Raw genomic sequence first — 57,671 nt, 5'->3', positions numbered from 1 at the left:
AATGAAATTTGTTTGAGATGGATAATAGAATACGTTATATTCTTTACAAAATGCATAATACTGATTTAGACCTTCAGCATTCTTTTGCACACAATCTTGTAAAAAGGCTTGATCTTCTAATGCAGCGAGTGCTACAGATTGCGCTACAGTTGATGTATTGAATGGTAACCTCGCTACTTCTAGCTGTCCGATTAACTTCGCATCCCCAATCGCATATCCGATACGAAAAGCAGCTAAACCATATGCTTTTGAAAACGTGCGTAAAACCATAAGATTTTCATACTTTTCAAGAAGTGGTAGTGTTTGCGGATAGTCTTCTGCGTCCGCGTATTCATAATATGCTTCGTCCATAATAACGAGAGCCGACTTAGGAACTGATTCTAAAAATGAAAGTAATTTTTGTTTCTCAACATATGTACCTGTCGGATTATTCGGATTACAAATCCATACAATTTTCGTTTTATCATCTACTTGCTCTAGCATTTCATCTAAATCGTGAATACCATCTTTAAGTGATACTGCACGAACTTCTGCTCCTTCAATAACAGCATGGTGATGATATTGTGAAAACGTAGGATTCGCCATTACAACGTTTGTTCCTTCATGTAGTAACGCTCGGCTAATCATTTGAATGACTTCATCTAATCCACTACCAAATAGTAGTTGTTCTGCTTTTACACCTAAATGTTCCGCTACTTTTGTCCGAAGTTCGAAGGCATATCCATCTGGATAAAGGGCATATTGGCTCGCTAAAGAAGTTAATGCTTCTGTCACACGCGCTGAGCAACCGAATGGATTTTCGTTCGATGCTAATTTCACAATTTTTGATAATCCATATTCCCTTTTTACTTCTTCAATGTTTTTCCCAGGCACATACGCTCTCAAAGTTAACAATTGCTCTTTCACTCTCATTTTTCTTCCCCCAGTCATTTCATTCAATTTGATTACAATACAGTTATAGCCCCTTACTGTAATCTTTTATCATAACCGTCACTATTACGAGAATACCTCTAAATGAGCACTTCACAGCACTTCGCTATCATTTTAAACCATATCTTTTTGAAATGCCTCTAACGCAATATGAACAGTCTCATCTGAAATAGATACGACATTCACTACCCCATATTCCTGCATAAGCACCATATGAATTGCTCCTGCATTTGCTTTCTTATCTTGTTTCATCAATTGAACGAGGCGCTCTACATTCAAATCTCTTGGCATTTTTGGATAGCCGTATTTCAAGAACCACTGCTTTATATCTTCATAAGCAAGATTAACCTTGTACACTTGCTCACTTAAAAATATGGCGAATAACATTCCAACTGCTACGCCGTCACCGTGAGTAATATTTCCATAACCTAGCTCTTTTTCAAGAGCATGTCCTAACGTATGTCCAAAGTTCAAATGGGCACGTACACCCTTCTCTGTTTCATCTTGTGATACAACATTTGCCTTTACAGGAATCGCCTTCGTTAATATATGAATTAACTTCTCATCACGAAGATCCGCTAATGTCTGTACTTCTTCTTTTAACCAATGATATAGCTCCACATCACCAATAAGAGCATGCTTTATCACCTCTGCATAACCTGAACGCCACTCTTTTTCAGGAAGAGACTGTAAAAACGGTGTATGATATACAACTGCTTCTGGCTGATGGAATGCACCAATCATATTTTTACCTAACGGATGATTAATTGCTACTTTCCCACCTACTGCGCTATCGTGCGCTAATAAAGTCGTCGGAACCTGCACAAAGCGAATACCACGCATAAACGACGCAGCAACAAAACCAGCTAAATCTCCAATCATTCCGCCTCCAAGTGCAAGAATTAAAGAATTTCTATCCAATTTATTTTCAAGAGCTGACGTATGAGCCGCATAGAAATTTTCGAAAGACTTCTCTTTTTCGCCACTTGGTACAACAAACGAAAACACGTCCTGCTCTACTTGTAATGCATCGATAACTGTCTGTAAATGTAGTGATGCAACAGATTCATCTGAAATGATCATTACGTTAGATACCGCTGGCTGCATATTTTGAACGATCGTTGTTAAGTATGACAACGCTTCTTTACCAACATGTACATCATATTCTTTTGATTTCGTTTGAATATGTATGTTTCCCATTAAAATCCCCTCGCATATTCATTATGTTTCTCAATATTTTCACGAATTAGTTCCATACGATCTAATCCGAATTGTCCTATTAAAGCTGTCGCTAATTCCCAAGCCACAACCGCTTCTGCAACGACACTAGCTGCTGGCACTGCACAACTATCTGAACGTTCAATGCTCGCTGTAAAAGGCTCTTTCGTACCAATATCTACACTTTGAAGAGGTTTATAAAGTGTAGGTATCGGTTTCATCACACCGCGCACAACAATTGGCATTCCAGTCGTCATACCGCCTTCTAATCCACCTGCATTATTTGTTCTTCGTGTATACCCATGCTCCTCATTCCACAGAATTTCATCATGAACTTCACTTCCCGGTCTATGTGCTGCTTCAAAACCAATTCCAATCTCGACACCTTTAAAAGCATTAATACTCATAATTGCAGCTGCTAATTTCGCATCCAGTTTTCGATCATAATGTACGTAGCTACCTACTCCAATTGGCATTCCTTCCACAATTACTTCAACAATTCCACCGATTGAATCACCATTTGCTTTCGCATCATCAATTGCTTTCATCATTTGGTTACCAGCTTCGTCATCTAAGCAACGTACAGGAGATACTTCTGTAATACTCTTTAACTCTTCAATTGAATTATACGTAACCTTCTTAGCTTGTACACCGCCAATTTCAATTACATGGCCCGCCACTTTAATACCAAGTTCTGCTAACACCTTTTTAGCAACCGCACCCGCAGCAACACGCACCGTCGTTTCGCGCGCTGACGAACGTTCCAGTACATTTCTCATATCTCTATGACCATATTTAATCGCACCATTTAAATCAGCATGTCCAGGCCTTGGTTTTGTCACTTTCCTTTTCATTTCTTTTTCTTCCTGCTCAGTTAAAGGCTCTGCCCCCATAACTTTTGTCCAATGTGCAAAATCACGATTTTCAACAACGAGCGTAATAGGTGAACCTAATGTTTCTCCATGCCTAACACCACTTACAATTTGCGCTTGATCCGTTTCAATTTGCATGCGTCTACCACGCCCATATCCCTTTTGCCTTCTAGCTAACTCTTCGTTTATATCATCCGCTACTAAAGACAATCCTGCTGGAACACCTTCTATAATCGTTGTAAGTTGCGGACCATGAGATTCACCAGCTGTAATATATCGCATACGTTATTCCTCTTTTCGTATATGTATTTATCTCACTATATTAAGCAATAATATTAACTTTTATCATTCTAAAAATATTAAAGAAATTATATCATAAATCGACCATTTTCTTATTCTATATTTCCGATAGGTCTAATTTAAATATCAATATATCATAACAGCTCAAACTTCGTAACTAATTGATAATAAAAAAAGTGCAAGAAGAATACCCCTATTCTCCTTGCACTTTTTACTATTATCACAGTGATTAAAGCGTTTACAAATTATTTCAAAATAATTAGTAAATCCATTCATTCATTAATTTTGAGTAGTCAACTAATTCTTCTTCTTTAAAGAAAATAGCAATCTCGCGCTCTGCGCTTTCTAAAGAATCAGAACCATGGATAATGTTTTTCGCAACAGTTACACCGAAATCTCCACGAATTGTTCCAGGAGCTGCTTCATGTGGTCTTGTTTTACCCATCATGTTACGTGCTGTATCTACTACACCTTCACCTTGCCATACCATTGCGAATACAGGTCCAGATGTAATAAAGTCTACTAACTCACCAAAGAAAGGTTTTTCTTTATGCTCAGCGTAGTGTTGTCCAGCAATTTCCGGAGTGACTTGCATTAATTTTGCACCAACTAATTGAAAGCCCTTTTTCTCAAAACGAGCTACAATTTCCCCAATGAAGGCACGTTGTACACCGTCTGGTTTTACCATTAGAAATGTTTTTTCCATAAAAAATCTCTCCACTTCTGAATTATGTATGTAATTGTATATCCCCACACACATATTATCACCCTTATCACAATTGTGCAATAGTTTTGAAATAGAGAGATTATTTTATTTTTTAGAATAAACATTAAAATTTTCGTTTTCCAATATACTTTGCTACATTTTGCAATGCATACTTCGCCTGTCCACGAGGGAGTGGTTTTATTATTTCTAAAGCTTTATGTAAATAACGTTCACTAAACGCAAATGCTTTATCGATCGCTGTACTATTTTTTACAGCATCAATAATTTCTTGCATTTCACTTGCTGTTGTATTTTCATGTACAGATGTGATTTTCTTACGAAGTACTGGATCTTCCATCGCATATAAAGCAGGGAGCGTAATGTTTCCTTGTAATAAATCTCCACCAGCAGGTTTTCCAAGTTTCTCTTCCGTGGAAACGAAGTCTAAAATGTCATCAATAATTTGATAAGACATTCCTACAAAATACCCATACCAAAATAGACGATTTACTGTATCACGATTAGCACCAGCAGCAATCGCTCCCAATTGGCAACTCGCGGCAATTAATAATGCTGTTTTTCGCTTTATTCTTCTTAAATACGTTCTTAAATTTTGGTCATAATTGTATTTATCTTTAATTTGTTCAATTTCACCTTTACAGACTTCTAAAATAGTATGTGATAACGCTTGATGCGCCTCTGGGATTTCGATATTTGTTATACATTCAAGAGACTTAGCGAACAAATAGTCCCCTGTATACATCGCAATACGATCTCCCCATTTCGCATTCACAGTCGCACTGCCGCGTCGTAAAAATGCAGCATCAATAACATCATCGTGAACAAGAGAAGCCATATGAATAAGCTCTAACGCAACAGCAGCATGCTTAATCGCATCTAACTTATAATCTCCAAATTTCCCTGCAAGCAACACAAATACGGGACGAATTCGCTTCCCACCAGCTTCAATAAGTTGTAATGCTGCCTCTTCTACTAATGGCTGTTCAGAAGCAACTGTCTTTTTTAATTCTTTTTCTATCACATTAATATCCGATCGTAAAAAAGAGTACATAAGTTGTAACTTCATATTGTTCACCTTAACCTAAAACTTCTTTTTTCTATTTTGATTCTGGTTTAATACCTAAATGCATCGCTGCTACCCCAAAAGTAAATGGTTTCACTTGCACACGTTCAAGTCCAGCTTGCTCAAACATTTGGGCCAATTCTTTCATCCCTGGGAATGCACTAGCAGATTCTTGAAGCCATGAATATTCTTTATAACTTTTCGCAAACATCTTTCCAAATAACGGCATGATATATTTAAAGTATAAAATATACCCTTGTCGAAAACCAATCATTGTTGGTTGAGATGTTTCTAAACAGATTACTTTTCCACCTGGTTTTACTACACGCGTCATTTCCTTTAATACGTGCATATAATCCGGTACGTTACGTAAACCAAACCCAATCGTTACATAATCAAACGTATTATCTTCAAACGGAAGCTCCATTGCATTCCCATGTAGAAGTTCTACTTGTTTTAATTGTAACGCCTCTACCTTTTGCTTACCGACAGATAACATATTTTCACTGAAGTCTAAGCCAACAACCTTTCCTTGCTCACCTACCGCTCCAGCTAGCGCAATTGTCCAATCTGCGGTTCCGCAGCATACATCAAGCGCTTTACTGCCAGGTTGTACATCCATAATTCGCATCGTTTCTTTACGCCACGCTTTATGTCTTTGAAAACTAATTACAGAATTCATCACATCGTATTTATCAGAAATCTTTTCAAATACGTCATGTACTCTTTCTTCTTTTGATTGTTGCATGCTCGTACCTTCTTCCAATGTAAAATTGCTTATGTCTTCTATTTATCCCTTAACACAGAATTTATTTCATTTATGTCTATGTGATTTTCTAAAAATTGTTTTTCTTTCTTTCTCAATTCCATCATCCAACCATTAATCACTACTTCTGCTTTATCCCCTAAAGCATCTTGCATCGCTTGAAAAACAGGTGAATGTTGTTTATCAGCATACAATTGAATTTCTTTTTGAAGGCGATTTCCACCTAATACGTATGTGATAAATGGCTTCCAATGTGATAAATGAAAATGATCACATGTTTTTTGAAGGAGCGCAGACTCAATCGTTACTACGCTTTTCATTATGTCACCCGTCGTTTCATGCGCTTTTTGGTATAACATAATTTTGTGTTCATTTATCTCTTTAATTCCTTCAGCAAGTGCACGAATTAAAACAATATCACGATTCATAGACAATAAATAATAATATAGTCCACTATAGTAATCGCCTGCAAGTACTGTTAATTGACGACATTTATGCGATTCAATCGCTTCCTCGCCTGCTTTATTTGATACCCTTTCATGCGTATCAAGCGCAATTTGCACAAGCATAATTGTTACTACGTAATGCTCAATTTGTTCTATATGTAAGTTTGCACTCTTTAAAGCACCATATAACAATGCTATCTTTTCTTCATCAATAAATGGTTCTTCAATATAGTTTATAAAATAAGGATGGCGTAATTTCTCCATCAATTTCTCTTTTATACCCGCATACCCTCCGTAGATGTCACACACAAAAAATCACCCTTGTTTTCTAATTCATAAAACTTATTATAACACATACACTCTATTTTCTATAACCAAAACTTGGCTACACCTACCATTCATGTAAGCAATCTTTCTAACCTCACTCTGTCTAGCTAAAACTATATCATTTATTTACTAAAAAAAAAAAGAAAAGCAGTTTCCCGCTTTTCTTTACTTCGTTTTAATAAACGATAAAATTTCACTGCGCGCTGCAGCATCATTTTCAAGCACACCACGAACTGCTGTCGTTACTGTTTTCGCACCTGGTTTTTTCACACCACGCATCGTCATACACATATGTTCTGCTTCTACTACTACCATTACACCATGCGGCTCTAGTACTTCCATAATAGAGTTCGCTACTGTTGATGTAATACGTTCTTGCAGTTGTGGACGACGTGCAATTGTATCTACAGTACGAGCTAATTTACTTAACCCTGTCACCTTTCCGCCTTGCGGAATATATGCAACGTGAGCAACTCCATAGAATGGAACTAAATGATGCTCACACATCGAATAAAATGGTATATCTTTTACTAGTACAAGCTCTTCGTGATCTTCTCCGAATACTTTATGCAAATGCTCTTTCGGATCTTCATGCATACCTGCGAACACTTCTGCGTACATTTTTGCAACACGCTTTGGTGTATCAAGTACTCCCTCACGATTTGGGTCATCCCCAATCGCCTCTAAAATAAGGCGTACTGCATGTTCAATTTGTTCTAAATTAACTTTTGCCATCCGCTAGCCCTCCCGAAAACCTAAAAGTGATACGAACACATTCTAGCATATTTATGTTTTTAAAAGCAAAAAGAAGAGTTCCCAAAAAGGAAACTCTTCTTCCCTGTTAATATGTAAGGATTATTTAACCGCATCTTTTAACGCTTTACCAGGTTTGAATGCAGGTACTTTACTTGCAGCGATTTCAATCTCCTCACCTGTTTGTGGGTTACGACCTTTACGAGCCGCACGCTCACGAACTTCGAAGTTACCGAATCCGATCAGTTGTACTTTATCACCTTGTTTTAAAGCTTCTAAGATAGAATCAAAAACAGCGTCTACTGCTTTTGTTGCGTCCTTTTTAGAAAGGGAACTTGCTTCTGCAACAGCATTGATTAAATCTGTCTTGTTCATGCCATTCACCTCCTCCCAAAGATAAGACTGTATAATGATCATAAAATGAGTCTTACTTTCATTTGTAGGCAATTTTTACAAATTCTATACTACAAAGATGTAGATAAATCATTATCAACGCCTATATTATACGATTCTCCCTTATAATTCAATATTTTTAAGGAAATTGTTACTCTGAAAATGTGAAAATCTGATGAAACTTGACAATTTACAACAATGTATTAGATAATGACTGTTTATTTTTCTATTTTATAATCGAAAAAACAAAAAATCCCTCTACAATGAGAGGGATTTTTCTTATAGTATAATCGCAATTAATCCGCCAGATCCTTCATTAATAATTCTTTCTAGCGTTTCTTTTAATTTATATCTAGCATTTTCTGGCATTAAAGATAATTTCGCCTGAATTCCTTCTCGAACAATCGAGCTAAGCGAACGTCCAAATATATCAGAATTCCAAATTGATAACGGGTCATCTTCAAAATCTTGCATTAAATAACGAACTAATTCTTCACTTTGCTTTTCAGTACCAATGATCGGCTCAAACGTTGACTCTACATCTACTTTAATCATATGAATAGATGGCGCTACCGCTTTTAACTTCACACCAAACCTTGAACCGTGACGAATAATTTCTGGCTCATCTAAGCTCATATCCGCTAGTGCAGGCGCTGCTACACCATATCCTGTTTGCTTAACCATACGCAGTGCATCCGCCACCTGATCGTATTCTATTTTCGCATGAGATAAATCGAGCATAAGCTTCAATAAATGATCTTTCCCTCGAATTTCTACTCCTACTACTTCTTTTAAAATCTGATCATATAATTCATCTGGCGCATATAAATCAATCTCCGCCACACCTTGCCCCATATCAATGCCAGCTAGGCTCGCTCGATCAATAAATTCATATTGACTAAACTGCCAAACAACGCGATCAACATCACGAAGACGTTTTATATCCTTCACAGTTTCTTGAACTGCTTCTTGATAACTTCGACGCAACCAGTGCCCTTCATTTAGCACCATTACCCAGCTCGGAAGGTTCACATTCACTTCTAATACAGGGAATTCAAATAGCGCTTCACGAAGTACATTATATACATCTGTTTCTCTTAAACTCTCCACACTCATTGCAATAACCGGGATATCATATTCTTCTGATAAACTTTGGCGTAATTGCTCTGTATCTGGATGATACGGCTGTACCGTATTAATTATCATAATGAAAGGTTTTCCTACTTCTTTCAACTCATTTACAACGCGTTCTTCTGCCTCTATATAATCTCTTCTTGGAATTTCACCAATTGTTCCATCTGTTGTAATTACAACACCAATTGTTGAATGTTCTTGAATTACTTTACGCGTGCCGATTTCTGCAGCTTCATGGAATGGAATAGGTTCTTCATACCAAGGGGTATTAATCATGCGCGGGCCATTCTCATCTTCATAGCCCTTCGCTCCTGGAACCGTATATCCAACACAATCTACTAATCGAATGTTCACTTCAAGCCCTTCATCTACTTCGATAGAAACCGCTTGGTTTGGAACAAACTTCGGTTCCGTCGTCATAATTGTACGACCAGCAGCACTTTGAGGCAATTCATCCTGCGCTCTTTGACGGTCAGACTCATTCTCAATATTTGGAATAACCACAAGTTCCATAAATTTTTTAATGAATGTTGATTTCCCTGTTCGAACAGCTCCTACAACTCCAAAATAAATATCACCGCCTGTTCGTTCTGCAATATCTTTAAAAATATCTACCTTTTCCAAGTGATTCCCTCCCTCAAAATTTTTGGGAATAATTCCGCGTTTATAGTCAACTAATACCTTCTCTAACGTTGCCTATAATATCTGATATAATATAATGGTATTCTAGAAGTTCGGACAATATATCATATAATTTTGTCCAATTTCATATGACTATTAAAAAATATCTTTTGTTTGCATCGTAAGTTGTATAACATAAAAAACCTTTCTTCTAGAACTTATTCACTAAAAGAAAGGTTCATGACTTATCATTTTAAAAAAATTGGTTCTCCGTCCTTTACTGTGTACGGTAAGGAATAAGCTGGTACAAACGGGGAAGCTTTCAAAAGTATATTCCGAATATCTTCTCCCTCCGTAAACTGCCCTTCATTTTTTTTCAAAGCGTCATATAAGTCGATTCTATAATCAACAAAAACTTCTCCTTTTTCATTAATTACAAAAGGAAGTCCCTTACCAGAATATGGGCTTGTCACTTGTGGCACATCTTTATATCCTAGTTTTTTGAAATCCAGTTCATATACACCATCTGAAATTACTTTTTTAAAAGGTGGATATTGATGTTCATCACGATACATCCTAAGCTTTAAAGATAGTTCCTGAACTTGTTCAGCCATCCTAACATCAATTAATTTTACTGTTGGATTTGTTTCAACGTCTATTAATACGTATTGATATACCCCTCCACTTTCATACGCATTCCCCGGTGCTTCTTGTATGTAGCGCGGAGCAATCTGTTGAAAATCAATTGGATACTTTTGATAAATAGGTGTACTCATATCCCTCGTCTTAATTGGCAATATCCCATCATTTTGCTCCTTAAATGTCACAACAGCTTTTTGAACAACCTGTAGCTGATCTTCATAAGGAACCGCATTTTGTTTCATATTTTCTTTCGGATACAGACACCCCGTTAAAAGGCTCATACAACAAAATATTAAAATAACATGGACTTTTTTCACTAGCAATCACCTTTTCATACTAATATAACTTGCTCGTATGTAGTATTTTCGAGACCATTCCAATTACTGCTGTACAGGTCCACTAAATACAACAAGAAAAATAACAATTCCTGACACAATCATAAGGGTGTACGCTACTAATGCTGTAATCCCTTTCAAAAATTTATTCTTTATTTTATGTCTACTTAATAAAATGAAACTTACTGCAAAAAACATAAATCCAATTGCTCCTAAAGCCAACCACATTTTCATAAGCCCTTCTGACATATACACACCCCTTTTTATTAATCTATTTTTATACTATTTTAACAAATTAAAATCTTTAAACAAATACAAAAAGAACATTTTACTACAAATTGCGAATATGTAACTTTAATCAATAGGTTTTCCAGTATTTTTCACCAATCTAGATAAAAATAAAACCGAAGCGAATGTATCTCTCGCTTCAGTTGACCAAATATGCCCAAAAACAGCTCTATTCCCATTCTTTCATGGCTATCATATGCAATCTACAAACTCTTTGTTTCTCATAATTTATTTTTTAAACATTTTGCTTAACGAGCCAAAATCTGCTGGCATATTATTATTAATAATCGCTTTTACAATTTGATCCTCTTGCTCTTTCGGCACTTCACGTCCCGCCATAAGAGCCACTTGATGAATCAATTGACGAAGTACAGTTTCATCACGTAAATTCGCATTTTGCACGGATGATGCTAATTTAAAAATATCCTCTTTATTTACTTTCGCTTCCTTCTCAATATTATTAAAAATGTTATTATCCATTCTTTTCACCCTCTCCTCAAGTTACTCTTCATCCTATGCAAAAATAAAAAAATGGTGAAAAGACCCATAAAATAAAAAAGCGACAGAAGTACAAATGTACTTCTGTCGCTTTTCTTTACAGTAAATCAGGTATAGCTTCTACTTCATGTTTTCGAACACGTCCCATCAATGAACCTACCGCATCTTTTACGTTATTCCCATTGAACAGCACGTCATATAAAGCAGCTGTAATCGGCATTTCAACTTCCATTTTCTCTGCCAATTCATGAGCAGCTTTCGTTGTTCTTACACCTTCTACAACCATACCCATGCTTTCTAACACTTCTTCTAGAGAGTGTCCTTTTCCAAGCATATTTCCAGCGCGCCAATTTCGGCTATGAACACTTGTACAAGTTACAATTAAGTCTCCCATACCAGTTAGACCAGCAAACGTTAACGGATTTCCGCCCATTTTTCTTCCTAAACGAGCAATCTCTGTTAAACCACGTGTCATCAATGCCGCCTTTGCATTATCACCTAATCCAAGACCATCAGTTATACCAGCAGCTAATGCGATAATATTTTTTAGCGCACCACCAAGTTCAACTCCAACGATATCTGGATTTGTGTATACACGGAAATAACTATTCATAAATAAATCTTGTACTTCCTCAGCCGCTTCCATACGCTTTGCTGCAGACGTAACTGTTGTCGCTTGTCGTAAACCAACTTCTTCAGCATGACTCGGTCCAGACAGTACAACAACATCTTTAATTAAGTTCTCTGGAATTTCTTCCTCGATCACTTCCGAAATACGTTTTGACGTACCAGGTTCAATCCCTTTACTCGCATGAATCCAAGTAATCGGTTCTGTAACAATTTCTTTCATCTCTTGTAATACATCTCTGTACGCTTTCGTCGGTACTACTAGCAGTACTGTATTTACATCTACTAATGCTTCTTCTAAAGAAGAGTAGGCTACGATTGTGCTTGGCAATGTAATGCCTGGGAGATATCGACTATTCTCATGTTTCGTATTCATTTCATCCATAAGTTCTGGGCGATTTCCCCAAATACGTACATCATGTCCATTGTCAGCTAATACCATCGCTAACGCTGTTCCCCAGCTACCTGCTCCTACTACTGTGATTTTTGTCATAAAATCACATCCTCTCCATTAGTCTCTTGCTCGAGCAATAATGTGAATCGGCGTTCCTACAAAACCGAACGCTTCACGTAAACGATTCTTTAAGAAGCGCTCATATGAAAAGTGCATTAATTCTGTATCGTTTACAAACACAACAAATGTCGGTGGTTTTACCGCAACCTGTGTCGCATAGAAGATTTTCAGACGGCTACCATTATGAGTCGGTGTTGGATTCATCGCTACCGCATCCATAATTACATCGTTTAATACGTTTGTTTGTACACGGATACTATGGCTTTCATTTACCTCATTGATAACCGGTAATAACGTTTGTGTACGTTTTTTCGTTTTTGCAGATAAGAATACAATCGGTGCATAATCCAAGAATTGGAAATGAGCACGAATGTTTTCTTCAAATGCCTTCATTGTTTTTTCATCTTTTTTCACTGCATCCCATTTGTTTACAACGATAATAACAGCTCGTCCTGAATCATGAGCATATCCAGCGATTTTTTTATCTTGCTCAATAATTCCTTCTTCTCCGTCTAAAACAACTAAAACAACGTCAGAACGTTCAATCGCTCTAAGCGCACGAAGTACACTATACTTTTCTGTACTTTCATATACTTTTCCTTTTTTACGCATACCAGCTGTATCGATGATTACATAATCTTGATCATCTTTACTATATGGTGTATCGACAGCATCACGCGTCGTTCCTGCGATATTACTTACAATTACACGTTCTTGACCAAGAAGTGCATTTACAAGCGATGATTTCCCTACGTTTGGACGTCCAATTAAAGAGAAACGGATTGTTTCATCGTCATACGCTTCTTCTTCAATCTTCGGAAAATGATTTGCAGCTTCATCTAACAAATCACCAAGTCCTAAACCGTGTGTACCTGAAATCGGGAATGGCTCGCCAAATCCTAATGAATAAAAATCATAAATATCACTACGCATTTCTGGATTATCAACCTTATTTACCGCAAGTACAATTGGTTTTTTAGAACGATACAAAATTTTAGCAACTTCTTCATCCGCTGCAGTTACACCATCGCGACCATTCGTCATAAAAATGATAACATCTGCTTCATCAATCGCAACTTCCGCCTGTTGACGAATTTGTGTCAAGAACGGCTCGTCTCCAATATCAATTCCACCTGTATCAATAATGTTAAACTCATGATTTAACCATTCTCCCGCACTATAAATACGGTCTCGAGTTATACCTGGTATATCTTCTACGATTGAAACTCTTTCTCCAACTATTCTATTGAAAATAGTAGATTTTCCTACGTTCGGGCGGCCTACTATTGCTATTACTGGTTTCGGCATATACTTTCATCCTTTCAACTTGCTTCTGTTTATTATGTAAAAAACCCTTCTTTGTGCAAGAAGGGATTTGCATTCCAGAATATTTCTCAACGTATCAAAACACCTCACATTATAACACACGTTCCTAATGTTTCACAATAATATATACATTCTCTTGTAAGCGATGCGCAATACCATCTAAAATTGCTTCTAAATTATTTGCAACAAATTCTAGTTCCTCCGTCGACTCACAAACAAATAAAGGAGCACCACCTGCAAATTTTTCTGGCGCTGTTGTAATAACTGCCAAGATAACACTTTCTAACATCATCTCTTATCTCCCCTTCCTTTCGGGGCTTCCGATGACATATGGACAGCACTTTCTAACGTTGGTACATTTCCTATGACACTTATCGCTTTCTCTGCATCTTGATCTTGCGGTAAGACAAAAATTCCAACCCTGCCATCCTCTAAATCACGCTTTGCTAACGGTACAAGCGCTGGCGTACCAGAATCTCTATAAATCCCTAACGCCACCGAAACATCGTGTAAAACAGCTTGTCGTTGCCCTAAATTTGAGATTGTCACCATCGCATCAATTGATTTCGGTTTTAAAATAAACCCCATGCCATATTTCATAATCTCTTCTTGCCTCGCCGGCAATCCAATATTCATAATATAAATATTATCAATATACAGTCCTGCCCCTTCAAAACGAAGCGGAACGTGCTCAATTTCAACAAGATCATGTAGCCTTTTTCCAGACATTAATTTTTTCGCAATAAAAAATGCGATTATAGCCATCATTACTCCAGCAATCCATGAACGGAACCCTATATACGCAAACGTCGTTGCAAACGACGTTAACATCGCCAAATAGTTGCGACTTTCAAAAACTAATGCAATTCCTTCAATATATGTATTTCCACGCGGTACGAGCTCATATCCATCTAATTGTTGAAGCGTATTTCTTTCCATATTACGTACATCACGAAATTGCGTTGCTGCTAATGTAAGAAATGTAATGGCAGAAAAATCTTTTTTCAAAATAGACGGGATTGCAATCGCTCCTAAAGCTGCTGCAATTAACCCCATTGCGATATGAATAATTTTCCCATGCAGCCTCGTCGGATATTGCCGCGTATCCGTCCGAAGCATTAACACCCTTGTAACTGTCCCCGCTATTACGCCGCATAAAATGGCTGGTGTATATTCAGTCATGTATTACCCTCGCCTTTCTTTTACGTGTTTTTCTCTTAAACTGTTCCATGTATACTGATGCTTTTGCAATCCAAAACAATACTGCCATGAATAATGTAGAAACGGCGACGATATCAAAAAATGCTAAACTACCGTAATCATATGGAAAATTCAATTTCCGAAAAATAAATGTCACTAGCAACTCTCCTTGTAACATCCCTACATATAGGGAACATAATCGTAGTATGCGATCCCCATGCAATAACACCGATGCATACACAAGAGCACTACTTAGCAGAAAAACTCTATCCACCACAATCCAAATCGGATCATATATCTCTAACAGATGAAAACTTGTATATAACATTGCAATAATAAGCGCCGAAAGTAAGCTATATAATTTTTTCCAAACAGAATATAGCGTGATTCCTATAAAAGAAATAATACAAAGTAAAAGAGCATTTACTGATACCATGAATGAGGCAATCGTTACATGTAACGGAGAGCAAATTATAAAAATCAGTATACAAGCGCCTAACTTCCACCGAATATGGTCCTTTTTCATAAAAAAGGTTACGACAATCCACCCTATCCAAGCTATAAAATAAAAAGTACTTCCATCCATCAACTTCACCTCCTATGTTTTCCATTATGGGAACTTTTTATGAAAGTTAATCCACTTTATTTACGCATAGTTTTTTCTTATAACAGCAACACTTTTAACAAGGAGGTGTTATTCATTATGGGTAAAGATCGCCAAGAACGAAAACTGCGAGAATCACGCCGCGTTGAATCTGATCGTAATCAATCACTACAATATCCAGGTGCAACTGGACTTGATACACCAGAGCAAGCTCGAAAACAAAACCAGCACTAATGAATACAAAAAGACGGTTTCGATATTGTACGAAACCGTCTTTTACATAATCATTTTAATGTTTTGATTTATATTGAAATAATATTTTGTGTACTATATCCTCCTATCACTTCTTTTTACCTCCACCTATTCCCCTTAGAAAATCAAGCTCTCTCAAAAAATCTAGTAACTAATCATCTTCATTTTTTAACCTTTTTTCAATTACAACTTTTATAAAACACCAATTCCATTTTATATTACGAGAAAGAAAAGAAAACAAAACAAAACAAAACAAAAAAATCAACCGAACGGTTGATTTTTTATCTCCTACTATAATGCGCAGTATCAATACCACGCTGCATTAACCAATGATATGTTTCACCTTTTACAACAAGAGGTACAGATTGCAACTCTTCTATCGTCTTCGCACCGAGAGCTGCCATAATAAATTTCAAATCTGTATGCAGAAACTCAATTTCATCCACTAATTTCTCGATACCATCTTCCATTAAAATACGTAAAAAGTAACCAGCAAATGCAGTTGTATTCGCCCCTAATGCGATTGCTTTCGCTACGTCAAGCGCTGTTTGTATACCCCCAGATGCAATAAAAGAGAGGTTATTATTTGTAGAGGTTGCTTCAATAATCGAGGTTGCTGTTTGTATGCCCCAGTTATTAAAATAAGAAAGCATTCGCTGTCTTCTTTCATTTTCAACAGCAGCAAAATTCGTACCACCTTGTCCACCAATATCAATTGCTGCTACACCTACGTTTGCTAACTGTTGTACCGTTTCCTTACTCATCCCAAATCCAACTTCTTTTACAATGACAGGAACTTTACTATTTAAAACAATTTTCTCGATTCGCTGAAGTACACCAGTAAAGTCACGGTCTCCTTCTGGCATCGTTAACTCTTGTATGACATTTAAATGAATTTGCAATGCATTCGCTTCAATCATATCAACGGCACGCTCCGCCTGCTCGATAGTTGCCTCACTACCTAAATTAGCAAAGAAAATACCATTTGGGTTTACCTTTCTGATCACCTTATAAGAAGCAGCCTCACTTTCATCTTTTAACGCCGCCATTTGCGAACCTACAGCCATAGCAAGGTTATGATGTTTCGCTACATATGCTAATTGCTCATTAATATGTAACGTTTTCTCTCCTCCACCACCAGTCATCGCATTGATAAAAATCGGCGAACTTAGTGAAAGTTCGCCGATTTTTGTTTCACATGTTATTGTGTCATAATTTGAATTTGGCAAGCTTTGATGCACAAAACCAATATCATGAAAGCCATGCGTACGAGACTGACCAGTAGAAAGAGCGTATTCAATATGATCTAATTTACGTTTTGCCCTTACCACTTGTACCCCTCATTATTTCTTTAATTTTTTCAGTTGTTCACCAATAATATCACTTAATTGGAAAGTAGCAGAATCAGCATTTGGCTCATACTGACTATAATCTTCAATTACATTATTTTCCTCAAGCGCTTCTTTTATACTTAAAGAAATACGTTTCTCTGCTACGTGAACTTCAAGTACTTTCACTTTTACTTCCTGTCCCATTTCCAATACTTCACTCGGATTTTTCACGTGACGATTTGCAATTTGCGATACGTGTACAAGTCCTTCAACGCCAGGTAAAATCTCAACGAATGCACCAAATGTAACAAGGCGTTTTACTACTCCCTCACGAATATCTCCAGCTTTTATTTCACCAGCAACGTTTTCCCAAGGTCCTGGTTGAGCTGCTTTAATTGATAAAGAAATACGTTGTGTATCAGCATCAACAGATAACACCTTTACCTTAACCTTTTGACCTTGCTCTAATACTTCAGAAGGTTGCTCTACACGTTCGTGTGAAATTTGTGAAATGTGAACTAAACCGTCCACGCCACCAACGTTAACGAAAGCACCAAAGTCAGTTAATCGTTGCACTGTTCCTTCAACAACGTCCCCTTCTTTTAATGAAGAAATTGCTTCTTTTTTCTTAGAATCTAGTTCTAATTCTACTACCGCTTTATGCGAAAGGATTACACGATTTTTTTCACGGTCTAATTCAACAATTTTCACCGCTAATGTTTTACCTTTATAGTCAGTAAAGTCTTCTACATAATGTACTTCTACAAGTGAAGCTGGGATAAAACCGCGAACACCAAGGTCCACAACCAATCCGCCATTCACGATATCTTTTACAGTAACATCAAATACATGACCAGAAGTAAATTTCTCTTGTAATTCTACCCATGCTTTTTCTGCATCAACAGCACGTTTAGATAAGACAAGATCATCTTCTTCTAATTTAATAATTTTCAACTCTAGTGTTTGATCTAATTCTACAACATCGCTTGCTTTTTCAATATGAACGTTAGCTAATTCACTAATTGGAATTACGCCATCTGTTTTGTATCCAACATTTACAAGCACTTGTTTCTCTTCAACTTTCGTTACAGAACCTGTAACAACGTCACCAACTTGTAATTCTTTTGAATCCATAACTTCTTCATTCATTTTCTCTACCATGGAAATACCTCCCTACAGAATTGACAAAGCATTTTTATGTATATACGAAATGAAAACAAAGTTTTCATTTGCATGTTTAAGAATTTCTCATCACATACTCTTTTTCAATATCATTCACAAGAAAATATATTAAACCTATATAAATAGTATACAGCAAAACCAGCTTGAAAAAAGTATGTTTTGAAATATAATAGCGAATATATTCTGACAGTTTTATTCCTCTTTAACTAACTTCTTACAAATCAGCTCATTTGTCAAGGAAAGAGACTCACAATTCACGTATCCTTTACATTTCTATTTAAACAAAAAAAGAAAGAGGACTATCCCCTTTCTTTATTTCGCAAACACTCCTGAAACAATACTCATAATTTTTTGGACAACTTCTTCAATTGATAAAGAAGTCGTATCTAATTCCAATGCATCATCAGCCTTTTTTAGTGGAGAAACTTCGCGTTCTGAATCTAATTTATCACGCTGAGCAATTTCTTCTTTTAGCTGCTCTAAATTAGAATCGAAACCTTTATTTAAATTTTCTAAATGTCTTCTTTCCGCTCTTTCTTCAACAGAAGCAAGCATAAAGATTTTCACTTCAGCATCCGGTAATACATGTGTACCAATATCACGGCCGTCCATTACAACGCCGCCTTTTTTCGCTAACTCTTGCTGACGACGTACCATTTCTTCACGAACAAGGCGATGCTTCGCTACAATAGATACTCGATTCGTCACATCAGGTGTACGGATTACTTCAGAAACATCTTGTCCATTCAAAAATACAAGCTGTGTATTTTCTCCTTGCTGAAACTCAATATTTACATTCTTTACAACTTCCATTAGCTGTTCTTCATTTTCAATGTCTACTTTTTGTTCAAGGGCTGCATATGTAAGCGTACGGTACATCGCGCCTGTATCAATATAAACGTAAGAAAGTTCCTTCGCAACAACTTTTGCCACTGTACTTTTCCCAGCAGCTGCTGGACCATCTATAGCAATTGAAATTCGTTTATCCATTGTAACACCTCATTTTTTCACTTATAAAACAAAACGAAAAGCAGGTGTTCACCCTGCTTCTTCTCATTTGCTTCACGTCATTAAATCCTCAATTATTGTAGCATAATCCTTCATAGAAGAAAATGAAAACTACCTATTCACCTGCAAGATTTCTGCTTTGTTTTTTACCATGACACCTTCGTAATAAACAATTTTAGATAAATATTTCACTGATGATTTATGTATAAATAACAATTGTACAACAGAAAGACAAATGAATTGTATTATTAATATACGAATAAAAATTGTCTCCATCTTTTTCACCGTAATTGCTCCCTCCTATACTATATTTGCACATTTCGTTTCACGATTTTATACATCGTACATATAGCAGTTAATTTTATTGTCATTTTCGAGGCATACTTTTATACATTTCCATTGTCGAATTTACTCAAAACATGTTATGTTCTAAATGTATTTTTTTACTTGAAAGGGGTATAAGCATTGAAAAGAATCCTAGTTTTACACACAGGTGGAACAATTGCAATGGAGGAAGATAAAGAAACTGGGGTCGTACAACCAGGTGAAAAAAATCCTCTTTTAAAATTCATTCCTGATTTAGAAGGCGATGTTGATTTAATCGTTGAAGATGTGTTCCATCTACCATCTCCTCATATGACACCGAGCGAAATGTTACAATTACAAGTCATCATTGATGAAAGAGTAAAACAAGACAATATTCATGGCGTAGTCATTACGCATGGCACGGATACATTAGAAGAAACAGCCTATTTCTTAGATTTAACAGTACAAGCAACTATTCCGATCGTTGTGACAGGTGCAATGCGCTCTAGCAATGAGTTAGGTGCTGATGGTCTATATAACTTCTTATCAGCTGTAAAAGTTGCTAGTTGTGATGAAGCTGCAGGAAAAGGTGTTTTAGTCGTATTAAACGACGAAATTCATTGCGCTACAAATGTAACGAAAACACATACAAGTAATGTCGCAACATTCCAAAGCCCACAATATGGACCAATTGGAATGGTAACAAAACGCGGTGTTGTCTTCCATCACGCTTTAGTACATCACGAAACATATACGATAAACAAAGTGTCTAAAAATGTAGTTGTTCTAAAAGCATATGCCGGCATGGATGATACATTATTAGCAGCAATCGAAAATCTTCCTGTAGACGGTATTGTTATCGAAGCGCTTGGACAAGGTAATCTACCTCCAAGAACACTTCCTAGTCTAGAACGATTATTAAATAAAGGTATTCCTGTCGTATTAGTTTCTCGCTGTTTCAACGGTATCGTTCAAGACGTATATTCGTATGAAGGTGGCGGTAAACACTTAAAAGATATGGGCATTGTATTCACATACGGCTTAAATGCACAAAAAGCACGCATTAAATTACTTGTCGCATTAGAGAATACAAATTCTCATGAATCCATTCAAAATATGTTTATGCACGAATAAAAAGGAGCTGTCGAGGTTTTCCCGACAGCTCCTTTTTATTTTTCTCTTGATGCAATAGTTTGTGCAATCGCATCTCCATGAAATCTACCGTTCTCGATAAATATTTCATTTGCATTATTTCCAGCAGCTATGACACCTGCAATGAAAATATTTTCAGCATTCGTTTCCATTCTATCCTCTGTATAAATCGGACGTCCTGTTTCTTCATCAATCTGAACACCCATCTTTGTTAAGAAGCTATGGTCAGGATGATAACCAGTCATCGCAAATACAAAATCATTTTGGATTGTAAAAGCTTCACCATCAACTATAAATGTTAATGTATGCTCAGTAATTTCTTTCACATGAGCCCCGAAATGCATTTGAATTGTATCGTTCCGTACTAACGCCTCAAATTCTGGCAAAATCCAAGGCTTTATGCTTGGTGAATACTCACTTCCACGATACAGTACCGTTACACGCGCACCAGCTTTAACAAGTTCTAACGCGGCATCTACACTCGAGTTTTTCCCACCTATAACTACTACATCTCGATCAAAATAAGGGTGCCCCTCTTTAAAATAGTGAGCTACTTTCTTCAATTCCTCACCTGGAACATTCATATAATTTGGATTATCATAATATCCAGTTGCTACAACAATATATTTCGCTATATATATTTCTTTACTTCCGTCACGCTTTGTCGTCTTAACCTGAAAAACTTCTCCATCTTTTTGAACTTTCTCCACTCGCTCAAAAGCATTTACACGTACAGATTTACGTTTTACTACTTCACGATAATACGCAAGCGCTTGATTTCGAACTGGCTTACGATTTTCTGTAATAAAAGCTACATCACCAATTTCTAATTTTTCACTAGAAGAGAAAAATGTTTGATGAGTTGGATAATTATAAATGGCATTTACAATGTTTCCTTTTTCAATTACTAATGGATTTATCCCTACCTTTTGCAACGAAATCGCTGCCGCTAATCCGCACGGACCGCCTCCGATTATAATAACTGTTTCTTTCTGCATACTCGTCCACTCCTAGTCTTCTACCAATACACTATTTATAAAAACAAGAAAAAACCTACTTACAGCAGTAGGCACCTATCTTTATTGTATTCATTTTTCATATATTTGTCATCTAAACGAAACGTACATCCGATAGACATCTGCTAAAAACTGCTGAAATTTAATACCTTGTTTCCCTAATACATTCTCAGGATCAATCTTTCTAGCCGGATCAAGCGTTTTATGTGACACGATATCTTTTTTCGGATTTAAGCCAAAGTTTTGGCATAAATACGCATGATACCATGTAAAACGATTATATGCTTCCCAAAAGTTAACATCACCGCCATAACAAAGTTCCACTCCAATGGCCGCCTTATTCGCGTCATAGCCGTATAAGTCATTATCCGTCGGCACACCATATCGAACATGATACGCAACTTCATTTATAGGAATAATCTCCAATATTGTTTTATCATCTATAAATGTATGCGCCGAAGCTTTCGGTTGTAATTCATTAAAGTAATCTCGATTTCCTATCGCATTGCTTCCAGGATTCCCCGTATCATGACTTACAATAAATCTCACTTTAGTTAGAGGAATCCCCGGTCGTGAACTTCCATATCCAATATAGTTGCGCTCTATAGGAAACATCGCCATTGCTACCAACTCCCGCTCTAGAAGATTACCTTACTTCCTTATATATGTATTCGGTAGCAATGTCCTTATCGCATATTTCTTACGCGAAGAGAAAATCGAAAATATTTGAAGTGAACACCATAAACAACAAGATACTTACAGCCACTCCATAAAAACCGTAAAACCAAACACAATCTTCTTTCGTATCTAAGCCGAAAAATTTGTTTACCGATTGTAATAATGTGCCACGCTTGCTTTGTTTGTTTCGTAATACTTCCACTCGCTCTACAACATCTGCTGGCATCATAAATCTTTGGTCTACTGTCATTTTCATCATTTATCTCTCCTTAAAATCATTTCCGTTTTGTTTATCTAAGGAGAGTATAGCACGTTTGTTCGCACGGAACAAGCGTTCTTTTTATTTTTGTTTTATTTTTCAGCAATCCAAGTAAAAATTGAGATTACAAAGGCAATAATCGGCCCTACTACAACCACACCAAATATCAAAAACAGTAGCCCTTCCCCGAACATCCGAACAGTACTTATTTTTCGAGCTTTCACCGTCCTTGCAAGTTCTCCCTCTAACCTCTTAACCTTTTCTTCTAATTGTTCTACTCGTTCCAGCATTTCATTCTCCATATACAACACCTCATTTAATACTTCAACAAAAAAACGTGATTCCCTCGAAAGGAAATCACGTTTTCTCAAGATATAATATTTTATACCCAACCTCTGAAGCGGCTTGCTTCAGCCATTTTACGAACACCAATCATGTACGCCGCTAAGCGCATATTCACTTTACGAACTTGTGCTGTTTCATAAATAGAATCAAATGATTTTACCATTACTTTTTCTAAACGTTGTTCTACCTCTTCTTCAGTCCAGTAGTAACCTTGGTTATTTTGTACCCACTCAAAGTAAGATACCGTTACACCACCAGCACTTGCTAACACGTCTGGAACAAGTAAAATTCCGCGATCTGTTAAAATTTTAGTCGCTTCTAATGTTGTTGGACCATTTGCAGCTTCAACAACTATTTTCGCTTTAATATCATTAGCATTTTCTTCTGTAATTTGGTTCTCAATTGCAGCTGGAACTAAAATATCGCAATCAAGTTCTAACAATTCTTTGTTTGAAATTGTATTGTTAAATAGCTTTGTTACTGTACCGAAGCTATCACGACGGTCTAATAAATAATCAATATCTAATCCGTTTGGATCATGTAACGCGCCGTAAGCATCTGAGATTGCAATAACTTTCGCACCTGCATCATGCATAAATTTAGCTAAGAAGCTACCAGCATTACCGAACCCTTGAACAACAACGCGTGCACCCTTAATATCAATGCCACGTTTTTTCGCAGCTTCGCGAATACAAATTGTTACACCTTTCGCTGTTGCTGTTTCACGTCCATGTGATCCACCTAATACAAGCGGTTTACCTGTAATAAATCCTGGTGAATTAAATTCATCAATACGGCTATACTCATCCATCATCCATGCCATAATTTGAGAGTTTGTGAATACATCTGGAGCTGGAATATCTTTCGTCGGACCTACGATTTGGCTAATTGCTCGTACATAACCGCGGCTTAATCTTTCTAACTCACGGAATGACATTTCACGTGGATCACAGATAATTCCACCCTTACCTCCACCATATGGTAAATCAACAATACCACATTTTAAACTCATCCAGATTGAAAGTGCTTTCACTTCATTTTCTGTTACATTCGGATGGAAGCGAATTCCACCTTTCGTTGGACCAACAGCATCATTATGTTGTGCACGATACCCTGTAAATATTTTAACAGTCCCGTCATCCATACGAACTGGTATTTTCACTGTCATCATACGAATTGGTTCTTTTAATAATTCATATACTTCGTTTGGATAACCCAATTTTTCTAACGCTTCACTAATAACAATTTGTGTTGAATTCAATAGTTCAAAATGTTGTTCCCTTTGTTGTTGTGTTTTTGTTTGAGTTCCCTTTTCGGCTACCATAGTAAGTAAACCCCCTGTAATTTCACTTGTTTAGTAAACCTTCATTGCCTAGTATACACCCTTAAATTTGGAATGCAATAGAAAACGCTAACAAATATATACAAACTATTTTCTGTTGCAAGCGTTTTCACTATTATTATAGTCCTTTTATTACTTTTAGAAAAGTAAAATACTTAAATATTTAAATATTTTTTATTTTCCTCAGTCACACTCCCATAAAACTACATATTTTATTTTCAAAAAGTATGTTCGAGTATTTACGATCATACCTTCCCTTATCCAAATAAAAACAAAACCTCAGCTATGTTGTATTAGCTGAGGTTTTGTTTTTTCACAAAGTAATTGTGTATTTGTTCTATCGCGTTAAAATCCATTAATTCTTTACCGTACTCCATGATGCGATAAATGGTTGCTGTAGACGGATTGCCGTATTCCGCTAAAATAGCTATAAAATCCGCCTTTAACAATTGAATTTGTTCCTCTTCTTCCACCCAAAGATAGAAGCGCTCATCCCACGTATATAGCTTTCCGCCAGTTACACCAAGGTTATATAAGCGATTCGACAGGTTAATGACGTCATCTAGCGTAGCAAACTCATATAATATATGTTCACTTTCATCTAGAGTCACTTGCATTTCAATAAACTCGTCACGGAACTCATCATCTGTATCCATTTCTTGATTTTCTTTCGTTACAATTACAACCATCCCTTGTGCTTGTAGAGAAAACACTTCAACTGCAATCGGACCATCTGCTTCAAATCCTAATTCCTTATTTGCTTCTTGCATCATATCACGAAATAATTGCTGTACTTTCGGCGCATTTCTCCATAAATCTTCTTTCGTTAATCCTCGTTCAGATAAATCATCAAATGTTAGAAAAATTTTTATCTTATTGTAATTTAATCGTTCCAGCCTCATCTCATACCCTCCCTACGTAACCAATGCATCTAATTTTTATTATATGAAATAGAAAATAGATGGTTCTTTTCGAACAACTATTCCGACATTTTTAACCATTCATCCCATTCTTCTTTCGTATCACCAATTAAGATTGTTTCAATGTCCAACTGGTTTAGAACGCCTAGCTTTCCGATAAATCCAACAGAAAGAGATTCCCTTTTTTCTTGTAATAAATTTATAAAGTTCATCGTCTTTTTCATTTCTTGTTCATCAGCAAAAGATACAAATACATATTTCGGCTGTATTTCCTCTACCGCTAACAACATACCATCTTCAGCTAAGCTTGTCCTAATATATATCGCCTCATATCCTTTTAAGCGTAAATAAGTTGAAAAAATAAATCCTTTCAATGCATTCTTTTCTAACACAATAACTTTGTGTAAAGAAGAAAACATTGCGGCATTGTGATACACCATCCCTAGACGCGTTTGTAAAAATGATAGTGCATATTGAAATTGCACTATTGAAATCTCATTATTATTTTTTGACGTTAATAATTTGTCTGTCACTCGAAGAACGATATTGGCAACAACCTTTTCTGTTGAATATATACTAAAAGCTTCGTTTAATAATGCAGCAATTGTAATTTCATCAAATTTTAACAAAGCTTGTAGCAAATCGTCCACTAAAACAACTTCTTTATCGAAATGTATCTCTTTTTGAACTGTACTCTGCAAACGATTCTCTTCTAATAACTGAACTGCTTGTCCAATCATCATACCGGAAGAAACTTTTTCCATTAACCATTTTAAAATTTGAATATGCTCTTCTGTATATAAACGATGCCCAGCTTGATTCCGCTTTGGGGCAATAATTTGATATCGTCTTTCCCATGCGCGAAGCGTACTCGGCTGAACTCCAATTATATTTGAAACAGCTTTTATATTATATTTCCCACTAAGAGTTGGCATCATTTCCCTCCGCACAATGTAATAATATGTGTTTGAGCAGGTGCTCGGAAACGAAGTGGTATCAATGTTGTTCCGTACCCATTACTAACAAAGAGAATCGTATTCAAATGGTTATATACGCCACCTTTTAAATATTTTTTAGATGGGAATAATCGGATTTGTCCTCCATGCGTATGTCCACTTAATACAAGTGAAATCTGTTCACTTCCAGACATCTTTTTTATTATATCAGGGTTGTGACTAACTAAGATACGAAAACCATCTTCTTTACAATCCGCCAATGCCAAATCTAAACGATCACGGTGCAATCCAACATCATCTATACCGAGCAAACAAATCTTCTCGCCTAATTCAGACTCAAATACTACTCTTGTATTATCTAAAACTTTTACGTTATTTTCTAATAATAACGCATCTAATTCATGATATTCTATCTCATAATCATTGTTTCCCCACACAAAATATACAGGAGCTATCTCTCTTAACTTTTGAATATTCGCAGAGATTTTTGATAAAGAGACACCTTTCTCTGCTAAATCTCCTCCGATAATTACGAGATCTACTTTTCCTTTTACTTGTTCAATTAACAAATTTGAAATGACTCTTCTATGAATATCAGAAATAAAAAACACATTTACTTTTTGAAAACTTTTCGGAAATTCTTTAAATACTAAAGTATGTTCCAACACTGTATTACGCGTCGCTTCTTTATACATCACAAGAAGTAATAAAATCCCCATTCCTATGAGAGTACTGAATAATATAATCCATATCATATTTTTTACTCCCCTCATCATAAAGATAACCCTAGGCTTTTATAACAAACTGTGATCGCCTAATTCGCTAGCTCTCTTGCTTTGCGGACTTATCTTTTATCGGAATTTTTAATTCTTGACCTGCACTCACTTCATCTTCTTGCAAGTTATTATACTTTTTAATTACTTCAACCCCATTTTCATCTGAAAAATATTGCTTCGCTATACTTTCTAAAGTTTCTCCCTCTTTCACAGTATGCGTTATCGCTTTTTCAGACTGTTTCTGCGACTCAGATTTAGCTGAATCAAAGAAGATTACTTCAAACGCACTTTTCCCGGCATTATTACTATCGCCCTTCACCTGAATATATTTATCCGTATACCACAAAATACTAATTGGCAGCAGAATGAATAGAAATGTTAAAACCCGGACGAAAATATGATTTATTTTAAACTTTTGTTTTTTCTCTTTATTTCTATGAATTTCACTACGCGGCGGTAAACTTTCTTTTTCTTCTACTCGCTCAACTTCTAATTCCTCTTCAAAATCAGGAATTCGTTTCCTCATGTTGTTCACCACCACCTTCCATTTATTTTCTTAATTGGAGTCCCATTATAAAATCAACAAGAAAGTGTGCAAAGATTGTTATAAACAAATTCCCTGTCCATTCAAATACATAGCCAAAGACAAAACTAATGAAACAGACGAAACAAAACAAAAATGGCTTTGTTATATAACGAATATGTAACACTGCAAATACGAAACTCGCAATTACAATTCCAAAATGAGTCTGCACTACACCTCTAAATAAAAATTCTTCTGCAAAACCGATTACGAACGTAATAATGAGTAAATGCAGAACCGACATTCCTCGAAACATCTTATCGTTAATACCACCATCATCAAACCAAGACTCTGGAAACACTCGCATTGCAACATAATCTAATAACACAATACCAATCGCTAACAAACCACCTATAATAAGTATAGATACTGGTTCCCATCTCCATAAATTAAACACTTCTTTTACATCTTGAAATAATATATATGCTAGTAAACAGCCAATACCGATAATAATTAACTGTGTTATATATAGATTCAGCCTTATTTCCTGCGGACTCATATCTTCAACATTATGCCTTTGAATGTTCATCATTCCCCCATCTTTTCTAGGCCGAAAAGCTTTTGTAACTCTGTTTCCCAATTATAGTCGAAATCCGATTGTTGCGCTCGTCTTTTTTTATAATCTTCTTTTGTAATACCACAATAATCACAGCAATTATTTAACTCTTTTTCTTTCCTATAACCGAACTGTTGCAGCACATATTCACGTCTACATCCTTTAACTCGTATCCATGACTTCATATTTTCTAACTCACTATATTTATTACGCAACCTTATTTCTACTTCAGCTATTAATCGGTTCATAATTTCATCTGACAAACCCTCTAATAATAATCTTCGTTGTTGTATAATTCCAACCTGTTCGAGATGATAACGAACGAAACGCCAATATTGCTCATTAAATCTTGCTGCATTATAACAAATTTCTTCTACATCTTCTATTGGTAATTCTTTCGTTTGAAACATTCTTTCTTGTAGTAAAGAAAATAAAAATTGTATTTGCGACTTACTTGGCAATTCATCCTCAATGATTGAAATTGGTAAATCATGATCCAACGGACTACACAATAAAATAGCTATACTCGGTTCGCCATCTCTTCCAGCTCTTCCGATTTCTTGTAAGTAAGAAGCTATATTAGTTGGATAATGAAAATGAATAATATATTGCGTATTCGCCTTATTTACCCCCATACCAAATGCACTTGTACATATTACAAGCTGCAATTGATCATTCATAAACTGTTGTTGAATTAACATACGCTCTTCATGTTCCATACCACCATGATAAAAAGCTACACCAGTAACACCTTTTCCTCTCAAGTATTCCGTTAACCTTTCTGTCCACGCTCTACTTGAACAATATACAATCCCCGGCCCTTGTAAATACATCACCTGCTCCAAAAGCGCCTCTTTCTTTTCTTCTATCGTCTCTACAAATTGCACCTCCATTGCAATATTAGGACGATCAATAGAGTATACATGTTCCGCGGCACCCTTTAAATTTAAACTGTCTGCGATATCTTGCAGTACCCCTTTTGTCGCTGTGGCTGTCAATGCTAATACTGTAGGAGAACCAATATTTTCAATAACTACATTTAGTTTCTTATAGTCCGGTCTAAAATCATAACCCCATTGAGAAATACAATGAGCCTCATCAACAACAAATAATGAAATATGAATTTTCTTCAATTCCCTAATTAATAACTCCGACTGTAACATCTCTGGTGAAACAAAAATAAATTTATATGAAGATAATTTTTTCATCGCTTCTCTTTTTTCATTTAATGTCCGAAAACTATTAAATGCTATCACTCGGTTTTTCACAACATACTTTAATTGTGTCACTTGATCTTCCATTAAAGATAATAACGGTGATACAACAAGCACTGTTCCTTCTCGCATAAGCCCCGGAAACTGATAGCACATAGATTTCCCTCTTCCAGTCGGAAGCATTGCTATCACATCTTTTCCTTCTAATAAATCTGTAATAACTCCTTTTTGCCCTGGACGAAATTCAGAATATCCAAACCACTTATATAAATATTCTTCAAGTTTCATTTACACCCTCCATCCGCGCTAATACAAGACGAACTTCAAAATAAGAGATATCTTCTCCAACCTCTTGTTTCAAAACACGTAACTTCCGCGTTTGTAATGCTTCAATTACTTTTATTACTTTGTCTATCTTTTCTTTTTCCATAAACATTTCAATAGAAAAATCTTTTTCTCGCAAAGCAATTTCAACAAAATGATCTTCTATCGTTGCAACCTTTAAATTCCGAATCGTTGCTATTTCTTCTAAAGAACGCCCTTGTCTCCAAAAATTATATGTTTTTTTCGTGGATAAACTAAATAATTCAGCTCTCTCATTTGGATAAGATATAATTTCAGCTAATAGTGGAAATTCATTTTCTTTATCACGTACTTCTTGTATAAAGAAATGCATTGTACCCCAAAATAAAAAATACACCTTAAATATATCTTGTTTCGTAATTTCTGCTAATTGTTGCAATGTACAACCAATACGTTCATAGCCCGTTAGTCGATATGTTACAATCGTCGCTTCTATCGCATTACTCTTTTCCAAAAGATTATGTACTTCTGTCCATAGTTTCCTCGCCAACTCACTTCTCTTATATGGCCTTCCTGTTAGAAAACGTTTTACCCACATCATTATTTCTGTATCTTGTTGAATTGGAATAAACTTCGTATTATTCTGTTGTAAATTTGATATGGTTTGAATAATCAATGATAATCTTTTCCAAAATGTTTCACCTAATTCACCATAATGTAAACCATGCAAATGCGCTGGAAAAGCATAAACTTCCTCCCATTTATGTAACTGCATTTTACCCGTAGGTGTTAACACATATGTATTTTCATGTATTTCTTGAATAAAATCCGCTTGCAACAACTTTACAACTTCACCATCATAGTCATTTCTATTTAATGATTTATATATTCCGAATAAAAAAGAAATCCGGAACATATTTCCATCTTGTAAAGTTTGCGAAGAACGTTTGCCCTTTAGTAAATAATAAATAGAAGAAACGGTTCTTTCACCATTCAATTGTTTTAAACAATGCAACAAAGTATATTGTATTTGCATGACCGCTTCCACCTTCCAATCTTAACTTCATTCTTTTCAGTACAATTACACTATCTACTGTCGCTCATTAAACTTATCCTATAAGAACTATATACTTGTATATATTCTATTGTATCAAACGAAATCACATTTACGTATTTTGAAAATCTTATGACATAATTCAAAAATAAGTTGACACTCTAATTGATAAGCATTATCATTATAATTTTATGTTGAAAAGTTTCACAAACCGTTTTACAATAAGGTTATAATTTTTATGGCGAGCTTTTCACATACATATTATCAGGAGGGAAAAAAGATGGCAAAATATACAATCGTTGATAAAGATACTTGTATTGCATGTGGTGCTTGTGGCGCTGCTGCACCAGACATTTATGACTATGATGATGAAGGTATTGCATTTGTAACATTAGACGATAACCAAGGTATCGTTGAAATTCCAGATGTATTAATTGAAGATATGATGGATGCATTCGAAGGCTGTCCAACTGACTCAATTAAAGTTGCTGACGAATCATTCGACGGAGACGCTTTAAAATTCGAATAGTCTTTTATTAACTTCAAAAAATGCCCCTCATATTGATGAGGGGCATTTTTTGTATCTGAATTTTATTTTCCTTAATAAAAAACCATTAGTAGTTCCACACTACTAATGGTTTTAATATTTATTATGCATTTTTCATTTTTGCAAACACCCATACTTTCAGGCGTGAAAATAATGCTACAAATACAATTGTTACAACAATTCCTTTAATTAAATTAAATGGTAAGATTGCCGTTACAACCGTTGTTCTTATAGCTTCGCTAGACATAGCCGGTGAATTTAAAAACCAAGTGTAAGCCGGGAATATGATGATGTAGTTTAATACACTCATAATAAGTGCCATTGTAATTGTCCCTAGCATTAATCCTGTCGTTAAACTCTTTACAGTACGATACTTTCTAAATAAGAAAGCTGCTGGTCCAATAAATAAACATCCTGCAATAAAGTTTGCAATTTCTCCAACTGGTACTCCCGTTAAACTTCCTTGAATCCCGTAATGTAAAATGTTCTTTATCGCCTCTACAATCACTCCTGCTACTGGTCCAAAGATAATTGCTGCAATTAGAGCTGGTACATCACTAAAATCAATTTTCAAAAATGGCGGAAGCCCTGGGAACGGGAAATCCAACATCATTAGTAAATATGCAATACTACTTAGCATCGCTACACTCACCATCTGCACTACACTGTTTTTTTGTTTCATCTTTCTCTCTCCTTTTCCATCGATCATCTCATGGAAAGTGGAAAGGTTCTGCTATGCCTATTTTTTCATAGAACGAAAAAACCCTTTGTGTTTTACACAAAGGGAGAATTTAAGGCACATCAAACAGACGTTCAAATCCATATCTTTTTTGAACGCTTGAACCTCCATCTTCTCCCATCCAGACTATACTGTCGGCTTTGGAATCGCACCAAATCCTGCCTTAACGGCTCGCGGGCTTAGAACAAAATCATAAATAGTTCATCACCGCCGGTCGGGATTTTCACCCTGCCCCGAAGATAGACCGATATTCTATTTTCCCCTTCATTATACAACAACCTCATAACATTGTGAACTAAAAAATTGTAACTTATTTATAATTAGTTGTTTATTTTTCGTAATAACAAATAAATTGCGAGATATTTTACAATACAATCCATATTTTTTATTATTCGGCATTTCTCTTTTGAATTCCCTAGTCATATATAATTAAAAGTGATAAGATATTGAATTGTTAAGATAAGAACATTTTCTGAGTTATGGAGGAAATGTCATGAAAAAAGAAAAGAGACATTCTATTCGAGAAGCGATGAAAAAAAATTTAAGAAAAGAATACTTTTATTTAAAAAAAGAATTACTTTTCTACTGCCCAATTGATTTAGGTACATTCTCAAACGAGACATACTATGCTACTTTCGATGAAGATGGCATCAGTATTTATCAGTATGATAAAAAAACAGAAAGTAAATTAAAATTGTGTGAGCGTCATCCGTGGAAGAGTTGGAATAAAGTGAAGATTGATCACTATTTGACAACTTCTCAATTTATTTTTCAGGGTGAGCGAAATTGGATCTTATCTCTTTTTCAAAAAGGAAAAGAAGCTCAAAAAATTATTGAAGAGCATACATCTTTACAAACAGAAGTTGTTTCCCGCTCTTTCTTAAAAAAACTTCCCGGTTTTCGTTCTAATACACCACTGAATAAATACATCGGTAGCATTTGTTACACTGCACTTATTGCATTTTTATTAAAATGGATGATTCCATTTCAAGCACCACAAATCGCCCTGTATTCTATTTCAATTGGTTGTATGCTTCTTGGCCTACTTTGTTTGACAATCGGTTTAATTGAACCGACTATCGTACTGTTTCGAACAAAAGAGAAAACAAGAACAAAAGTTTTTTACTTATATAGCTATTTAGCTATTTCTGGATTTATATGTGTCTTTATTTTTTGGTAAAAGAAACCGTCCCAAAATAAATTTTGGGACGGTTTTCTTTTAGATATAGATACTCTAATTCACTCAATACTTCTAGCAGGAGCGCCCATATAATTTCATTTACATTGAACCTTATTTAAGAATATTCAAAGTTTAATTTTTGAGACGTTTCCTTCACTTAACATATAATTGTTGATTAGGATAAATTAGCTCTTGCTGCAATCCATTTTTTTCTTTAATTTCCTTAAGTGTCATACTAAATTTCCGTGCAATACTAACTAAAGTATCCCCTTTTTGTACGACATATAATGATGAAGAAACAACTTCATTTCTTTGTTCACTTAAAACAAGCAATGGGTTCATCGCATTCTTTTTCGCCATCGTCCATCTTCCTTGATGAAGTTCTAGATGTAAGTGTGCACCTCGCGACTCTCCCGTGTTCCCTACTTCTCCAATTTTTTCTCCTTTTGAAATATAATCTCCTTGATCCACATATCTCTTATTTAAATGTGCATATACAGCCTCATATTCTCCGTGTTTAATAAAGACAACATTTCCATAACTACTTGAATAATAAGACTTCGTTACCTTACCATCTTGGATAGCTGCCACAGGCGTTCCAATCGGCGCAGCCACATCAATACCATAGTGTTTTCCATGCCTTGTCCCAAAATAATCACTTATCTGACCTTCAACAGGCCATGTCCATCGATTTTCTTCTGCGTAAACATGTAATTGAGATACAAACAGTATACTCAATAACATGACGCCGCATTTTAAAACTTTCATATACATCCTCCGTTTTCTAGTTAACACCATACCTTCTCTATTTTGGTATATTACAGAAAAAAGTATACAAAAAAAAGAAAGTGAATTACTTCACTTCCTTCTCTTTCTTGTCACGAAAAACTAATGCACTACGGTTATACTCCACATCTTTCACTTGTAATCGGGCATTTATTACTCTAGCTATCGCAAACAAATAATCAGATAATCTATTTACATACTTTAAGACAACTTCATTTATATTCACTTCTTTTTGCAATGATACTATAGAGCGTTCTGCTCTTCTTACAATGGTACGTGCAATATGAATAGCAGCCGCCGCCTCGCTACCACCTGGCAAAATAAAGCGCTCTAATGCCGGGGCTTCTTCTATATACAAATCAATCTTTCTTTCTAAGCTACCAACCATCTCAATTGTCACTTTATAAGGAATTTTTTGTTCCACTATTGCCAAGTCTCCTCCGCAATCAAATAGCTCATGTTGAATATTTTCGAGCTCATTGTAAATATCTCTAAAAGCCCCGCCTTGAAGCTTAGTCATTGCATATCCAATATGAGAATTTGCCTCGTCTATTGTTCCATAAGCTTCCACACGGATATCATCTTTATCCACCCTGCCACCTATTACACTTGTCGTTCCTTTATCTCCTGTTTTTGTATATAATTTCATTTCTTCACAGCACCTCTCTTGTTATTCTTAATTCGACCAAGATAGAAAAAAGTTCTACCATTCTTTATTTAATTGAGTTTACAAAAAAATAAAAAACAGCAGAACTTTATTCATTATCAACTTTAAAAACGTATATCTAAATTATACGATTCGGTAAATATACAGAGAATGTAGTTCCTTCTCCAACAACACTTGAAACAGAAATTTTACCATCATGACCTTGAACAATGTTTTTCGCAATCGCAAGCCCGAGTCCTGTTCCACCCTTTTTCCCACGTGTTCTTGCTTTATCAGCTTTATAGAAACGATCAAATAAAAATGGAATATCCTCTTCTGGAATGCCTGCACCCGAATCTTGCACTTCAAAAATGAGGTCATTATTTTTCGTATCAATTACAAGCGTTACATGTCCACCCGCATTCGTATGACGAATTGCGTTATCAATCAAGTTCGTCAACACTTGTTCCATCCGATCTGCATCAAACGCATATTCTTCGATCGGATTTCGGAAATCAACTGTTAGTTCAACTTCTTTATCCTTTGCAATCCCTTGGAATTTACGACCAATTTTTTCGACAAACGGATGTATATCCACTTCACCAATATGTAACTCTACATGACCGCTTTCCATACGAGCTAAATCTAACAATTCATTTACAAGTTTACCTAAACGAACAGATTCATCATAAATAATTTGAACAAACTCATCAATTTCCTCTTTCGTTTGCACAATATCATCTAAAATCGCTTCACTATACCCTTGTAGCATTACCATTGGCGTACGAAGTTCATGCGATACATTCGCAATAAAGTCTTGACGCATCTTTTCAAGACGACGTTCTTCCGTCATATCTCGCAGTACTGCTACAGCTCCACGAATTTTCGTTTGATTGTAAAGCGGCGTCATAAGAACTACATAGTTCCCTTTTTGTAAATTAATTTCAACAACTTGTTGTTGTTCGCTTTCTACAACGAGATGGAATAGTTCCACAAGTTCAGAAGGTAGTTTTTTACTTAGCTCTATCTCTTTTTCTTCTTGCCAAACTTGTAAGAAATGTTCGGCCGGCGGATTGATTACTACAACTTCACCTTCTTGATTTAACGTAATAACCCCATCTGCCATACTACTCAAAATACTTGCTAACTGCTCTTTTTCTTGTTGCAAGGCGTTCATATTGAACTTCAACTGTTTTCCCATTTGATTTAAGGCCGTTGCAAGCTCACCAATCTCATCCTGAGATACCATAGGAGCCTTTGCATCAAACTTACCACGTGACACTTCAAAAGCAACCTCACGCATTTTACGAAGCGGTGCTGTAATCCGAGTAGATAAGAAGAACGCAAAGAAAGTTGTTAATATAATCGCAATTCCAGCCGATAAGAAAATAAAATCAGTCGTTCTTTCCATACCTTGTATCGGTACTTGTAAAGATTCATATACGAACACTGCACTTTGATTTTTTGATTGCACTGGTTTTCCTACGATCATAATATCATTTTCGGTGTTTTTATTCTTCCTACTATTAGACGCTTTTCTAACGTTATTTTTAATTTCTTTTTTGTCCGTAAAAACAGCAGCTAATTCTTTATCTTCTTTTAAATCATCCATTGTAAGGGTGACTAACCCTTCTTGTTTCGGTGAAGAAGAGATTTCCTTACCATCTTCTACAATAATAATCCTTGAAAGTGGATCAGAGAATTTGTACGCGATATTCTCAATCGTTTTTACATCGGCACCTTCTTCAATTAACTCCGAAACACTTGTTGCGACTTTTTGAAGCCTAGCTTCACTCATATCAACATAATACGTTCTAAAAAACTGTGAAAGTAAAATCGCAACAAATCCAAGAACAAACGAAACGAGAAGTAATATGGTCATCCATAACTTCCCTACTACACTTCTCCAAAGCATCAGTCGTTCACAACCTCGAATTTGTAACCTACACCCCAAACAGTAACAATCATTTTCGCTGCATCTGGTGATTTTTTGCTTAACTTCTCACGTAAACGCTTTACATGTGTATCAACTGTACGTAAATCTCCGAAGAATTCATATTGCCATACTTCTTTTAACAGTTGCTCACGATCGAATACTTTATCAGGAGCTTTCGCTAAAAATAATAGTAACTCATATTCTTTCGGCGTTAAGTTTACTTCATTACCATCTGCAGTAACACGGTGTGCATCATTATCAATTGTTAAGTGCGGGAATACAGTAACATCTTTTGTTGTTGTATCTTGTGTAAAAAATGTTGTTGGTACAGCACGACGTAATACCGCTTTCACACGTAGCACGACCTCACGTGGACTAAATGGCTTTACAATATAATCATCTGTTCCAACTTCAAATCCTTGTACTCTATTTACTTCTTCACCTTTTGCTGTCAGCATAATAATTGGTGTCGCTTTCTTCTCACGAACCCCTCTACATACTTCAATGCCATCTTTACCAGGCATCATAAGATCTAATAAGATTAAATCGTAATCATTTTGCAACGCCATTTCTAAAGCTGTATCACCATTATCTGCTTCTTCAATTGTGTATTGTTCTCTTTCTAAGTACATTTTCAATAAACGACGAATACGATCCTCATCATCTACAATTAAAATTCTTGATTCATTTTCCATCTCTACCCGCTGCGTACTCTCACCTCAGCGGTTCACACCTACCCTTCTTTACTATTATGTTGCGCTATTCTCGTTTATTTAAGCAATCTTCTAAATGTTTCACTTCCCATATTATGCTTCACAAGAATAATAAATTTTGTTCAATTTTTTTCCAAAACTATGTATTTTTTTTGAACAGTATATAATGTCCTCGACATCATTTTACAAAATCAACCGCTACTTTGTCATGTTTTTCTCAAAAAAGAAGAAAAGTTGACAAAAATAAAATAGGAAAGTGACATGCACTCTCCTATTTTATTTCTCTATGCATATGAATGTAAACCGGCAATAATTAAGTTTACTACAATAAAATTAAACATAATAATTGCAAAACCAATTACTGCAAGCCAAGCTGATTTCTCTCCATGCCACCCTTTAGATAATCGTAAATGTAGTACTGCAGCATAAAAGAGCCACGTTATAAGTGCCCAAACCTCTTTCGGATCCCAGCCCCAAAAACGCGTCCACGCTATTTGAGCCCAAATCATTGCAAAAATTAACGCTCCTAATGTGAAAACCGGGAATCCAATTGCAATAGATCGATATCCGATTTCATCTAGTAAATCACTATTCGTATTCTTTACTAACGGCTGAAGTGCCGCCGATACTCGCTTCCGTAAAACAAGTCTTAATACAATATAAAGTAATGTTCCAACTAACACTGACCAAATAACAGTATTTAATTTTTTCGCATTTACAATCGCTGGAACTTCAACTGCCGGTTCTAATTTATTTTCTGTCAGTAACTTCCCTTCATGCGGTCCAACTAAAGCCGGAAGATTATACTTCATTTCCAGTTGTTGTTCATTTTTATCAATCCATTGAAACTTCGCTTCATATTTCATACTAGAAAATACCGTTGTTACTCCAATAAATCCAACTGTACAAACAAGTGTAAATACTACCATCTCTAGCCAAAATGTCCGTTTACTTCTCGTTGATTGATCTACATTTTTCAATAAATACATAACGCCCGTAATAAAACTAATCGCTAAAATTGCTTGTCCTGCTGCTGCAGTCGTCACGTGAATATGTAACCAATTACTTTTTAATGATGGAATAAGCGGAGATATTTCCCTCGGAAACATACTTGCATAGGCAATTAATAAAAGCGCAACTGGTAATGCAAATAGTCCGATTATACTTACGCGGTACATAAAATACATTACAATAAATGCTCCTACAAGCATCATGCCGAAAAATGTACCGAATTCAAAAAAGTTACTAACTGGCGCATGCCCTGATGCAATCCACCTTGTAACAAAATATACTGTTTGTGCTATAAACCCTAAAATTGTAATTGTTATTCCTATATTTGCCCATTTATGACCCTTTTCTTTAATGGCTCCCCCAAAAAATAGAGTCGCAATTAAATATAAAATAAATGCGGTAAAGAGAAAGTTACTACTTATTTGCACCATATCGTTTCCCCACCTTAACTAATTTTTTTATCAATTACTTTATCATTTGGCTGTGGAATTGCTGTACCTTCTATTACTCTTTCAATATCTTTCTTTAAACCGAACCAATTTTTATTCGTATGCCCTGCAATCCACCATTCATCATTAACCCGTTGTATCCAAATACGGCGATGATTCCAATACATACCTTGAATGACACCAACCATAAATATAAATCCTCCAATACCGAGAATCCAAAGCGTTAAATCTTTTCTTACAGTAAGTGCTGTTGCATTTTGCATTTCAACACCTGCAAACGACATTTTGTATTTGTTGTTTCCATCAGGTTCTATATTTTGCTGAATACCAACAAAACTCACTTCACCATCCGGTGTTTCAGGTGTAAACATTTTAAATACAAATGCAGGATTGTTCGGTAATTTCGTTTTTGTATTTGGTTTTCCATTCTCATCAAAATAAAAATCAGGAAAATAGCTTAATAGTTCTAGAGAATAACCATTTCCTAAATCATATTTTTCCTTAGGATTCGTTAAATCTACTTTAATCGGTCCCCATTTTTGATTATTTTCTTTATTTTGCAAGTTGAAGGACATACTTTTAAATTCACTTTCTTTATAATCCACTTGATACACTGCAAATTGATCAAATTTCAGTGGTTCATTCACTCGAATTTCCGCTTCTTTTACTTTTTCCAACTTTGGTTTTTGCCCTACTATATTTTCACCCACAGCTTTATATAATACAGCATTCGTTTGGAAGTTTTTCGCAATCATTTTATCGCCTACACGATCAATCGCTTCCTCAAAAACTTCCTTGTCCTTACTTTTATCATAAACTTCTTTTATAAATTTCTCGTTTTTTAAGTAGTATTGTCCATCCGTCCCTGGTATTTCTTTCGTTTCACCATCACGTAACCAAAGTGCTTCGTCTACGTACATACTCGGTAAAAAACGAAGCATCGCACCGAATAAAAAGATAATAAGACCGATATGATTTACATATGGACCCCAACGCGAGAAGCGTCCCTTTTCTGCTAAAACGTTTCCGTCTTCCACTTTCACATTATAGTTTCTTTTCTTTAAATTCTTTTGCACTGTTTCCAGGTCACCATCTTGCGGTGTACCAGTCCCATATATTCTCTGTCTCTTTAAAAAGCTAGGATGTCTTTTTACGCCTTGCTTTTTCAAAGCTTTATAAAGCGGAATAACGCGGTCTAAACTACATATCACAAGTGAAATACCGATAGAAGCAATCAAAATCATATACCACCATGAACCGTATAAATTATTAAATCCTAATTGATAGTATAATTGTCCTAAAAATCCGTATTCTTGTTTATAATATTCAGCTGGTGCAATCCCTGGAGTTATGTACATTTCTTGCGGAAAAATAGTTCCTATCGCTGATGCAGCTAAAGTTATAACGATTAGCCATACACCCACTTTTACAGAAGAGAAAAAGCTCCAAATTTTATCGACTATCGTTTTTGTTTGCGTGAGAGATCTCCGTGCACTCCCCTCATAGCGCATATCCAATAGTTTTGCATTTTCATTGCTTTCAAATGGTTTCCCGCAAGCTTCACAAAAAACGGTTCCTATCGGATTAACATGTCCACATTCACACTTAATTTCTTTCAACACTCTCACCGCCCCTGTATCTATATGTACTATTGTATATTCTAACCTCGAGTTACCGCAATACTCAGAATTTTTAAACCAGAGGCACTATAGACACGCACCTCTTATGTAAAGGCTTTCTTTATTACGGAGTAATTTTCTTTAAATACCCTTCTAACTGTTCTTTCGTTTGTTCACCTATAATTTGCTCCATTACTTTTCCATCTTTATCAATCAAAAAGCTTGTCGGTAATGGACCTACTCCATATGTTCCTATAATCTTTTGTCCTTTATCAATTGCAACTGGGAATTTCAAATCATATTGGTTCACAAAGTTCTTTACTGCAATATCCGTTTCATCTGCATCTAACGCTATGATTTCAACGCCTTTTTCTTTATACTTTGGATATAACTCATTCATATAAGGCATTTCTTTTTCACAAGGTTTACACCACGTGCCCCAAAAGTTTAAAAATACACCTTTCCCCTTTAAATCTTTTAGTTCAATTTTCTTCCCTTCTAAATCCGTCACAACAAAGTTAGGTGCTTCTTTTCCGATTTGCATTTTCTCTTTATTAGCAAAGAATCCTTGATAAAGGGTAAATCCTACAGCACCACATAAAATGAGTAGAATAATAACGCGAAATAATAAGCGATTTTTCTTCATATTACCTCTCCTCTCCTCGGTAAATGTTATGTATTATCTTCTGTAAATGTTGTATTGAATAAATCACCAGCAGAGCACTCCACTGGTGAATTTTTAACTCTATAGCTTATCTTGGCTTTGTAGAAGCAAGCGCGCGTAATTGTTTCACCTCATGTGGTGTCAATTCTCTCGCATCACCAGGTCGCAGGCTTCCTACTTCTAAGAAAGCATAACGTTCACGTTTTAATTTCACTACTTTACAGTCTAACGCTTCAAACATACGACGCACTTGACGATTACGTCCTTCATGAATTGTTAATTGTACAATAGCCATCTCTTTACGCTTGTCCCAAGAAATGATTTTCACATGTGCTGGTGCTGTTTTACCATCTTCTAGTGCAACACCGCGTTCTAACATACGAATTTTCTCACCTGTTAGTGGACCTTTTATTTTTGCAACATACGTTTTTTCAACTTTATATTTAGGATGCATTAATATATTTGCGAAGTCCCCGTCGTTTGTCATTAATAATACTCCTGACGTATCATAATCTAGACGTCCGATTGGGAATAAACGTTGTGTAATTTCAGGGAAAAAGTCTGTTACAACATTTCTACCTTTATCATCTGATACACTTGAAATTACACCAGTTGGTTTATATAGTAAAAAATAAACAGGTTCTTCTTTTTCAAGAGGGATGTTATTTACTTCTACTTTATCTTGAGGAGTTACTTTTGTTCCTAACTCTTTCACTATTTTTCCGTTAACTTTTACTTTTCCTTGCTGAATTAATTCCTCAGCCTTTCTTCTCGATGCAATACCTGCTTGCGCAATCACTTTTTGTAATCGTTCCATTTCTTTTTTTCACCTCGAATTTATCTTACCTTACATTAGAAAGACTTGGCAACCGCATACGCTTTACGGTTATTCGCTCCATCTCACTTAAACAACATAGCGATGATAATAAACATATAAAGGTCAAATCATGTTTTTATCCTTTATTATTGTCCATATTTTTCATATTTCTCACAATAAAAGTTCATCATTTTGTCAAAAATACTGCATAAAAAAACCACTATTAAGCTACACCTTAATAGTGGTCGTATACGTATTATACGCGAAATAGCATAAAAAATGAATAGCTTTACTGAAACAATAGAGAAACAAAGACAATCGAGCAAATAATTCCGATTAAATCTGCAAAAAGACCTACTTTTAATGCATCTCCCATTTTTCTAATACCAACAGCTCCAAAGTATACTGTTAAAATATAAAAAGTCGTATCTGTACTCCCTTGCATCGTAGAAGCTAATCTCCCAATGAATGAATCTGGCCCATATGTGGCAATTAAATCAGTCGTAATACTTAGACCAGCAGAGCCAGAAATAGGGCGTATTAGTGCTAATGGAACGATTTCTGCTGGAACATGAATTAAATCTAACATTGGCTTCATTACTGATATCATTGCATCTAGCGCACCTGACGATCGGAATATAGAAATAGACACAAGCATTCCAACCATAAACGGTAAAATGGAAATTGCAATTTGAATCCCTTCTTTTCCTCCCTCAACGAACGATTCATACGTCGGCACTTTCTTTATCGTCCCATATAAAAGGATAAAACCAATTACACAAGGGATTACCCATAAGGAAATTGTATTTACAATACTCATTTTTTCCGCCCCTTTCTACTCCTTCTTCGGTAAAAATAGCGGTCAATCCAAATTGCTCCAATCATAGAAAGTACTTGTGCAATAAAAGTTACCCCAACAATTTCAGTAGGATTCGCTGATTCATACGTCATTCGAATTGAAATGACTGTCGTAGGAATTAATGTAATAGCCGATGTATTTAATGCTAGAAACGTCACCATAGAACGGCTCGCCGAATCCTTTCCTCCATTTAACTCTTTTAGTTGTTCCATCGCTTTAATACCAAGAGGAGTTGCTGCATTACCTAGACCAAAAAAGTTTGCCATCATATTGGATAAAATAAATCCCATGGACGGATGATCCTTCGGTATTTCTGGAAACAACCTCTTTACTATCGGCATAAAAAGTGTAACTAACTTTTTTAACAGTCCCGCTTCCTCTGCAATTTTCATTAAACCAAGCCAAAATACTAAAACACTAATAAGTCCTATACAAATCGTTACTGCATCTTTTGCCCCGTCAAATACAGCTTTATTCACTTCTTCCATCGTTCCGTTTATCATGGCGTATACAATCCCAATAACAGCCATCGCTACCCATACGAGATTAACCATCGTTCCCAACACCTATCATGTAAGAAAAAATCTCTTTCACATTATTCCAGTAAAGTCCCGTTGTAGCTACTAACTTCCGTTTACTATAAAATAAATTCCGTTCTCCAACTTTCTCATTACCAACATAAACATCTGTCTTTCCAACCTTTACTCCGTCCTTAAGATTTGCACTTTTATCAAGTTCAACTTTTAATACCACGTTCTTTCTTTCCTCTTCAGTTAACGGTACTGAAAAACCATTTTTCGTATAAACATGGTTGGCATACTTCTTTTCATTTATTTCAGCAATTGCTCCTTGTCCTAAAACTTTCGTTTGTTTGAAACGTTCAAAACCTTTATCAAACAAATTCATATGATCATCCCAGTCACTAGAAGCACTCAAAGTTACGACAATTAAATCTAGTCCATCTTTTGATGCCGTTGTAACAAGCGTTCTTCCTGCTTTCTTCGTAAAGCCTGTTTTTCCTCCTGTTGCAAATTCATAATAAGATGTCACCAGCTTATGTTTATTTTTCCACGGGTAATCCCAAGAATCTGATTTATACGTTTTTGTTCCAAAGATTTTCTTAAAGTTCTCGTTCCCCATTGCATATTTTGTTAATAATGCCATATCGTAAGCCGACGAATAATGTGATCCATCTCCATCTAAACCATGAGGGTTTGAGAAGTGAGTATCTTTCATTCCAATTTCTTTTGCCTTCTCATTCATTAAATATACGAATCCATCTATACTCCCACCCACACTTTCAGCAATTACTTGCGCTGCGTCATTACCAGATCTAAGCATAAGTCCGTATACTAAATCTTCTAACTTCACTTTTTGTCCAGGCTTTAAATAGATTGCCGATCCTTCCACTCTCACCGCTTCATTACTAACTGATACCATTTCTTTCATCTTCCCTGATTCAGCAGCTAACAAGGCGGTCATGATTTTTGTTATACTAGCAATTTTTTGCGGCTCATGTTCTGCTTTTCCGTATAATACACGACCAGACTGTTGCTCCATTAATACAGCATTTCGAGCACTGACATTGCTGTTCATCTTTGCATATGTAGGAATCGGCATAACGCTTGCGTACATAATAAGAAGCGTAATGATTACACAAATTCGTCTCATATTTCCCCCCACGTCCTTTTGGCACTTTTTGTACAAGTGTATGCTTGGCCTTTTAAAATATGAACGAAATCTTCCTTCTGCTTCCATTAAAAAAGACGCAGGGAATTTGCGTCTAATATGGTGTCCATTCAATTTGTTTCGCAGTTTCAAACCTTTTTTCTACATCAGGCCAGTTTACAACATTCCACCAGTTTTTAATATATTCATCTTTTCGATTTTGGTATTGTAAATAATACGCATGTTCCCAGACATCTAGTACAAGAAGTGGTATCGTATCCCATTGTGTAAATAATTGATGAAGTGTACTTTGCAAAATTTCTAACCTTCCAGACCGGGGCACCCAAACGAGAATTGCCCAGCCTGAACCTTCTACTTTAGAGGCCGCTTCTGTAAAATGTTTTTGGAAACGTAAAAAGCTCCCAAAATCTTGTTCGATTTGTTGTGAAAAAGCACCTCTTGGACTTCCACCACCATCTTTTTTCATGTTATTCCAAAATATTGTGTGTAAGTAATGACCTGATCCATGAAAAGCCGCTTCCCTTTCCCAATGCTTAATTAAATCAAATTGATTTGTTTTTCTCGCTTCTTCCATCATCTTCTCTGCTTTATTTAACCCTTCCACGTAACTACGATGATGTTTATCATGGTGTAACATCATAATTTCTTTAGAAATATACGGTTCTAACGCATTATACGGATAAGGTAATGGTGGGAGTGTATGTCCTCCAATTGGAACAGCTCGTTCACTATCCCCTCTTTCATATAATTCATACTCCTCTTCTTCTTGCATAAATACTTCCTGCAAGTGATGCTGAATATGTTCTACATCATCGCTTATTTCATACATAAACTCTGCATCTGTTTCATACTCATGCTCTTTCATACGCTCTAATAACGTCTGAATTTTATAAGCAAGCATATGGACATCATACACTTCCATTGCGCGGCTATCTAATACATGAAGAACACTTTCACACCAATTTTCTACTTCATGAAAGTAATCTGTAAATACACCTTGCTGATTCATGTTGCACCTCCCTAATGCTATCCACTTAACTATATTCAACGAAAATCCCTTATATAACTGTACAAAAGGAAAAGAAGCTAAGTCACCTTAGCTTCTTTTTCTCAATCAATATTTGTGTAACATCTTTGTCTGATAATCCGTCTCATAATATTCTAGTTCTTCACGCATCAATTGAAATTTACCTTCTAAACTCTTCATCACTTGCCCCAAAGATGCAGGTGGTGTTTGTTGAAAAACGATAGAATTTTTTCCTGTATATGCAGACCGACTATTTTCATACCAATAATCACTCTTCGGTGAAAAAAACTCTGCAATTACTTGATGGTAAATTTTATATAAAATTTTTTCAGCTGCTGTTTTTCGAAATGGCTGACTATTCAACAAAACAAAACATGCATCATGTCCTTCTTCACAAAAAACGAGAAGTCGTCTCATTGATGCTAATAACCCTTTATAATATTGCTCATTCCCTGCCGGTGTCTCCTCTAATAAAGAAGGCAACGTATGATAATTTACATAATTGGTTATCAAATAAATAGCATCTTCTAAAAATATAGAAACTTGTTCTGTTTGATTTTCAACCATCAAATTAGACATTTTTTCTCTCTCCTTTGCCATTTCACGCTATTTCTACTCTTTTATTTTTATGTAATTCAGCCAATATTTCTTGTACTTTCGACACCGTTCCCTCATCAAAATATTGTTGAAATTCTTCCATATTATTTAAATACAAACGTTTTTGCGCACGAAGCTCCCTATCTTTCACTAAACAACATATCGCTACAATATCGCGCAAATATATGTTTTGTTCTTCTACTTTATACACTGGATTTCCTTCAAAAGGAGTAATTTCTTGTAAAACTTCTTCAAAATATCGAACGTATAAAACCGAAAAAGTTTTCTCTTTATCATTTAATATATATGTCACTTCAGATCTGTTAAAAAAGTCTTCTGATGTATTAGGTTTCGCTTTTTCTAACTCATATCCTACATAACCTTTTATAATCATATACTCCTCCTCCTTCTTTCATCTTATTCTAACTTAATTTTCTGATAAACAAAATATTCTTTTAAATATACCTATATAAAAAATAGCTCCCCTATACAGGAATTTACCTTTTTATTTTTCTTGAAGTTTGTCATAATAATATTATTGTCTCAGTTTTCTTACACAAGGAGAGTTGTATTTATGTCGTTTTCATGGAAACGTTTCTTACAAATCGGGAAAATTATCTTCCCATTTGTTGTATTAACAATTGTATTCTTTCAAGCAAAAAAAGAATTAGCGGGCATTTCTTTTTTAGAAGCGATTGATACAATCAAAAACATTCCAACTGGAGGAGTCTTTTTAGCAATTACACTTGGTGCATTTGCTGTATCAACAATGTTCTTTTATGACTATGTTATGCTTCGTTACTTAAAAGCTGATATCCCTGTCCAAAAGATTTTCCGTATCTCGTGGATTGCTAATACTTTAAATGGATTTATCGGGTTTGGCGGTCTCGTTGGAGCCGGCGTACGCACAATGCTTTATCGTCCATACATAAAAGAAAATGGAAAACTTATTAAAAGTATCGCTTGGATGACAACTGCCTTTATTAATGGATTAGCCATTCTTTCATTTCTTGGTCTTATCGGAATATTAGACACGAGATTTATTTTACATGAAAAACCATGGCTATGGCCTGTTCTTATCTTCTTCGCTCTTTTCGTCCCTATATATATTGGATTTTCTAAATTAAAAAATAGAAAAGCGACGCAAACAGAGGGACAAGAAGAAGAGGAGAAAAATCCAACTGTTTTATACTCATTAGTTTCATTAGTCGAATGGGTATCTGCTGGTATTGTTATGTACGTCATATTACTATTATTTGGCATTGAAATCGAATTCCAAAAGTTTTTAGGCGTATATGTCATTGCTGCTTTAGCTGGTGTCGTTAGTCTTGTTCCTGGTGGCCTTGGATCATTTGATCTTGTCTTCTTAACTGGGCTTGGGCAATACGGCATCGATACAGGTGTTTTACTCCCTGCTATGTTATTATATCGTCTCGTCTATTACATCTTACCATTCTGCCTTGGTCTCATTTTTGCAGCTTTTGAAATGACAGGAGTAGCCATTAAAAAGTTTGAAGATAAACCTTTTATTGCGCCTGCACTAGAGACAACTGGTGTTATATGGACTTTGCAGCGTGACTTTCTAGGAAAGTTAGGTTCTTGGGCATCTGCTGCTTTAACGGTATTTGCTGGCTTAATGGTTATTTTATCAACCATTCTACCGACAAGTATAAATCGGGCACACGCCTTACATATTCTAGCTCCAAAACACCTTATTCAATTTTCTTTTAGCTTATCGCTAACATTCGGTATTCTCCTCCTCATTCTTTCACGGGGAATATATTACGGAACAAAACGTTCTTATTATATGACGATTGTTTCTTTAATTGGAGCTGCTATTTTTAATACACTAAAAGGAATTGATGTTGAAGAAACGTTTATTTTATTAATCGTACTCGCTGTATTGTATATGCTTCGTAAAAGGTTTGTACGTGAGAAAATGGAAGTCTCACTTTCCGATATCGTAAAAGTTTTTATATTCCTACTTGTAACGTTATATTTATATAAAAACTTAGGTATTTTATTTGCAGGTGCAAAAGAAGCATTCAAACCTGATTTTGTCGTTCGTAATATTACACAAGTGAAACGAAGTGCATTAGCAGCTGCCTTTTTTGTTCCTACTTTTTTACTAATTGGTTCACTCATTGCAAATCGTTATCGAAATGAATTTCCCGGGCAACCAGCTAATGATAAAAGATTACAAAACTTCTTAGATGAACATGGCGGAAATGTACTTAGTCATTTAGGTTTTTTAGGAGATAAACAGTTCTTTTTCAGTAGCGATGGAAAAGCTCTCATTCTCTTCTCAATAACTGGAAAACGACTTATTGTACTAGGTGATCCAATTGGGGACCCTTCCTCCTATCGTACTGTATTGCAAGAGTTTTTAGCTGAGGCTGATCGATTTGGATACATTTGTGTATTCTACCAAATTGAAAGCAAATGGATGAGTTTATATCACGATTTTGGTTATAACTTCTTTAAGCTCGGTGAAGAAGCTGTTGTTGATTTAAATACATTTACAATAACAGGAAAGAAACGTGCTGGCATGCGAGCTACTTTCAACCGTTTTGAAAGAGAAGGCTATACATTCTCTATTCACGAGCCACCTTTCTCAGACGAATTATATGAAGAATTAAGAAAAGTTTCAGATGCATGGCTTGGTGGAAAAAAAGAGAAAGGTTTTTCACTCGGATACTTCGATCGTGAATATATTAGTCGCGCTCCTATCGCAACATTATCTGATGCAGATGGAAAAATTATTGCATTCACAACATTCATGCCCGTATATCAAAACGGATCATTATCTGTCGATTTAATGCGATATTATCCCGATGCGCCTAGCGGCATTATGGACGCAATTTTCATCCACTTATTCCAATGGGCAAAAGAAAATGAATACCACTCCTTTAATATTGGTATGGCACCACTTTCAAATGTTGGTTTATCTACACAGTCTTTCTGGTCTGAACGAGTGGCTGCTGCAATCTTTAATAACGTTCGTTATACGTATAGTTTCAGCGGATTACGACATTTTAAAGAAAAATATAAACCAGCATGGAGCGGTAAATATTTAGCATTTAGGAAGAATCATTCTTTACCAATTACAATGCTCTCTGTAACAAAATTAATAGGAAAAAGAAAAAACAGCTAAATTCTTAGCTGTTTTTTCTTTTTTGCACTTGTACAATAAATTCTTTTTCATACTTCTTACCATTTATATAGAAATCCCCCCACATTTTATACGTGCCCTCGGCAGGAAATGTAATCCGGTATTGTAATTGCTCATCCGTATCTACAGGCATAGCGTATAAAAAGTTCTCCTTCGTTTCATCCACGATATAGAGTGACTCTACTTCTCCTCTCTCTGAATGTAATTTCAATTTTTCACCCTTTTTCGCTTGAAACTGAAATGTTAACGTAACTGGTTCATTCGGATGTAATGCTCCAAATAAAAGAGAAACTTCATAATCTCCTATTTTTTTTGTAAGTACACTGTCGATTGGAAATTTCACTTTTTTCTTATTGTTCTCCTCTTTCGTTCTACCAAAATCTTTCCTAGCGAATGACTCTACGGACTTATTTTTATCTTCGTATAAAAATATTGTATATTCTTCGTCTTTCGCTATTTTGGAAGATAACTTATATGACCCGTTCCCTGCAAATGTAGGTTTAATTTGTTGTATGTTTTTTAGCTGTCCGTCTACAATCACTGCCCGAATTTGATCATTTACACCACGAATTTCATTATTCTTTTTGTTTAACAACTGAAATACAATATCTACTTTTTCATTTCCCTTTCCATTTGAAACATCCCACTTTACTTCCTGAACATCTCCTACAGTCTCTTCGTTTTCTTGATATTTTTTTATGTAAAATCCTCCTGCCACAATAAGTACTAACGCAATAAGCCCAATGACAAGATTTTTCAAAACATCACCTACCATTTTTATTGTCTCTATTCATACAAAACTTCTTAAGATATATATTCTAGATTATGATTTATGAAATCCTCCTATTTTGCACATATTACAAATAATAAAAAGATTTTAATTGAAAGGATTCGTAGTGTATAATGCAAATGATATTGATTTCTATCAATACATTATAAGGAGGACTTTTCATGAGTGTACATATCGAAGCAAAACAAGGCGAAATCGCTGAATCTATTCTATTACCTGGTGATCCATTACGTGCAAAATATATCGCTGAAACATTTCTAGAGGACGTTACTTGCTATAATAACGTACGTGGTATGTTAGGTTTCACTGGAACTTATAAAGGAAAACGTGTATCTGTTCAAGGTACAGGTATGGGTGTTCCTTCTATTTCTATTTATGTAAACGAATTAATCCAAAGCTACGGAGTTAAAAATTTAATTCGCGTTGGAACTTGCGGTGCAATTCAAAAAGATGTAAAAGTTCGTGATGTTATTATCGCAATGACGGCTTGTACTGATTCTAATATGAACCGTTTAACATTCCCAGGATTTGATTTCGCGCCAGCTGCAAACTTTGATCTTTTAAAGAAAGCTTACGATGCTGGAACTGAAAAAGGATTACACGTTCGTGTCGGTAACGTTTTAACAGCAGATGTGTTTTATCGCGAAAGCATGGACATGGTTAAAAAACTTGGAGATTACGGTGTATTAGCAGTAGAAATGGAAACAACTGCTCTTTATACATTAGCAGCGAAATACGGTGTAAATGCATTATCTGTATTAACAGTTAGCGATCACATCTTCACTGGCGAAGAAACAACATCTGAAGAGCGTCAAACTACATTTAACGAAATGATTGAAATTGCTTTAGATGCAGCAATTCAACAATAATACATTAAAGAACTCGTCATACGTCTGGTGAGTTCTTTTTATGTGACTTTTTATAAATAACTATTTTATAAAGAGACAGATTTCTCCCCTCTACTTTCTTGTAACGTTTGTTATAATAAAGTGAAACTTTAATCAGTGGGGATTTTTCCCATTCCCCACTGATTATGAGTTGAGCCAATCGGACTTTTACGGGCAGTTGATCTCCCACCTAACTCTCTTGTATTTGCCGAATTTTGAAGTGGGAGTCTTATTGCCGGTTAAAGCGGGATAAAGAAATCATTTACAGTATTTCTCATAAGAGGTGACGCAGTGAAAAACAGAAGTATCGTCTTTAAACTATTTTTATTAACATCAACTTTATTTACAATCATATTCCTACTTTTTTTCCTAGGACAATCTCTATTTTTAGAGAAATTTTATATTAATAAAAAAGTAAAAACAGTCCAAACTGCTTTTGAAAAATTCGTAGATAATTATGACAAAAGTGATAAAAGTTATGAAAAAGTTAGAAAACTAAAACAAGAATTTCATGATAAAACAAATGCCGATATGCAGTTTTTGGATTCTAACGGTATTATTAAAAGTGATAACAATTACTATATCGATGTATATAATCCCAACGATACTAAACAGTATTCCATTCCACTCAATAATCTTTTAACACCAGAAGAATATAATAAATTCGAAAATTTAGGTTTAAAAAAAGATGTAATAATCAATGTTGATGGAGTCGTACAAGAAAATAATATAATCACACCACAAAAATTAGGAACGAATTACAATCAATGGCAAAACGAACATTTCTATTCGGATTTCCAGTCAATTAATGGTAACCCTTCTAAGAATAGACTTGGGAGCCGATACAAATCTACAACTCGCATCGTCTTTACAGGTGTTATAACTAAGTTACAGCTCCCATCCAAAGCTGAGGTTCGTCTTGCAAATGATATTGAAACATTACAAGCCGTTCAATATTTTGCAGATATTATTAGAGATGGTACTTCTAACTCGAACCAATTAAACACTTTCATATTAGATGGCGGAGAAAATATAAAAAATAGTATCTTTGTAAAGCCTATTATGGAAAACGGAAAGATTACAGAATACGCTTTTGCGATAGCATCTTTGCAGCCTGTTAATGAAGCGATGCTCGTTTTAAAAGATTATTATGTTTATGCCTTAATCATCGTGTTTCTCGTTATTATTTTGTTATCCTTCTACTACTCAAAAATCATTGTTAAGCCATTAATTAAAATGAATCGTGTTACAAAAAAAATGGCTAATTTTGATTTCAGCGAGAAATTACCTATTACAGCCGACGATGAAATTGGCGGGCTTTCCGGCAGTATCAATACATTATCTGTAAATTTAAAAGATCGAATCGATCGATTAAATGTTGCCAATACAAAGTTACAACAAGATATTGAACGTGAACGTCAATTAGAGAAAACAAGAAAAGAATTCATTTCTGGCGTATCACACGAATTAAAAACACCTCTAAGTGTAATTAGAAGTTTTGCAGAAGGAATTAAAGATGGTGTTAGTAAAGATACATCGTATTATACTGATGTTATTTTAGAAGAAACAGAAAATATGAACAGGCTGATTGTTGAAATGTTAGAATTAGCAAAGTTAGAATCTGGTACTTACAAACTAGATATGACGACGTTCTCAATCGGTGAATTAACGCAACAAGTCTATACAAAATTATTATTTAGCATGGAAGAAAAGCATTTACAAGTGAACGTCGATGCAGACCCTTCTATACTTGTTAAAGCAAATCGTAGTCGTATTGAGCAAGTAGTTGTGAACTTACTAAGTAATGCAATTCGTTATACGCCAGATGGAGAAAAAATACAAGTCTCCATTATAGAAGCAGAAGATACCGTAAAAGTCGAAATCGAAAATACAGGAAACCCTATCCCTGAAGAAAGTCTTGAAAAAATTTGGGATCGCTTCTATCGTCTAGATGCATCTCGTAGCCGTCACACCGGAGGTACCGGTCTCGGATTATCTATTGTAAAAAACATTTTAGACCTCCATCATGCCGAGTACGGTGTGTATAATACGACTAACAGTGTTGTATTCTATTTCAATTTACAAAAAGTAAAAGAAGTCAAATAATTTGTCTTAATTTCACTAGGAGTTCACATGAAATTCACACTCTCCCTTTATAGTAAGAAACAAGTTAATCCTTTCCTTTACACATATAAAAGAGGAGAGTGCGTGAAATGAAACAAGCAGGACAACCTATTCAAAACGAAAAACAATTAGAAACTATCAAAAATATACTTTTACAATCTTCGAAACGCGATGGCTTATTATTCGTATTAGCTGTAAATTCTGGCTTAAAAGTAAGTGAAATCTTACAATTAAAAGTTAGTGATGTAATCGATGAAAATGAAAATGTTCGCCATTCCATTTTATTTTACAATGAAAAAGTGAAGAAACATAAATGGTTTGCTGTAAATGAAGACTTACAGCACGCAATCGAAGACTACATGAAAGAACGTAAAACTTGGAAACGTAATGAACCATTGTTAAAATCTCAAAAAGGAACAAAATCTATTACGAGACAACATGCATGGTACATTTTAAACAAAGCTGCAAAAGAAGTTGGATTAGAAGGGATTAGCTCACATACACTTCGAAAAACTTGGGGCTATTGTGCATACAAATCAGGTGTTGATATTGCATTTTTACAACACTTCTTTGATCACAGTACTCCATCAAAAACTTTAAAGTATATCGGTATTGCTTAATAGCTCTTATACATAAAAAAGGTTACCATATAAAAAAATGGTAACCTTTTTTATATTTCATATTCTCTTTTCTTGTCTCTCCTATACTGTAGTGGTACTCTAATAATAAGGGGGAGAAATTATGAACACACTTACAATTGAATTACCGCAAGAAACGGCTGAAAAACTTGATTTATTAAAACAAGCTTATGAAAAGAAAACAGGTGCTTCTATTTCTAAGAGCACTCTCGTTCAAACACTTATCTCAAAAGAATTTATCCAAGCGATAACTCCTTTTGATTTACAACAATTCGTCAACGGAAAAGAACAGCATTAATCGCTGTTCTTTTTTTATCTCTATTTAAAATATACAAAGTTTTTTATATATTTTTAGAAAAACCATTGACAATGATAATGATAACCATTATCATTTATTATGAAGCCAACAATTGATGAATCAACCAAACGCTCAGTAACATTGTTACCCCTCTTTTTCATATAGAAAGGCACTGTACATTCCCCCTGTTTGTACAGTGCCTTTCTTGTTTATTATCATTCAAAAAAATTTAATTGCTCCGGCTTCGGCTCACCATATGTAATGTTCATCATTTTCATAAGCTGTTTCGCATTATCTGCTGCATCCCCACCTGAATTGTTGTTAAACAGTACGTATATATCCTTTGTTTTCTTTTTTAATTGCTCTAGTCGTTCAATCCATTCTTCCAGTTCTTTATTGTTGTAGCGATATAAACAGCGAACCGCTCTCCAATTTTCCCCTTTATCCAGCCAACCATGAACATTTCGACCGTGAAAACGTATTAATGCCATGTCTGAATTCGTAACCTCTAGCACGAGTGGCACCGAACCTATTCCAGCCTGTGGTTCATCACAAATTGTATGAACCCATTTCTCCTGTTCTAGAAACTGTAACGTCTTATCTCTCATTTCTGGATAAAACCATGTTTGATTTCGAAATTCTATTGCACATGGTAAACCTTCCATTTTTTCTTTCGTATATCGAAGAAAATCTACATTTTTCTTTTTGCAATCAAACCATGGTGGATATTGAAATAAAATTGTTTTTAATTTATTAGCTTCTATTAAAGGAAGAATAGACTGTTTATACACATCAAACATCTCATCGAACGTAGAAAAAGGAATTTCACCTTTCATATGTCCTGTCATTCCCTGATACGCTTTTACGACAAAAGAAAAATCTTTCGGCGTTTCCATTGCCCATTTTATATAATTTCGTGCAGGTTGCATCGCGTAAAATGAACTATCCACCTCTACAATAGGAAAATACTCGCTATATGTTCGTAATTTATTTCTATTTTCATAGGAATCTATGTATAAAGAATTATGATCTCCCCATCCTGTCACCCCAATGAACAGCACATATATCCCTCCCTTTTTAACTTCATCTTCTATTCATTTTCCAAACACTTTGCATCATGTAGCCTTTTCTTTAAGAGTATCCTTATAAAAATATGATATACTATATGGAAGAATTTTTAAAATGAGGGGTTATTTATTTATGCTTCCAAACAATGCTACTGTATTTCATGAAAAACGAATTGAAGAACTAGAAAATAAAGTACGTTTTTATGAAGAACTTGTGAATCAATTACCACATCATTTCACATACAAAAATCCACATATTGGTTTACAAATAAAGAAAACCAGAACAACTCATTCCATTCAAGAAATACCAAAAGAGAATAAAGACGCTAATTTTCAACTTACTTGTGATTCATTATTTTTATTTGAACAACTTGAAAAACACTTTGTTCATATTTTTGATGCTTTTTCACATCATGTAACCTTTGTCGATAATAAAGGGAATATTACTTTATGTAATCAAGTTGCCGCAGATGATTTCGGTGTAATACGCAATGATATTATTGGAAAACCAATTCAACAATTACTAAACTTGCCGGAAGAAAAAATCAAAGCAATTGAAACATTAAGAACCGGAACAGAAATATATAATGAAGAAGTTTTAGACAAAAACTATGGCATTATAAATAACCGAATTATTCGTGATTATAACGGTGAGATTTTTAGAGTTATTAGTGTCTTTCATTATTTAAATACAGAACGTGATGCAGAGAAGTTTTCGTTAGCAGGACGAATCGCAGCTGGAATTGCACACGAAGTACGAAATCCTCTTACAACAGTACGCGGATACTTACAATTTTTACAAGAAAGTGTTTCTCCATCAAATAAAGAGTTATTTAAAAACTTGCTTATCCCTGAATTAGATCGTGCAAATAATATTATTACAAAATTTTTAGCGATTTCAAAAACACGTGAATTTACAAGAGAACCGTTTCCCATCAATACATTTTTACGCGACTATATTCAACAGTTACTAGCTAGTGAAGTCTTCTTGCATAACATTTCAATTGATTATAACTTTTCTAATGAATTAGATGATATTTTAGTCCATATTGATCGACATGAACTTGTTCAAGTGTTTTTAAACCTATTTCAAAATGCCGTCGATGCTCAAGGCGAAAAACCTCTTTCTATTCAAATCACTAGTTATCGCCTAGATAACTTCGTTCGGATTACTTTCACAGATAACGGAATTGGTATTCCTCCAGCTATTCAAGAATATATCTTTGATCCATTCTTCTCAACGAAGGATTCGGGAACAGGACTAGGCTTGTCAGTAACAAAAAAAATCATTCAAAATCATAACGGTACGCTCAAAATGACTAGTGCTCCAGACGGCACAACCTTCACTATCTCTATTCCGATTTTACCTAAAGTAAATCGTGAAGCAATTAACTTATAAAATGATAATGCTGTTCTATGAACTCCCTTTAATTGTTAAGCAAACTCTAACAATTAAAGGGAGTTTTTTATGCTAATTTATTCTCTTTAAAACATATAGATTTTTTTCTACTTTTTTATTGTTCGTGTTAGGTAGGTAAACTTCTTATTTTTTGAGAAATAGTAGTTTGTCCATCACGAATTTAATTTAAATTTCATTTTAATATATAGTAACGACTATTTATTCTATGAAAGAAAGGAATGAAAAGATGAACAATAAAAATAAAGGAAAAGTATTTTATGGTAATGATTGTTGCGAAGTAAGAGCTTGTAGTTATATCAACATCTCTAAGTCCGAACTTAAAGAATTTGTTAGACTTCTTCAAGTTCTTGGCCAAGCTATTCAAGCTGTCTTTCAAAACCATTCTCAAGTTAATATCAATAACTTGATTGATGTCCTAAATAACCTACAGAAATTCCTTAATTGCTTAGATTTGTCTCCTGCACAAAAACAAATCGGAAATTCTATTATTGCTAACCTATTAACTATTTTAAAAACAACACCTTTCTCATGCGGAGCATTATACGTTGAACTACAAAGCCTGCTTAATTATTTATTGTATATCGCTAAGTTATTCAAAATTGATTGCTGTGCTATCGATAATCTCGTTAAACTCATTTCAGAAATTCAAGCTATCTTAGTTCGATATGGATCTGGTTGCCTAGGTGGAGGAACTACTGGTGCTACGGGGGCTACTGGGGCTACTGGGGCTACTGGACCTCAAGGCGCTACTGGACCTCAAGGTCCGGCTGGCGCTCAAGGCGCTACCGGTGCTCAAGGTCCGGCTGGTGCTCAAGGCGCTACTGGGGCTCAAGGTCCTCAAGGTGCTCAGGGACCAGCAGGTGCTCAAGGTGCTACTGGACCTCAAGGTGCTCAAGGTATTCAAGGTCCAGCTGGCGCTCAAGGTGCTACTGGGGCTCAAGGTCCAGCTGGCGCTCAAGGGGCTACTGGGGCTCAAGGTCCAGCGGGTGCTCAAGGTGCTACTGGGGCTCAAGGTCCAGCGGGTGCTCAAGGTGCTACTGGGGCTCAAGGTCCGGCTGGCGCTCAAGGTGCTACTGGGGCTCAAGGTCCAGCGGGCGCTCAAGGTGCTACTGGGGCTCAAGGTCCAGCGGGTGCTCAAGGTCCAGCGGGTGCTCAAGGTGCTACTGGGGCTCAAGGTCC

At 35.5% G+C, this 57,671-nt stretch carries 62 protein-coding genes and 1 riboswitch (1 of these 63 running past the window's edge); of the genes, 11 read left to right on the top strand and 51 right to left on the bottom strand.

Annotated features, from left to right (window positions below):
• The 18 genes from hisC to RT27_RS05630 form a co-directional block, all read right to left on the bottom strand.
• A protein-coding gene (gene hisC / locus RT27_RS05715; RefSeq protein WP_043935500.1) for a histidinol-phosphate transaminase crosses the window boundary here: on the bottom strand, nt 1–912 show its 5' portion. 201 nt of this gene lie to the left of the window's left edge; 912 of the gene's 1,113 nt are visible here — the first part of the coding sequence; it begins with the start codon at nt 910–912; its stop codon lies off the left edge, out of view.
• A 132-nt stretch (nt 913–1,044) separates the two neighbouring features.
• Complete coding sequence (aroB, locus tag RT27_RS05710; protein ID WP_043935499.1) at nt 1,045–2,130, bottom strand: 3-dehydroquinate synthase; 1,086 nt, start codon at nt 2,128–2,130, stop codon at nt 1,045–1,047.
• Entirely contained in the window at nt 2,130–3,302 is a 1,173-nt protein-coding gene (gene aroC / locus RT27_RS05705) for a chorismate synthase (RefSeq protein ID WP_043935498.1), read from the bottom strand. Before aroC ends, aroB begins: the two co-directional genes overlap by 1 nt.
• Nucleotides 3,303–3,579: 277 nt before the next feature.
• Nucleotides 3,580–4,026, bottom strand: coding sequence for a nucleoside-diphosphate kinase (ndk, locus tag RT27_RS05700; RefSeq protein ID WP_000415883.1), 447 nt, complete (start codon nt 4,024–4,026; stop codon nt 3,580–3,582).
• A gap of 124 nt (nt 4,027–4,150) precedes the next feature.
• Complete coding sequence (gene hepT / locus RT27_RS05695; protein WP_043935497.1) at nt 4,151–5,113, bottom strand: heptaprenyl diphosphate synthase component II; 963 nt, start codon at nt 5,111–5,113, stop codon at nt 4,151–4,153.
• Between the two features lie 31 nt (nt 5,114–5,144).
• Nucleotides 5,145–5,858, bottom strand: coding sequence for a 2-heptaprenyl-1,4-naphthoquinone methyltransferase (gene menG, locus RT27_RS05690; RefSeq protein ID WP_001187668.1), 714 nt, complete (start codon nt 5,856–5,858; stop codon nt 5,145–5,147).
• A gap of 38 nt (nt 5,859–5,896) precedes the next feature.
• Nucleotides 5,897–6,631: a heptaprenyl diphosphate synthase component 1 gene (locus tag RT27_RS05685; RefSeq protein ID WP_029441853.1), complete on the bottom strand. Its 735-nt coding sequence runs from the start codon at nt 6,629–6,631 to the stop codon at nt 5,897–5,899.
• A 183-nt stretch (nt 6,632–6,814) separates the two neighbouring features.
• A complete protein-coding gene (gene folE / locus RT27_RS05680; protein ID WP_001151478.1) occupies nt 6,815–7,384 on the bottom strand; it encodes a GTP cyclohydrolase I FolE in 570 nt (189 codons plus the stop codon).
• Nucleotides 7,385–7,504: 120 nt separating this feature from the next.
• Entirely contained in the window at nt 7,505–7,777 is a 273-nt protein-coding gene (locus RT27_RS05675; RefSeq protein ID WP_001043860.1) for an HU family DNA-binding protein, read from the bottom strand.
• A gap of 297 nt (nt 7,778–8,074) precedes the next feature.
• The gene (gene spoIVA, locus RT27_RS05670; RefSeq protein WP_016082263.1) at nt 8,075–9,553 is read right to left on the bottom strand and encodes a stage IV sporulation protein A; all 1,479 of its coding nucleotides are present in this window, start codon (nt 9,551–9,553) and stop codon (nt 8,075–8,077) included.
• A gap of 245 nt (nt 9,554–9,798) precedes the next feature.
• Nucleotides 9,799–10,509 (bottom strand): hypothetical protein, encoded by a 711-nt coding sequence (locus tag RT27_RS05665; RefSeq protein WP_043935496.1) that lies wholly within the window; start codon nt 10,507–10,509, stop codon nt 9,799–9,801.
• A gap of 63 nt (nt 10,510–10,572) precedes the next feature.
• Nucleotides 10,573–10,776: a DUF2768 domain-containing protein gene (locus RT27_RS05660; RefSeq protein WP_001289004.1), complete on the bottom strand. Its 204-nt coding sequence runs from the start codon at nt 10,774–10,776 to the stop codon at nt 10,573–10,575.
• Nucleotides 10,777–11,043: 267 nt separating this feature from the next.
• Nucleotides 11,044–11,295, bottom strand: coding sequence for a stage VI sporulation protein F (locus tag RT27_RS05655; RefSeq protein WP_000369753.1), 252 nt, complete (start codon nt 11,293–11,295; stop codon nt 11,044–11,046).
• 115 nt (nt 11,296–11,410) lie between these two features.
• Entirely contained in the window at nt 11,411–12,433 is a 1,023-nt protein-coding gene (locus RT27_RS05650; RefSeq protein ID WP_016082265.1) for an NAD(P)H-dependent glycerol-3-phosphate dehydrogenase, read from the bottom strand.
• Nucleotides 12,434–12,451: 18 nt separating this feature from the next.
• A complete protein-coding gene (gene engA, locus RT27_RS05645; RefSeq protein ID WP_001125890.1) occupies nt 12,452–13,762 on the bottom strand; it encodes a ribosome-associated GTPase EngA in 1,311 nt (436 codons plus the stop codon).
• Nucleotides 13,763–13,886: 124 nt separating this feature from the next.
• Nucleotides 13,887–14,072: a hypothetical protein gene (locus RT27_RS05640; protein WP_016082266.1), complete on the bottom strand. Its 186-nt coding sequence runs from the start codon at nt 14,070–14,072 to the stop codon at nt 13,887–13,889.
• On the bottom strand, nt 14,069–14,962 hold the full coding sequence (locus RT27_RS05635) for a YIEGIA family protein (protein WP_016082267.1): 894 nt from the start codon (nt 14,960–14,962) through the stop codon (nt 14,069–14,071). The genes RT27_RS05640 and RT27_RS05635 overlap by 4 nt, the downstream gene beginning before the upstream one ends.
• On the bottom strand, nt 14,955–15,566 hold the full coding sequence (locus RT27_RS05630) for a hypothetical protein (protein ID WP_016082268.1): 612 nt from the start codon (nt 15,564–15,566) through the stop codon (nt 14,955–14,957). The genes RT27_RS05635 and RT27_RS05630 overlap by 8 nt, the downstream gene beginning before the upstream one ends.
• A 117-nt stretch (nt 15,567–15,683) precedes the next feature.
• Here RT27_RS05630 and RT27_RS34760 point away from each other — a divergent pair, with 117 nt between their 5' ends.
• Entirely contained in the window at nt 15,684–15,818 is a 135-nt protein-coding gene (locus RT27_RS34760; RefSeq protein WP_000513902.1) for a YpzI family protein, read from the top strand.
• Between the two features lie 299 nt (nt 15,819–16,117).
• Here the strand turns inward: RT27_RS34760 and RT27_RS05625 are convergent, their stop codons facing one another.
• The 4 genes from RT27_RS05625 to RT27_RS35130 all read right to left on the bottom strand — a co-directional run bounded on the left by RT27_RS05625 (nt 16,118) and on the right by RT27_RS35130 (nt 19,642).
• Nucleotides 16,118–17,167: a type 2 isopentenyl-diphosphate Delta-isomerase gene (locus RT27_RS05625; RefSeq protein WP_016082269.1), complete on the bottom strand. Its 1,050-nt coding sequence runs from the start codon at nt 17,165–17,167 to the stop codon at nt 16,118–16,120.
• 12 nt (nt 17,168–17,179) lie between these two features.
• The gene (gene rpsA / locus RT27_RS05620) at nt 17,180–18,328 is read right to left on the bottom strand and encodes a 30S ribosomal protein S1 (RefSeq protein ID WP_016082270.1); all 1,149 of its coding nucleotides are present in this window, start codon (nt 18,326–18,328) and stop codon (nt 17,180–17,182) included.
• Nucleotides 18,329–18,661: 333 nt separating this feature from the next.
• Nucleotides 18,662–19,339, bottom strand: coding sequence for a (d)CMP kinase (gene cmk / locus RT27_RS05615; protein WP_000361252.1), 678 nt, complete (start codon nt 19,337–19,339; stop codon nt 18,662–18,664).
• A gap of 129 nt (nt 19,340–19,468) precedes the next feature.
• Nucleotides 19,469–19,642 carry a YpfB family protein gene (locus tag RT27_RS35130; protein ID WP_016082271.1) on the bottom strand — a complete coding sequence of 58 codons (174 nt, stop codon included), beginning with the start codon at nt 19,640–19,642 and terminating at the stop codon, nt 19,469–19,471.
• 180 nt (nt 19,643–19,822) lie between these two features.
• On the opposite strand from RT27_RS35130, the gene ansA reads away from it, so the two are divergent.
• The gene (gene ansA, locus RT27_RS05610; protein WP_080117234.1) at nt 19,823–20,797 is read left to right on the top strand and encodes an asparaginase; all 975 of its coding nucleotides are present in this window, start codon (nt 19,823–19,825) and stop codon (nt 20,795–20,797) included.
• A gap of 35 nt (nt 20,798–20,832) precedes the next feature.
• On the opposite strand, the gene RT27_RS05605 is transcribed toward ansA, so the two are convergent.
• The 12 genes from RT27_RS05605 to RT27_RS05550 all read right to left on the bottom strand — a co-directional run bounded on the left by RT27_RS05605 (nt 20,833) and on the right by RT27_RS05550 (nt 30,799).
• Entirely contained in the window at nt 20,833–21,813 is a 981-nt protein-coding gene (locus tag RT27_RS05605; protein ID WP_029441849.1) for a YpdA family putative bacillithiol disulfide reductase, read from the bottom strand.
• 108 nt (nt 21,814–21,921) lie between these two features.
• Nucleotides 21,922–22,452, bottom strand: coding sequence for an N-acetylmuramoyl-L-alanine amidase (locus tag RT27_RS05600; protein WP_001240655.1), 531 nt, complete (start codon nt 22,450–22,452; stop codon nt 21,922–21,924).
• A 79-nt stretch (nt 22,453–22,531) separates the two neighbouring features.
• Nucleotides 22,532–22,768 carry a DUF3961 domain-containing protein gene (locus tag RT27_RS05595; RefSeq protein WP_001983018.1) on the bottom strand — a complete coding sequence of 79 codons (237 nt, stop codon included), beginning with the start codon at nt 22,766–22,768 and terminating at the stop codon, nt 22,532–22,534.
• A 92-nt stretch (nt 22,769–22,860) separates the two neighbouring features.
• Entirely contained in the window at nt 22,861–23,070 is a 210-nt protein-coding gene (locus RT27_RS05590) for a hypothetical protein (RefSeq protein ID WP_016082274.1), read from the bottom strand.
• Between the two features lie 80 nt (nt 23,071–23,150).
• Nucleotides 23,151–24,437 carry an NAD-specific glutamate dehydrogenase gene (gene gudB / locus RT27_RS05585; RefSeq protein ID WP_000225172.1) on the bottom strand — a complete coding sequence of 429 codons (1,287 nt, stop codon included), beginning with the start codon at nt 24,435–24,437 and terminating at the stop codon, nt 23,151–23,153.
• Nucleotides 24,438–24,748: 311 nt separating this feature from the next.
• Nucleotides 24,749–25,357 (bottom strand): genetic competence negative regulator, encoded by a 609-nt coding sequence (locus tag RT27_RS05580; protein WP_016082275.1) that lies wholly within the window; start codon nt 25,355–25,357, stop codon nt 24,749–24,751.
• A gap of 77 nt (nt 25,358–25,434) precedes the next feature.
• Nucleotides 25,435–26,310: a MerR family transcriptional regulator gene (locus RT27_RS05575; RefSeq protein ID WP_016082276.1), complete on the bottom strand. Its 876-nt coding sequence runs from the start codon at nt 26,308–26,310 to the stop codon at nt 25,435–25,437.
• A complete protein-coding gene (locus RT27_RS05570; RefSeq protein ID WP_016082277.1) occupies nt 26,310–27,086 on the bottom strand; it encodes a metallophosphoesterase in 777 nt (258 codons plus the stop codon). The genes RT27_RS05575 and RT27_RS05570 overlap by 1 nt, the downstream gene beginning before the upstream one ends.
• A gap of 67 nt (nt 27,087–27,153) precedes the next feature.
• A complete protein-coding gene (locus RT27_RS05565; protein ID WP_029441848.1) occupies nt 27,154–27,633 on the bottom strand; it encodes a LysM peptidoglycan-binding domain-containing protein in 480 nt (159 codons plus the stop codon).
• A 22-nt stretch (nt 27,634–27,655) separates the two neighbouring features.
• On the bottom strand, nt 27,656–28,219 hold the full coding sequence (locus RT27_RS05560; RefSeq protein WP_001025783.1) for a CPBP family intramembrane glutamic endopeptidase: 564 nt from the start codon (nt 28,217–28,219) through the stop codon (nt 27,656–27,658).
• Entirely contained in the window at nt 28,219–29,748 is a 1,530-nt protein-coding gene (recQ, locus tag RT27_RS05555) for an ATP-dependent DNA helicase RecQ (RefSeq protein WP_016082279.1), read from the bottom strand. The genes RT27_RS05560 and recQ overlap by 1 nt, the downstream gene beginning before the upstream one ends.
• Nucleotides 29,738–30,799, bottom strand: coding sequence for a helix-turn-helix domain-containing protein (locus tag RT27_RS05550; RefSeq protein WP_029441847.1), 1,062 nt, complete (start codon nt 30,797–30,799; stop codon nt 29,738–29,740). Before RT27_RS05550 ends, recQ begins: the two co-directional genes overlap by 11 nt.
• Nucleotides 30,800–31,097: 298 nt before the next feature.
• Here RT27_RS05550 and RT27_RS05545 point away from each other — a divergent pair, with 298 nt between their 5' ends.
• Entirely contained in the window at nt 31,098–31,346 is a 249-nt protein-coding gene (locus RT27_RS05545) for a ferredoxin (RefSeq protein ID WP_001151993.1), read from the top strand.
• Nucleotides 31,347–31,467: 121 nt separating this feature from the next.
• Here RT27_RS05545 and RT27_RS05540 read toward each other — a convergent pair whose 3' ends face one another.
• Nucleotides 31,468–32,046, bottom strand: coding sequence for an ECF transporter S component (locus RT27_RS05540; RefSeq protein ID WP_000810856.1), 579 nt, complete (start codon nt 32,044–32,046; stop codon nt 31,468–31,470).
• Nucleotides 32,047–32,208: 162 nt separating this feature from the next.
• Nucleotides 32,209–32,348, bottom strand: a riboswitch (FMN riboswitch).
• Between the two features lie 248 nt (nt 32,349–32,596).
• Between RT27_RS05540 and RT27_RS05535 the strand changes: the two genes are divergently transcribed.
• Nucleotides 32,597–33,283, top strand: coding sequence for a hypothetical protein (locus tag RT27_RS05535; RefSeq protein ID WP_000711797.1), 687 nt, complete (start codon nt 32,597–32,599; stop codon nt 33,281–33,283).
• A gap of 153 nt (nt 33,284–33,436) precedes the next feature.
• Here RT27_RS05535 and RT27_RS05530 read toward each other — a convergent pair whose 3' ends face one another.
• The 14 genes from RT27_RS05530 to RT27_RS05465 form a co-directional block, all read right to left on the bottom strand.
• Nucleotides 33,437–34,051, bottom strand: coding sequence for a peptidoglycan DD-metalloendopeptidase family protein (locus RT27_RS05530; RefSeq protein ID WP_016082281.1), 615 nt, complete (start codon nt 34,049–34,051; stop codon nt 33,437–33,439).
• Nucleotides 34,052–34,136: 85 nt separating this feature from the next.
• Nucleotides 34,137–34,718 (bottom strand): cob(I)yrinic acid a,c-diamide adenosyltransferase, encoded by a 582-nt coding sequence (locus tag RT27_RS05525; protein ID WP_029441846.1) that lies wholly within the window; start codon nt 34,716–34,718, stop codon nt 34,137–34,139.
• Between the two features lie 136 nt (nt 34,719–34,854).
• Nucleotides 34,855–36,630: a sensor histidine kinase ResE gene (resE, locus tag RT27_RS05520; protein WP_029441845.1), complete on the bottom strand. Its 1,776-nt coding sequence runs from the start codon at nt 36,628–36,630 to the stop codon at nt 34,855–34,857.
• A complete protein-coding gene (gene resD, locus RT27_RS05515; RefSeq protein ID WP_016082284.1) occupies nt 36,630–37,346 on the bottom strand; it encodes a DNA-binding response regulator ResD in 717 nt (238 codons plus the stop codon). The genes resE and resD overlap by 1 nt, the downstream gene beginning before the upstream one ends.
• A 302-nt stretch (nt 37,347–37,648) precedes the next feature.
• A complete protein-coding gene (resC, locus tag RT27_RS05510) occupies nt 37,649–38,806 on the bottom strand; it encodes a cytochrome c biogenesis protein ResC (protein ID WP_029441844.1) in 1,158 nt (385 codons plus the stop codon).
• Nucleotides 38,807–38,820: 14 nt separating this feature from the next.
• Nucleotides 38,821–40,446 carry a cytochrome c biogenesis protein ResB gene (gene resB, locus RT27_RS05505; RefSeq protein WP_029441843.1) on the bottom strand — a complete coding sequence of 542 codons (1,626 nt, stop codon included), beginning with the start codon at nt 40,444–40,446 and terminating at the stop codon, nt 38,821–38,823.
• A 121-nt stretch (nt 40,447–40,567) separates the two neighbouring features.
• The gene (resA, locus tag RT27_RS05500; protein ID WP_016082287.1) at nt 40,568–41,089 is read right to left on the bottom strand and encodes a thiol-disulfide oxidoreductase ResA; all 522 of its coding nucleotides are present in this window, start codon (nt 41,087–41,089) and stop codon (nt 40,568–40,570) included.
• A 106-nt stretch (nt 41,090–41,195) separates the two neighbouring features.
• The gene (gene rluB, locus RT27_RS05495) at nt 41,196–41,924 is read right to left on the bottom strand and encodes a 23S rRNA pseudouridine(2605) synthase RluB (protein WP_029441842.1); all 729 of its coding nucleotides are present in this window, start codon (nt 41,922–41,924) and stop codon (nt 41,196–41,198) included.
• A 289-nt stretch (nt 41,925–42,213) separates the two neighbouring features.
• Nucleotides 42,214–42,744, bottom strand: a complete 531-nt coding sequence (spmB, locus tag RT27_RS05490; protein WP_000029514.1) for a spore maturation protein SpmB — start codon at nt 42,742–42,744, stop codon at nt 42,214–42,216.
• On the bottom strand, nt 42,741–43,337 hold the full coding sequence (gene spmA / locus RT27_RS05485; RefSeq protein WP_000247811.1) for a spore maturation protein SpmA: 597 nt from the start codon (nt 43,335–43,337) through the stop codon (nt 42,741–42,743). Before spmA ends, spmB begins: the two co-directional genes overlap by 4 nt.
• Nucleotides 43,330–44,454, bottom strand: coding sequence for a D-alanyl-D-alanine carboxypeptidase DacB (gene dacB, locus RT27_RS05480; RefSeq protein WP_029441841.1), 1,125 nt, complete (start codon nt 44,452–44,454; stop codon nt 43,330–43,332). The genes spmA and dacB overlap by 8 nt, the downstream gene beginning before the upstream one ends.
• A gap of 112 nt (nt 44,455–44,566) precedes the next feature.
• Nucleotides 44,567–45,481, bottom strand: coding sequence for a superoxide dismutase (locus RT27_RS05475; RefSeq protein WP_001075742.1), 915 nt, complete (start codon nt 45,479–45,481; stop codon nt 44,567–44,569).
• 105 nt (nt 45,482–45,586) lie between these two features.
• Nucleotides 45,587–46,078, bottom strand: coding sequence for a YpuI family protein (locus tag RT27_RS05470; RefSeq protein WP_029441840.1), 492 nt, complete (start codon nt 46,076–46,078; stop codon nt 45,587–45,589).
• A 22-nt stretch (nt 46,079–46,100) separates the two neighbouring features.
• Nucleotides 46,101–46,490, bottom strand: a complete 390-nt coding sequence (locus RT27_RS05465; RefSeq protein WP_000584361.1) for a hypothetical protein — start codon at nt 46,488–46,490, stop codon at nt 46,101–46,103.
• Nucleotides 46,491–46,670: 180 nt separating this feature from the next.
• Here RT27_RS05465 and mprF point away from each other — a divergent pair, with 180 nt between their 5' ends.
• The gene (mprF, locus tag RT27_RS05460; RefSeq protein WP_000010853.1) at nt 46,671–49,250 is read left to right on the top strand and encodes a bifunctional lysylphosphatidylglycerol flippase/synthetase MprF; all 2,580 of its coding nucleotides are present in this window, start codon (nt 46,671–46,673) and stop codon (nt 49,248–49,250) included.
• Between the two features lie 4 nt (nt 49,251–49,254).
• Here mprF and RT27_RS05455 read toward each other — a convergent pair whose 3' ends face one another.
• A complete protein-coding gene (locus tag RT27_RS05455; RefSeq protein WP_043935494.1) occupies nt 49,255–50,043 on the bottom strand; it encodes a hypothetical protein in 789 nt (262 codons plus the stop codon).
• Nucleotides 50,044–50,219: 176 nt separating this feature from the next.
• Between RT27_RS05455 and deoD the strand changes: the two genes are divergently transcribed.
• From deoD to RT27_RS05430, 4 genes are all read left to right on the top strand, one after another.
• Nucleotides 50,220–50,927, top strand: a complete 708-nt coding sequence (gene deoD / locus RT27_RS05450) for a purine-nucleoside phosphorylase (RefSeq protein WP_000110707.1) — start codon at nt 50,220–50,222, stop codon at nt 50,925–50,927.
• Between the two features lie 309 nt (nt 50,928–51,236).
• Entirely contained in the window at nt 51,237–53,051 is a 1,815-nt protein-coding gene (locus tag RT27_RS05440) for a HAMP domain-containing sensor histidine kinase (protein WP_016082291.1), read from the top strand.
• Between the two features lie 107 nt (nt 53,052–53,158).
• On the top strand, nt 53,159–53,689 hold the full coding sequence (locus RT27_RS05435) for a tyrosine-type recombinase/integrase (RefSeq protein ID WP_000806236.1): 531 nt from the start codon (nt 53,159–53,161) through the stop codon (nt 53,687–53,689).
• Between the two features lie 121 nt (nt 53,690–53,810).
• On the top strand, nt 53,811–54,005 hold the full coding sequence (locus RT27_RS05430) for a DUF3924 domain-containing protein (protein WP_029441834.1): 195 nt from the start codon (nt 53,811–53,813) through the stop codon (nt 54,003–54,005).
• 215 nt (nt 54,006–54,220) lie between these two features.
• Here the strand turns inward: RT27_RS05430 and RT27_RS05425 are convergent, their stop codons facing one another.
• On the bottom strand, nt 54,221–55,066 hold the full coding sequence (locus tag RT27_RS05425; RefSeq protein ID WP_016082293.1) for a DUF72 domain-containing protein: 846 nt from the start codon (nt 55,064–55,066) through the stop codon (nt 54,221–54,223).
• Nucleotides 55,067–55,205: 139 nt separating this feature from the next.
• On the opposite strand from RT27_RS05425, the gene RT27_RS05420 reads away from it, so the two are divergent.
• Nucleotides 55,206–56,471 (top strand): ATP-binding protein, encoded by a 1,266-nt coding sequence (locus RT27_RS05420; protein WP_043935492.1) that lies wholly within the window; start codon nt 55,206–55,208, stop codon nt 56,469–56,471.
• A 247-nt stretch (nt 56,472–56,718) separates the two neighbouring features.
• Nucleotides 56,719–57,671 (top strand): collagen-like repeat preface domain-containing protein (locus RT27_RS05415; protein WP_043935491.1); only part of this gene is annotated, 953 nt, incomplete at its 3' end.

This window comes from Bacillus sp. L_1B0_5 (assembly GCF_000836715.1).
Taxonomy (GTDB): Bacteria; Bacillota; Bacilli; order Bacillales; family Bacillaceae_G; genus Bacillus_A; species Bacillus_A thuringiensis_S.
This window is presented reverse-complemented; position numbering and strand designations above follow the sequence as displayed.

Excerpts from the sequence above, each read along its gene's own strand:
- aroB (WP_043935499.1), bottom strand. The coding sequence starts at position 2,130 with ATGGGAAACATACATATTCAAACGAAATCAAAAGAATATGATGTACAT.
- aroC (WP_043935498.1), bottom strand. The coding sequence starts at position 3,302 with ATGCGATATATTACAGCTGGTGAATCTCATGGTCCGCAACTTACAACG.
- ndk (WP_000415883.1), bottom strand. The coding sequence starts at position 4,026 with ATGGAAAAAACATTTCTAATGGTAAAACCAGACGGTGTACAACGTGCC.
- hepT (WP_043935497.1), bottom strand. The coding sequence starts at position 5,113 with ATGAAGTTACAACTTATGTACTCTTTTTTACGATCGGATATTAATGTG.
- menG (WP_001187668.1), bottom strand. The coding sequence starts at position 5,858 with ATGCAACAATCAAAAGAAGAAAGAGTACATGACGTATTTGAAAAGATT.
- folE (WP_001151478.1), bottom strand. The coding sequence starts at position 7,384 with ATGGCAAAAGTTAATTTAGAACAAATTGAACATGCAGTACGCCTTATT.
- RT27_RS05675 (WP_001043860.1), bottom strand. The coding sequence starts at position 7,777 with ATGAACAAGACAGATTTAATCAATGCTGTTGCAGAAGCAAGTTCCCTT.
- RT27_RS05660 (WP_001289004.1), bottom strand. The coding sequence starts at position 10,776 with ATGTCAGAAGGGCTTATGAAAATGTGGTTGGCTTTAGGAGCAATTGGA.
- RT27_RS05655 (WP_000369753.1), bottom strand. The coding sequence starts at position 11,295 with ATGGATAATAACATTTTTAATAATATTGAGAAGGAAGCGAAAGTAAAT.
- RT27_RS05650 (WP_016082265.1), bottom strand. The coding sequence starts at position 12,433 with ATGACAAAAATCACAGTAGTAGGAGCAGGTAGCTGGGGAACAGCGTTA.
- engA (WP_001125890.1), bottom strand. The coding sequence starts at position 13,762 with ATGCCGAAACCAGTAATAGCAATAGTAGGCCGCCCGAACGTAGGAAAA.
- RT27_RS05640 (WP_016082266.1), bottom strand. The coding sequence starts at position 14,072 with ATGATGTTAGAAAGTGTTATCTTGGCAGTTATTACAACAGCGCCAGAA.
- RT27_RS05635 (WP_016082267.1), bottom strand. The coding sequence starts at position 14,962 with ATGACTGAATATACACCAGCCATTTTATGCGGCGTAATAGCGGGGACA.
- RT27_RS05630 (WP_016082268.1), bottom strand. The coding sequence starts at position 15,566 with ATGGATGGAAGTACTTTTTATTTTATAGCTTGGATAGGGTGGATTGTC.
- RT27_RS34760 (WP_000513902.1), top strand. The coding sequence starts at position 15,684 with ATGGGTAAAGATCGCCAAGAACGAAAACTGCGAGAATCACGCCGCGTT.
- rpsA (WP_016082270.1), bottom strand. The coding sequence starts at position 18,328 with ATGGTAGAGAAAATGAATGAAGAAGTTATGGATTCAAAAGAATTACAA.
- cmk (WP_000361252.1), bottom strand. The coding sequence starts at position 19,339 with ATGGATAAACGAATTTCAATTGCTATAGATGGTCCAGCAGCTGCTGGG.
- RT27_RS05605 (WP_029441849.1), bottom strand. The coding sequence starts at position 21,813 with ATGCAGAAAGAAACAGTTATTATAATCGGAGGCGGTCCGTGCGGATTA.
- RT27_RS05600 (WP_001240655.1), bottom strand. The coding sequence starts at position 22,452 with ATGGCGATGTTTCCTATAGAGCGCAACTATATTGGATATGGAAGTTCA.
- RT27_RS05595 (WP_001983018.1), bottom strand. The coding sequence starts at position 22,768 with ATGATGAAAATGACAGTAGACCAAAGATTTATGATGCCAGCAGATGTT.
- RT27_RS05590 (WP_016082274.1), bottom strand. The coding sequence starts at position 23,070 with ATGGAGAATGAAATGCTGGAACGAGTAGAACAATTAGAAGAAAAGGTT.
- gudB (WP_000225172.1), bottom strand. The coding sequence starts at position 24,437 with ATGGTAGCCGAAAAGGGAACTCAAACAAAAACACAACAACAAAGGGAA.
- RT27_RS05580 (WP_016082275.1), bottom strand. The coding sequence starts at position 25,357 with ATGAGGCTGGAACGATTAAATTACAATAAGATAAAAATTTTTCTAACA.
- RT27_RS05575 (WP_016082276.1), bottom strand. The coding sequence starts at position 26,310 with ATGCCAACTCTTAGTGGGAAATATAATATAAAAGCTGTTTCAAATATA.
- RT27_RS05570 (WP_016082277.1), bottom strand. The coding sequence starts at position 27,086 with ATGATATGGATTATATTATTCAGTACTCTCATAGGAATGGGGATTTTA.
- RT27_RS05565 (WP_029441848.1), bottom strand. The coding sequence starts at position 27,633 with ATGAGGAAACGAATTCCTGATTTTGAAGAGGAATTAGAAGTTGAGCGA.
- RT27_RS05560 (WP_001025783.1), bottom strand. The coding sequence starts at position 28,219 with ATGAACATTCAAAGGCATAATGTTGAAGATATGAGTCCGCAGGAAATA.
- recQ (WP_016082279.1), bottom strand. The coding sequence starts at position 29,748 with ATGAAACTTGAAGAATATTTATATAAGTGGTTTGGATATTCTGAATTT.
- RT27_RS05550 (WP_029441847.1), bottom strand. The coding sequence starts at position 30,799 with ATGCAAATACAATATACTTTGTTGCATTGTTTAAAACAATTGAATGGT.
- RT27_RS05545 (WP_001151993.1), top strand. The coding sequence starts at position 31,098 with ATGGCAAAATATACAATCGTTGATAAAGATACTTGTATTGCATGTGGT.
- RT27_RS05540 (WP_000810856.1), bottom strand. The coding sequence starts at position 32,046 with ATGAAACAAAAAAACAGTGTAGTGCAGATGGTGAGTGTAGCGATGCTA.
- RT27_RS05535 (WP_000711797.1), top strand. The coding sequence starts at position 32,597 with ATGAAAAAAGAAAAGAGACATTCTATTCGAGAAGCGATGAAAAAAAAT.
- RT27_RS05530 (WP_016082281.1), bottom strand. The coding sequence starts at position 34,051 with ATGAAAGTTTTAAAATGCGGCGTCATGTTATTGAGTATACTGTTTGTA.
- RT27_RS05525 (WP_029441846.1), bottom strand. The coding sequence starts at position 34,718 with ATGAAATTATATACAAAAACAGGAGATAAAGGAACGACAAGTGTAATA.
- resE (WP_029441845.1), bottom strand. The coding sequence starts at position 36,630 with ATGCTTTGGAGAAGTGTAGTAGGGAAGTTATGGATGACCATATTACTT.
- resD (WP_016082284.1), bottom strand. The coding sequence starts at position 37,346 with ATGGAAAATGAATCAAGAATTTTAATTGTAGATGATGAGGATCGTATT.
- resC (WP_029441844.1), bottom strand. The coding sequence starts at position 38,806 with ATGGTGCAAATAAGTAGTAACTTTCTCTTTACCGCATTTATTTTATAT.
- resA (WP_016082287.1), bottom strand. The coding sequence starts at position 41,089 with ATGAAGAAAAATCGCTTATTATTTCGCGTTATTATTCTACTCATTTTA.
- rluB (WP_029441842.1), bottom strand. The coding sequence starts at position 41,924 with ATGGAACGATTACAAAAAGTGATTGCGCAAGCAGGTATTGCATCGAGA.
- spmB (WP_000029514.1), bottom strand. The coding sequence starts at position 42,744 with ATGAGTATTGTAAATACAATTTCCTTATGGGTAATCCCTTGTGTAATT.
- spmA (WP_000247811.1), bottom strand. The coding sequence starts at position 43,337 with ATGGTTAATCTCGTATGGGTAGCGATGGCTGTTATTGGGATTGTATAC.
- dacB (WP_029441841.1), bottom strand. The coding sequence starts at position 44,454 with ATGAGACGAATTTGTGTAATCATTACGCTTCTTATTATGTACGCAAGC.
- RT27_RS05475 (WP_001075742.1), bottom strand. The coding sequence starts at position 45,481 with ATGAATCAGCAAGGTGTATTTACAGATTACTTTCATGAAGTAGAAAAT.
- RT27_RS05470 (WP_029441840.1), bottom strand. The coding sequence starts at position 46,078 with ATGTCTAATTTGATGGTTGAAAATCAAACAGAACAAGTTTCTATATTT.
- RT27_RS05465 (WP_000584361.1), bottom strand. The coding sequence starts at position 46,490 with ATGATTATAAAAGGTTATGTAGGATATGAGTTAGAAAAAGCGAAACCT.
- mprF (WP_000010853.1), top strand. The coding sequence starts at position 46,671 with ATGTCGTTTTCATGGAAACGTTTCTTACAAATCGGGAAAATTATCTTC.
- RT27_RS05455 (WP_043935494.1), bottom strand. The coding sequence starts at position 50,043 with ATGGTAGGTGATGTTTTGAAAAATCTTGTCATTGGGCTTATTGCGTTA.
- deoD (WP_000110707.1), top strand. The coding sequence starts at position 50,220 with ATGAGTGTACATATCGAAGCAAAACAAGGCGAAATCGCTGAATCTATT.
- RT27_RS05435 (WP_000806236.1), top strand. The coding sequence starts at position 53,159 with ATGAAACAAGCAGGACAACCTATTCAAAACGAAAAACAATTAGAAACT.
- RT27_RS05430 (WP_029441834.1), top strand. The coding sequence starts at position 53,811 with ATGAACACACTTACAATTGAATTACCGCAAGAAACGGCTGAAAAACTT.
- RT27_RS05420 (WP_043935492.1), top strand. The coding sequence starts at position 55,206 with ATGCTTCCAAACAATGCTACTGTATTTCATGAAAAACGAATTGAAGAA.